A 57,265-nucleotide genomic window follows, 5' to 3' on the forward strand; every position below is an offset into this window, starting at 1 on the left:
TCAGAAAGAAATTGATCGCCGCCTTGAATTGGTTAACGATCAGATGTCGACCTATCGTGAGGACTCCGAGCTCAGCCAATTTAATCAGCATCAAAGCCGTGAACCGTTTGTTGTGTCGGCTGATACGGCGGCAGTCGTCCGGGAAGCGATTCGCTTGGCAAAATTGACGGATGGAGCGCTGGATGTGACGGTTGGCCCCCTGGTTAACTTATGGAGTTTCGGACCGGAAGCCCGTCCGGATGTGGTACCGACGGATGAAGAGCTGAGTGCTCGACGTCAGGAAATCGGCATAGAGCATCTGAAAGTCGAAGGTAACGCTTTGGTAAAAGATTTGCCCGGACTGTATGTTGATCTGTCATCCATTGCGAAGGGTTATGGCGTCGATGTTGTGGCTGACTATATTGCTTCTTTGGGTGTGAATGACTATCTGGTTGAAATCGGTGGTGAAATTCGCCTGAAAGGCAAGAATCTGGAAGGTGTTCCATGGCGGATAGCCATTGAAAAGCCAACAGAAGATGGCAGCCGTTCGATACAGGAAGTGGTTGAGCCGGGGGAAATGGCGGTGGCCACTTCGGGTGATTATCGTAACTATTTTGAAGAAAATGGTGTACGCTATTCACATCTGATAAATCCTAAAACAGGTAAGCCGATTACCAACCATGTGGTGTCAGTGACTGTGATGCATCCGAAAAGCATGACAGCAGATGCTCTGGCAACGGCATTTTCTGTAATGGGAGAAGAGAAAGCAATTGCACTGGCAAACCAAGAAAAATTGCCAGTTCTGTTAATTGTAAGTACGGAAGAAGGCTTTAAGGAATATGCCTCTGATGCCTTTACGACTTACATGCAGAAGAAATAAGTTGAGAGCATAGTATGTTGGTATATGTAACAACCTTTGGTGTTTTTCTGTTGGTCATAGTCGCTATGGCTGTCGGCTATATTTTCCAGCGTAAAACGGTAGCTGGTAGCTGCGGCGGCCTTGGCGCGGTTGGCATTGAAAAAGAATGTGACTGTCCTGAACCCTGTGATAAGCGTTTGAAACGTGAAGCTCGCGCCGCCAAGCAGGAAGAATGGAAGAAAAATCAGATCATCTGATTATGACTGGCGTTCTCGCTGAGTAAAAAGCCCGTGGTTAAAACCGCGGGCTTTTTGTTGCTCGCTATCTGCAAGGTGAGCACATATAATACTGTGTATAAATACAGCTATCTATTATCCAGTCACATGTTGAAAGCCGATGTTATGTCAGATAAAAACGTGACCAACAGCCATCAACGGAAAATTATCCATGTTGATATGGACTGCTTTTTTGCGGCGGTTGAGATGCGCGATAACCCTGAACTGCAACATGTCCCTATTGCTATCGGTGGGCGATCTGAACAGCGGGGAGTGCTCAGTACCTGTAATTATCTGGCCCGGCAATTCGGCGTGCGTTCTGCTATGCCGACAGCTCAGGCGATGCAGCTCTGTCCGGACCTGGTACTGGTGCCCGGCAGGATGGCTGTTTATAAAGAGGTCTCGCATCAAATCAGGGCGATTTTCCGGCGCTATACCTCGCAGATCGAACCCCTTTCTCTCGATGAAGCCTATCTGGATGTCACAGACAGCCACCTGCACCGAGGTTCAGCGACTTTAATTGCTCAGGACATCCGTCAGGCTATCCGTGAAGAGTTGCATCTCACAGCTTCCGCAGGGGTGGCACCGGTAAAATTCATTGCCAAAATAGCCTCCGATATGAATAAACCGGATGGTCAGTATGTGGTGACGCCAGCCGGCGTGTCTGATTTTGTGGCCGAGTTGCCATTGGAGAAAATACCTGGAGTTGGCAAAGTCACCATCCAAAAACTGCACGATATCGGCCTGTATCTCGGCAAGGATGTACAAGCTTATGACAGGCGGGAATTGTTAAAGCAGTTTGGCAAGTTTGGCCAATCACTGTGGGCGCGTGCACACGGCATTGATGAGCGTGACGTTGTGGTCTCGCGTGAGCGAAAATCTGTGGGTGTCGAGAGAACCTTTTCCCGCAACATTGTTGATTATGCTCAATGCTGGCAAGTCGTTGAGAAACTGTATCCTGAATTGGAAGCACGGCTCAGAAAAGTGCGTCCGGATCTGCGTATTGCCCGTCAGGGAGTCAAAGTGAAATTCGCCGATTTCCAGCAAACCACGGTCGAGCATAGTCAACCGGTATTGCAGAAGCAGCAGTTCGCCGCTTTACTGACCGAAGCCCTGACCAGACAAAAAGGGCGGGAAATTCGCTTAGTTGGTATCAGCGTCGGGCTGGAATCGGGCGTCAAAGCGCAGCAATTGTCGTTTGACTGGTAGGTGTGTTTTAGGAAACTCAGGTTTTCCGGAACAGACAAAGGGGAGCGGATACGCTCCCCGCTGCATTTATCAGGCTTTCACCGGGATCTGTTTCAGGATGGCGACCATTTGCTCCCAGAACAGGCCAACGGTTTTAATGTTCACCTTTTCGTCGGGGGAATGCGGAAATTTAATGGTCGGACCGAAAGAAATCATATCCATGTTTGGGTACGGCTCTTTAAACAAGCCACATTCCAGGCCAGCATGGATCACCATGATATCCGGGATATTACCGTAAATCTCTTTGTAAGTGTCGCGGAACAGATGCATCACTTCTGAATCCGGGTCTGGTTTCCAGCCCGGATAGGCGCCGGAGAACTCACACTGTGCGCCAGCCAGCTGGGCCAGGGCGCTCAGCGCGTGTTCAACACTGCTACGGCCAGAGTCAATCAGAGAGCGGATCAGACACAGCAGGGTCACGCGGTCAGTCTCTGTGGTGATCACGCCCAGGTTCAGTGAGGTTTCAACGACACCGGGAATGTCGTCGCTCATGCGCACAACACCGTTCGGACAGGCATTGATCAGTGCCAGAAGACGTTGCTGGCTGTCAGCACAGAGCACATCTACAGGCAATTCGCTGTTTTCAACCGACAGTTTGATACCGGTTTCTACGTTACCCAGCTCGGTATTCAGTATGTTTTGGAAATGACCGAAGCGATCCTGCAGCGCATCAGCCTGTCTGGCTGGCAGCGTAACGATGGCAAAGGCTTCGCGGGGAATCGCGTTGCGCAGTGTGCCGCCTTTGAGGCTGTGTACTCGCAGCCCCAGCTCTGCGGCATGGGCAAACAGGAAACGTCCCAGCAACTTATTGGCGTTGGCACGGCCGGTGTGAATATCACAGCCAGAGTGGCCGCCTTTCAGGCCTTTGATCATCAGTTTGACAGCAGTGTGCTCTGCCGGAACCGTCTCACGCTCAATCGCCAGAGATAGCTCGGCATCAACGCCACCGGCGCAACCCATGTAGATTTCGCCTTCCTGCTCTGAATCGGTATTCAGCAGAATATCGCCTTCCAGCCAGCCTTCCTGCAGACCAAATGCACCTGTCATACCGGCTTCTTCATCAATAGTTAGCAGTACTTCCAGAGGGCCGTGCTCAATATCTTTCGAGGCCAGTACAGCCAGACAAGTTGCCATACCAATACCGTTATCTGCCCCTAAGGTCGTTCCTCTGGCGGTTACCCACTCACCGTCGATATAAGGCTGAATTGGGTCAGCAGCAAAGTCGTGATCTGTGTCTTCATTCTTTTGCGGAACCATATCAATGTGTGCCTGAAGCACCACGCCTTTGCGGTTTTCCATTCCCGCAGTGGCTGGCTTTGTAATAAATACGTTGCCAGTGGGATCTCGGCGTACGGCCAGGCCTTCGGTTTCAGCAAAACGTATGATGTGTTGAGCCAATGCTTCTTCATGCTTGGACGGGTGTGGTATAGCGCAAATTTGATCAAAGAATTGCCACACGATTTGTGGCGAAAGATGGCTGATTTCAGACACAGAACTCTCCCTAATAAACTGTCATTCATGCTGCCTTACCCGGACTATCATAGGGTGAATTTCCGGGACAGGCAGATGAATATCTTACCTCAGCCACAGGGAGCTTGCTATTAATCCACTTTGCTTTTCGCTAAATCTTAAATTGAGAGATCTGTACATTAAGGTGACGACCACTAGCGAGCAGTTGCTCACTGGCCGCCGCAATCTGCTGACCCTGTGAAACATGGCTGTGACTGTGTTCACTCAGTTGCGACAGGCTGATGTTAATGGCTTCTGTCGCATCGGACTGCTGCTGGCTGGCATCGGCAATGTGTTGATTCAGATCTCGAATAGTATGAATTTGCTGACTGATCGCTTCCAGTGCATTGGCGACATCCTGGGTATGTTTTACCGTACTGGCTGACTGCTCACTGGTCTGGATCAGGGCGTTACTGACATTGCTGGAGCGATTCTGCAGCCGGGTGATAATGGATTCTATCTCATTGGTACTGGACTGAGTGCGGGTAGCCAGAGTACGTACCTCATCGGCGACTACGGCAAAACCACGGCCCTGCTCGCCAGCACGGGCTGCTTCAATGGCGGCATTCAGGGCCAGCAGGTTGGTCTGTTCAGCAATGTTGCGGATCACGTCCAGCACAGCTCCTATGGCTTCAGAGTCTTCGGCCAATGCTTGCGCACTTTTATTGGTTTCATCCAACAAGGCGAGCAGGGCACGCATTTCCTCTCCCGAGCGAGATACAACACTCAGCCCCTGTTCACTGTGAGATTGCGCTGTTGTTGCGGCGTCGGCAGCTGTTGCTGCCGAGCGTGCGACTTCCTGGTTACTGGAATGCAGCTCTGTCATGGCCGAGGCGACGGAATCCACCCCCTGATGCGCCTGACTTGCACTCTCGGCCGTGGTGTTGGCGACGGCATTGAGCTGACTGGCGGCCGAACTGATATGCTCACTGACGGGTTCGACAGCACGCAGCATGTCGGTGATTTTATCGGCAAACTGGTTGTAGGCAGTAGCGATGAGGCTCAGTTCATCATTACCCTGAACCGGCAGGCGCCGGGTTAAATCACCTTCACCGCGGGAAATATCCTGCATGGCCAGCAAGGTGGATTCACACGGGGCGGTAATGCTGCGGCCTATCACTTTGGCCAGAAGCAGCATCAGGATCAATGAAGCGGCCAAAATGAGCCCGAGGCGTTGTAACTCTGTGTAAAACAGCGCTTTGACATCATCGACATATATCCCAGATCCCAGAATCCATCCCCAGGGGGCAAATCCTTTTACATAGGAAATTTTATCAACAGGCTCAGAGTGACCTGGTTTTTCCCACTGATAATCGACAAAGCCCTGGCTTTGCTGCCTGACGACGTCTGCCATGCTGACAAACAGTTTGTTGCCGAGCGGATCTTTGAACTGGGAGAGATCTTTACCGTCCAGTTCGGGTTTGAACGGGTGCATCACCATGTTGGGATGGTTATCGTTAATCCAGAAGTAATCATTATTTTCATAGCGAAGGCTGGCGATGGCCAGTTTTGCCTGCTGTTGTGCTTCAATGCGTGTCAGCTGGCCCTGAGTTTCCTGCTGGTAGTAGTAAGCCAGCAAACTGTGGGCACTCTCGACCAGGTTTCTGGTTTTATCTCGTTTTTGGTCCAGAAGGGTTTCCTGATAGCCAGATATAAAGGTAATCAGAGGGAGCAGGGTCAGAATGGTAATGATCAAGCCCAGCAGATACAGACGGCTGCTGATAGATAGTGAACGTAAGTGAAGGAGTTTTGTCATAGCGCTTTCTTCCTTGCTTGCACTCAGGCAAATGACCTTCACTGATGTTGTCTGCTTCTTCGGAAATTAGGTATGCCACTTTAGTCTCATTTGTGTGGATTTATGGCCTGGTTAACATAGTTCGTGGTGTAATAAATTACCGTTAATGGGTGTTATTGAGAGGTTTATTCACAAAAGTGTGACGTAGTTAAAATTAAAGTTGTAATTAAATTACCATATGGTTATTATTATCCCAAGTTGAAAAACGATAGTTAGCACAGGGAAAGGTCAGTGCATTAACTCCAGGGAACCGAGATTGGTGGCCAGGTTGCTCTCAGTTAGCCTCCAGGCAATAAAAATATATTAGGAAGTCGTTGTCATGAATGTATATGAATCCACAGCAAAATTTTGGAACAATAAAGGCGTTTTCAGTGGTGCGTTTAGCTACCCGCGATCTTTTGGTTACTGATAATTGAATTGCTCAAGGCACACATCCCCCTGATGTGCCTGCAACTTTAGCGTTGCGAACAGATGTTCACCCCCTAACTTTCAAGACTAATCAGATAATTGCTCTGCTGCAGTGATTGCTGCCGACAGAGACCCGATGACTTAGTTTTGCCGCCACCCGGGAAAGGGTGGCGTTTTTTTTATCTTCCGCTTAACTCATTTTACTTTCACCCGGCATTTTTGATGATAATGTTGTGAAAAGGAATGTATTCGATTACACCCTGCCTAACAGAGTAAAGACTTCACTCTTTATATATGATTAAGCGTTTGCTTTTGCTGTGAAAAATTTAATCGCTTAAATATCAATCATGAATGGTTAATTTTAACTTGTTGATTTTTATTATATTTAATGGGGTTTCGGTGTTGGGTTGGATTAAAATCAGCCATATATCTGACATTGACTGATATTTCTGACCCGTCTGGTAATTTACTACTGATAAGCCTATAATCGCCCCCCAAAATTACTGTGACGCAATCGTTTACTATTTGCTGTTATACTTTTTGCGTTTCAGAGGTAGCAAACACTTTTCTCCAAGGACCAGAGAGCAATGCTAGAGAAGCTGTTTAAGTTAAATGAAAACGGGACCAATGTTCGTACCGAAATGCTGGCTGGTGCGACGACCTTCCTGACGATGGCCTATATCATCTTTGTGAACCCGTCGATGCTGGCGGCGACAGGAATGGATAAAGGGGCCGTTTTTGTTGCAACCTGTCTGGCGGCGATGATCGGCTGTTTCATGATGGGCTTAGTGGCAAATTATCCGGTTGCTCAGGCGCCGGGCATGGGGCTGAATGCTTTCTTCACTTATTCCGTAGTTTTGGGAATGGGTCATACCTGGCAGGTGGCGCTGGCGGCGGTCTTCTTCTCGGGCCTGTGTTTTATCGTGCTCAGTCTGTTGAAAGTCCGCGAGTGGTTAATTCATGCCATACCACTCTCGTTGAGGACGGGCATCACGGCGGGCATCGGGTTGTTCCTGGCATTTATTGCCTTGCAAAGTGCGGGGATTGTCGTCGATAACCCAGCAACGCTGGTTCAGGTTGGTGACTTCACCAGTTTCCCGGCAGCCATGGCAGCGCTGGGTTTCATTCTGACCATTGCACTGGTTCATCGCGGTTTAAAAGCTGCGGTTCTGATTGCCATTCTGATCATTACGGCACTGGGGATTTTGTTTGGTGACGTCCAGTACCACGGCATTGTTTCTTTGCCGCCAAGTCTTGCGCCAACCTTCATGCAGCTGGATTTCAGCGGTGCCATGGATGTAGGCCTGGTGTCGATCGTCTTTGCTTTCCTGTTTGTGGATCTGTTTGATACCGCCGGGACGCTGGTGGGGGCAACCACCAAAGCTGGCATGGTCGACAAAGACGGCAGGATGCCGCGCCTGGGTCGTGCGCTGCTGGCAGACAGTACCGCAACCTCCGTGGGTGCACTGCTGGGAACATCCAACACGACGTCTTACGTTGAAAGTGTTGCTGGTGTTGCGGCAGGCGGTCGGACCGGTCTGACCGCTGTGACTGTGGGTGTCTTGTTCCTGCTCGCGCTGTTCTTCTCGCCGCTGGCGGGCATGGTACCTGCTTACGCGACGGCCGGCGCATTGTTTTACGTCGCCATCCTGATGATGTCGGGGCTGAACAGCATTGACTGGCGTGACTTAACAGAAGCGGCACCTGTTGTTGTGGTCTGCCTGCTGATGCCGTTAACATATTCCATTGCAGAAGGGATCGCGCTGGGCTTTATCAGCTATGCAGCGATCAAGTTGCTCAGTGGTAAAGGACGCGAGGTGAATATCAGCGTCTGGGTTATTGCCGTGCTGTTTGCAGCTAAAATCATCTTTTTATAATTTGTTTATCGACCAGCGGTTTTTATTCGCTGATTTAGAGGTTCATCGGATATGAGTAATAAGTTCGTCATCACCTGGGACAACATGCAGAGTTACACACGCCAGCTGGCTGAGAAGCTGCTGCCGGCTGAGCAGTGGAAAGGCATTATCGCTGTGAGCCGTGGCGGTCTGGTACCGGCTGCCATTCTTGCGCGTGAACTGGGTATTCGTCATGTTGATACAGTCTGTATTTCAAGCTATGACCACGATCATCAGCGTGATATGAAAGTACTGAAAAAAGCAGAGGGTGATGGTGACGGCTTTATCGTGGTGGACGATCTGGTGGATACAGGCGGTACGGCTGAAATGATCCGTGCTATGTACCCGAAAGCAAAATTCGTTACCGTGTGCGCCAAACCTGCCGGTAAACATCTGGTTGATGATTATGTTGTCGATATTGCTCAGGATACCTGGATTGAGCAACCCTGGGATATGGCTGTGACTTATGTTGATCCAATTGCCAAGCGCTAAGTAAAACAGCTGCCCGGCATTTTTTCGAAAAGGAGCGAACAGGCTCCTTTTTTTGTGCCTGCCGTTTGGGGTAATGGCTGAGAAAACATATACAATATAGCCAGATTTAATGTTATCGCTGTGGTGGCGGTAGCAGGTTCTGAACCGACAAATGCAGGAGTCAATTGTGTCTGAGCCTTCTAAGGTAAACTTGTCTGAAAAATTGTTTGCTCCTCGTCAAACGACCAAAGAAACCTCGAGTCTGGTTAAACTGGCCCATACTTCATCCCAGGAAGTTCATAACGCGCTTGATGGGGACAGTGAAAGCGGCTGGTACCGGGTTCTGCGACGTCCGCAATGGATCTGGCAAGGCGTTGATCCTATTGAAATGGAAAGTGTCTTTGCCAAAATTGCCAGTGCCGAAGCACAACGCACCAATGATGAACTGCTGGATACAGTGATCGGCTACAAGCCTGGTAACTGGGTCTATGAATGGTCGCAGCTGGGCAGTAAATACCAGCGCTTAAGCCGCGAGAGCCTGGATAAAGGCGACAAAGAACAGGCCGCTAAGCTGCTGCTTAAAGCGAGCACCCATTATGGTATTGCGGCCTATCCGCACCTGAAGGGGGATGAGCTGGCCGCCCAGGCGGAGCTTCAGGCGACCCTGACCTACAAAGATGCCACCGAACTGATGCCGCATCAGGTGAAAACCATTGATGTCTCCTACCAGGGCAAAAAATTTCAGGCTTTTATTCACTTGCCTTGTACCGACAAGCTGTTGCCGACCGTGATTGTCAGTGGTGGTCTGGATACATTGCAGACTGAGCTGTGGCCCTTGTATCAGGATTACTTCGGACCGGCCGGTTTTGCGATGATCACACTGGATATGCCATCGGTTGGCCACAGTGCGGCCTGGCCATTAACCGAAGATACCAGCCGGCTTCATCAGGCATTGCTGCAACAGGTGCGTGATGTGCCCTGGGTTGACCATAACAGGGTCGCGATGCTGGGGATACGCTTTGGCGGCAATGCTGCTATCCGGCTGGGGTTTCTGGAGCCGACACGGCTGAAAACCAGCATCAGTATTGGCGGTATTATTCATGGATTACTGAGCCAGCCTAAGTTGCTGAACAGTATGCCCAGAATGTATCTGGACATGTTTGCTTCACGGATGGGGAAAAACTGGGTGTCTAAAGCAAGCCTGGTTTCGCATATGAGCGCCTGGTCGCTCAAGCAGCAGGGGTTGCTTGCCCGTCGTAAAGTCGACATCCCTATGCTGGGCGTCAGTTTAAAAGATGATCCTGTTTGCCCTGAGACGGATAACCAGCTGATTGCTTTATCAAGCCGGGGCGGGAAAGCGGTGACTGTACCTGCGGCACCTTTGCACGATGGCTACCACAGAGCGATGAGCACGGTAGTCGACTGGTTGAAGGACACACTGTAAAGGTCGCTTTGTCTGGTCCGAGGATGTAAATAATATGTTGCCATTTCATTGGCCTTGTGCGTTAAATGGTCATTCCAACAAGGGATATTTTCAGAAAGTTGCGCTTTTTTTGAACTCCGACTAAGGATGGACATGCTATGCCAACACAAGTCATTTTTCCTCCTCATGGCCGCCTGATGACCAAGCTGACCGCGCTTGGCCCGTATCTTCGCCAGCAGCACTCATCCGAAGGGCATTTTTTCTTCGATTGTCTTGCCAGTTGCATTAATGCCAAGAAAGCACCGGAAGAACGTGAGTTCTGGGGCTGGTGGCTGGAAATGGTTGAAACAGCGGCCGGCTATCAGTATCGCTATTATTTCGGGCGTTATGACATCAATGGCGACTGGCTGGAAGATAAAGTGCCGGCCAAACACCTTGAGCCAGTTCAGCAGACTCTGGATGATTTTTATCAGAAGCTTATCACTTTGCTTGATCAGGAATACTCGCTGACGCTGAGCCCGGCATCGGATCTGTCAGCACCGACTTTATCCGTTTCGGCCTGATTTTAGTATTAAACCCTGAAAAAACAGAAAATGCGCCGCTACCGGCGCATTTTTCTTGTGCTTTACGGTCGGGGTTGATAAAACAAATGCCATTCATCCGCATCCTTTTTGAATCTTCATGGCAGACAATCACGAAAAACACGCCAGTGAGCAAAGTGCTCACCATACAGAGAAAGCTGTAATACAGACCATAGTGGTGAAACTGGGGACCAGTGTGCTGACTGGCGGCACCCTCAAGCTGGACCGAGCCCATATGGTTGAACTGGTTCGTCAATGTGCTCATTTGCGACAGCAGGGGCATCAGGTGATTATTGTGACTTCCGGCGCCATTGCCGCAGGTCGCGAGCATCTGGGCTACCCTGAGCTGCCGAAAACCATGGCCAGTAAGCAGTTGCTGGCAGCCGTGGGCCAGAGCCGTTTGATTCAGGAATGGGAACAGCTCTTCAGTATTTATGGCCTGCATGTGGGTCAGATGCTGTTAACCCGTGCTGATCTTAATGACAGAGAGCGTTACCTCAATGCCCGGGATATGCTGCTGGCCTTGCTGGAGCACGGGATTATTCCTGTCGTGAATGAAAATGATGCCGTGGCAACGACTGAAATTAAAGTGGGTGATAACGACAACCTCTCTGCGCTGGTTGGTATTCTGGCCGGTGCAGACAAGCTGTTGCTGCTGACCGATCAGCCAGGGCTGTTTACTGCCGACCCGCGCAGCAACCCGGATGCGGAACTGATACGTGAAGTCCATACCATTGATGAAACCCTGCGTAAGCTGGCCGGTGGCAGTGTCGGCGGATTAGGCACAGGCGGTATGGCGACCAAACTGCAGGCGGCTGATGTAGCCCGCCGGGCAGGGATTGAAGTAATTATTGCTGCGGGCAGCAGACCGGAAGTGATTGCCGGAATAGTGAAGGGCGAGCAATTGGGCACGCATTTCCTGCCGCTGGAATCACCACTGGAAAGTCGTAAGCGCTGGATTCTGGCCGGTCCTCCTCCTGCCGGGGACATTATTGTTGACGCCGGGGCGGCTATGGCCGTAACACAGCGCGGCAGCAGCTTGCTGGCGAAAGGTATTACTGCGGTGAAAGGCGAGTTTGAGCGGGGCGAAGTGGCCCGCATATACAGCGCCGATGGCATTTTGCTGGCCCGCGGCATTAGCCGCTATTCAAGCCTGGATATCGCGAAAATTGCCGGTAAACACAGCCAGGATATCCACAAGGTGCTGGGTTATGAATACGGGCCGGTTGCCGTACACAGGGATGATCTGGTACTGATATAACCAGAAACAGATAATCAACCCCAAGCCTGTTCAGATGGCTTGGGTTGAATTGACTTGGTAGAGACAGACCGACAAAGGGGAACAGGGTGGAATTGCAAGCAATGGGACAGGCAGCCAGGCAGGCTGCTTTTACACTGGCAACGACAGCAACAGCGCAGAAAAATCAGGCGCTGGCGTTTATCGCCGATGAACTGGAAGCCCGTCAGGCAGAAATTCTGGCAGCCAATGAAAAAGATCTGGCTGCGGCGCGCGAAAGCGGCATGTCTGAGGCGTTGCTGGATCGGCTGATGCTGAATGCATCGCGTCTTGCGGCCATCGCCGGTGATGTGCGCAATGTGATTGGTTTGCCGGATCCCGTTGGTGCCGAGTTGGATTCTCGTGTGCTGGAAAATGGTATGCGCCTGAGTCGCCGCCGTGTTCCGTTAGGTGTAGTGGGTGTGATTTATGAAGCCCGCCCGAACGTGACGATTGATATCGCAGCGCTGTGTCTGAAAACCGGTAACGCCAGCATTTTGCGCGGGGGACGGGAAACCTTCCATTCCAATATGGCGCTGGTCAGTGTTATTCAGCAGGCGATGGAAAAAGCGGGCTTGCCTGGCGCATCGGTGCAGTATATTGCCAAACCGGATCGCGAGCTGGTCTCTGAGCTGCTGACCATGGATCAGTATGTCGATATGATTATTCCCCGTGGTGGTGCCGGCCTGCACAAAATGTGTAAAGAAAAAAGCACGATTCCTGTGATTATCGGCGGCTTTGGTATCAGCCATGCCTTTGTCGATCAGTCTGCTGATTTGGTGCGCGCGCTGGATGTGGTGGAAAACGCCAAAGTGCAGCGTCCGTCCGCCTGTAATGCTCTGGATACACTGCTGGTTCATGACGCGGTGGCAGCCGATTTTCTGCCTGCACTGGCAGAGCGCATGAACCAGAACAAAGTGACGCTGGTCGCTGAGGGTAAGGCGCTGGAGATGCTGCAAGGTCAGGCCGCTCAGCTGCGCGAGGCACAAGAGGGAGATTTTGATACCGAGTGGCTGAGTTATACCCTGGGGGTGAAACTGGTGCCTGATGTGGAAGCGGCTATCCGTCATATGCAGGATCACAATGCCAGCCATTCCGATGCCATTCTGACCAATGATCTGATGTCGGCTGAGCGTTTCATCAATGCCGCAGGTTCTGCCGCTGTGTATGTCAACGCTTCAACCCGGTTTACCGATGGCGCACAGTTCGGACTGGGCGCAGAGGTTGCGGTGTCTACCCAGAAACTGCATGCGCGAGGCCCTATGGGGCTGGAAGAGCTGACAAGCTACAAGTGGGTTGGGCAAGCGGATTATCTGTGCCGCCGCTGAGGCCAGGACAGCGCTGAATGAGTAAAATAACCGGTTCAAAGCAACCGGTTATTTTTTGTCTGTCGCATCGTTCTGATCTGCTGCATCGTCCTGGGGGTGTTTATGCTTCAGGTTCTCGACTTCCTGCTGTTTTCGTAACAGCTCCTGGGTTTTGTCATGGCGGCCAAATTTCATATTGGCCGTGTATTTAATGGCGGCAATATTGCTGACCACCACACTCACAATGATGATAGAGATAACCCAGGGATTGAGCAGCCATTCCATCTCAGACCTCACAGATGTTGTTGATGTACTTACTATAAAGCGTATCAAGGTTTGCCAGAATATGCGATTTTCCTGCAACAGGTTGATCGCCTATCACAGTGGCAAGCTGGCTTGGCGTTAGCTGTTCCCGAAGCGACTGACTGACAGGAAAATAGCTGATATGCCAGGGCTCGACAGCGACACCTCCTAAATCAACGGCATAAGGCCGGTAAAAACCAAAACGGCCCATATTGTCCGTCAGCCAGGTGTTGAACGCAGCCTGATGTCCGCCTTCTTCGTATTCCCAGGGCTCTAACTGTAACTGGGTGTCTTGCGGCAGGCAGTTGCTGGCATAGACATCCAGATCCGTTCCCCAATGATGGCGGCTGGCACCGGGCAGAGCCGACCAGCGTAAAATCGCCCGGATCTTATCAAGTTCGCTCAGACAGCTCGTATCCAGCGGCTGGCTGCAGCTGTCCAATATAGGACGCACGCCGTTGAACTTGTTATTCCAGATCAGCATCTGGCGCTCAAAGGAGCGAAAAGCGCTGGCAATCGTCAGCTCAAACCCGGCGTCAGTGGCCGCCTGCTGTATGGCGGCCAGCGCAGCATGAACGTCCTGATGAATCAGGCGGTGCTGATACTCACAGAGATGGCTTTCATCCAGCCCTGTGAGTTGCTCCAGCGTCAGTGTGCTTTTACTGAGTGTCATGCCAGGGCTTTTTCCATCACTTTCTGGTACATATCGGTGAGCTTTTCCAGATCGGCCATCTTCACACATTCGTTGACTTTGTGAATGGTGGCATTAACCGGCCCCAGTTCGACCACCTGTGCCCCGGTGCGGGCAATGAAACGGCCATCCGAGGTTCCGCCTGTGGTCAGCAGTTCAGGACGCTTGTGGTTCACGTCTTCAATGGCGCAGACCACGGCTTCGAGTAAGGTGCCTTCGTCGGTCAGGAAAGGGTGACCGCTGAAAGTCCAGATAAGATCATAATCCAGCCCGTGGGCATCCAGCACTGAATGGACTTTGCGCTTGATGTCCTCCACCGTCAGCTCGGTACTGAAACGGAAATTGAACTGGACGTGGAATTCACCGGGGATCACATTGGATGCGCCTGTACCTGCAGCGACATTGGCAATCTGAAAACTGGTCGGTGGGAAGTAGTCGTTGCCATTATCCCACACCGCGGCAGAGAGTTCGGCCAGGGCCGGCATCGCTTTGTGAACAGGATTATCGGCCAGGTGAGGGTAGGCAACATGGCCCTGGACACCTTTAACAATCAGATCGCCCGTGATGGAGCCGCGGCGGCCGTTTTTCACCACATCGCCGACTTCATGGGTGCTGGATGGCTCACCGACAATGCACATGTCGATTTTTTCATTACGCGCTTCCAGTGTATCCACCACCCGCGTTGTGCCATTGATGAAGGGGCCTTCTTCATCAGAAGTGATCAGCAGGGCGATTGAGCCTTTGTGATCCGGATTCTCAGCCACAAAACGTTCAATGGCAACTATCATGCAGGCCAGCGATCCTTTCATATCGGCGGCGCCGCGGCCGTGCAGGTAACCGTCAATGACTGTGGGTTCAAACGGCGGCGTGTGCCATTGCGCTTCCGGTCCGGCGGGCACAACATCCGTGTGACCGGCAAACACAAATAAGGGAGCCTCTGTGCCACGGCGCGCCCAAAAGTTGGTGGTATCTTCAAATACCATGGTCTCAATCTTGAAGCCCAGTTTTTCCAGTCGGGCAATCATGACATCCTGACACCCGGCATCTGCTGGGGTGACTGATTGTCGGCTGATAAGGTCTTTGGCCAGGGCGATGACTGGGCTGTCTGACATCCGTGTTTCCTTCTTAATATTGCGTAGTTAATGTGATTGTGAACGTTAAGCAAAAATGGCCTGATACTGATCCGGTTTGAATCCCAGGTGGTAACTCTGGTTGTGAACCAGTAAAGGGCGTTTGATCATGGCCGGTTGTTCCAGCATTAATGTGAGTGCGCTGTCGCGGTTGAGGGTATTTTTCTGCTCGTCACTCAGCTGGCGGAAAGTGGTGCCCCGTTTATTCAGCAAGGCTTCCCAACCCAGTTCGGCTTCAAAGGCTTCAAGGAGGCTGCGATCCAGGCCGTCAGCACGGTAATCATGAAAACGGTACTCGATGCCTTGCTCATCCAGCCACTTTTTCATTTTCTTGATGGTATCGCAGTTTTTGATCCCGTAGGCGATGGTGCTCATAATCTAACCTGTTTTTCTGTCTGGCAGGAATAATAAAACAAGCCCCTTTTATAACGGGAATGAGCAGGGTTCGCAATGGCAAACCCTGATTGAAATGCGGGATGAGGACTATCTGTCCTGCGTTTGCAGGTAGATGACAGTGGCCGCGGTACGGGAGCCGACGTCCAGCTTTTTCAGCAGGCTTTTGATATGCACTTTCACTGTCGCTTCTGATATGAACAGCTGGACAGCAATATCTTTGTTACGTTTACCCTGAGCGACCAGATGGAGAATTTCTTTCTCTCTGCCGGTTAATGTACTGAGTGGATCGCCGGTGTTGGCGCTGTCTGCCAGATACTGACTGATTTGATGGCTGAATACCTGCTGGCCGGCAACGGCCTGATGCATTAATACCAGTAGTTGCTCGGGTTCGGTATCTTTCAGAAGATAACCGTCTGCACCGGCTTTGATCAGTGCGCGAATATCACTGGGGTTATCGGAAACAGTCAGGATAACGACTATCGCCTGGCTGTTCTGCTCACGCAGCGCACGCAGGGTATCTAACCCGGAGAGCCCTTTCATATTGAGATCCAGTAAAATCAGATCGGGTTCGTGCTCGCTGGCAGCATCCAGAGCCTGATAGCCGTTACTGGCTTCACCGACCAGCTCAAAACCGGTTTCCAGTTCCAGTAACTGGCCGAGACCGCGACGCATCAAAGGGTGGTCATCAACAATTAAAACCCGGTATGCCGGCGTGTTACTCATGGTTATTATCCTGTGTTTGTAACGCAAATTTCAGTTGAACCAGGCAGCCTTTGCCCGGTGCGCTGGTAATGGTCAGCTGGCCGCCAAGGCTCTCGGCGCGTTCATTCATGATAGACAGCCCGTAATGGGCAGCCTTGCTGTGATCCGGATTGAACCCCTGGCCATCATCGGCAATTTCAACCAGTACATGGTTTCCCTGCTGAAGACAGTCAACGGTTATCGTATTTGCTCCGGCGTGTTTAATAGCATTGATAACCGCTTCTCTGGTCAGGTGGAGCAGGTGAATGTGCTGCGCTGCGGTCAACTGGATTGAGGGCAACTGATTATGAAGCAAAATACTGGCATTGGTTTGATTACGCAGCACGCTCAGCATGTCGTTCAGGGCGTCGCCCAGCTTGCCGGGTTTGACTGACAGGCGAAAGGTATTGAGCAATTCGCGAAGCTGGCGATAGGCCTGCGACAGGCCATTGTCAATATCATTGATCACACCATTGGCAGTTGCCGGTGATGTGGCCAGCTGACGCTTGAGCAGGGTGAGCTGAATTTTCAGATAAGACAGCGCCTGAGCCAGTGAGTCATGCAATTCCCGGGCAATGGTGGCCCTTTCTTCCATCAGCAGCAACTGCTCGTTCTGGACCTGGATCTGATGGGCGTAGAGGGCGCGGCTCAGCAGATGGCCGACACTGATGATCAGTGCCGGGTCCGGGCACGGCAAGGTATGCTGCCACCAAAGCGTGCCCAGATGCTGGTTCTCCTGCTTCAGCGCATGATGATGCCAGGACTGATTCTCTGCCGGCTCTCCGGCCTGAAATTCCGTTCGTATACCTTGCCCTTCTTCAGCGACCAGCCTGATAGCGGCGAAGCCTTCCAGCTGTATCAGCCGGTCTAATACCTGGCTGAAGTGCTTGGCCTGAATGCGGTTCATGGATAATAACTGTGCGCAGTCATACAGGGTTTTCAGTGCGTTGTTGGCTTCTTGCAGCCGGTGCGTTTTCTCTTCGACGGTGCGCTCCAGCGCCTGATAACTTTGCCCCAGTTCTTCAGCCATCTGATTGAACGCTTTAGCCAGGGTGCCAAGTTCATTCTGGCAGTCTTCCTGCACCCGAACGACAAAATTGCGAGACTGTACCTGCTGGCTGGCGATGAGCAGGTTGTAAAGCGGTGGCACAATAAACCGCCGGCTGTACTGAATCGCAAATAACGCCAGCAGCAGTATCAGCCCCAGGCCCAGTCCGGCAATGATGGCCATTATCTGCAGTTTCTGCTTTGAAAATGCTTGTAACTCATAGACAAAGTGATCGATTCGGTCGACAAATTCGGGTACCTGGTGGATAAAAAAATCAGGGTGCTGACCTGTCAGTTCCGGGCTGATTCGTTGCCAGTCGTCCAGTATGGCCTGATAGCTTCGGGTCAGATCTTCTGGGGTGGTCAGCCCGAACAGGGAGGTCATCGCTGGGGTCGCCAGCGTCTGGCCGAACTGGGCGATATCCTCAGCATCCGCCTGACCTTTTTCTGCCAGCTGGAATGCCAGCCGGTAGCTCTGCATGCGCAGCGAACCCGCCAGATTAACGACCTCAGCGTCATAGCGGCTGGCATTGACGGCAAACATAGTTGCGCCTGTTGTCAGCAGGGAAAGTAACACAATTGCCAGCATGACTCTGGCCACGGTTCCCGTGACACTGCCGGCCAGCAGGCCAGCCTTTGGCAGGGTGTTTGAGGGAGATGAATCCGGACGTTTGGGCACACGTTCTCCTGCTAAGCGTGGGAGGCTTTCCATTTCAATTAGACTGTTTTCGCTGATGGTGAGCATTTTGTGAAGTTAAGCGTTGTACTTTCTTGATCTCAAACAAGCTTAGGCCCGAATTACCTCCTTAGGGGTATGTTACGACCAGAATACCCACAACTAATATATGTCTATACTTTGACTGTTTATCACTGAATGTGTTGCCTTTTAAAGGCAGTGGAACGAATACGTAATTCATATGGCTGATTTAGCACGACGATTCTGGCTCCGGCGAGACAGTGCGCTACAAGCGCCTCGTTTACCCTGGATGATTGACGATCAAGCGTTCACGGACAAGTGTACCCGTTGTCAGGCGTGCCTGAATGCCTGTGAGACAGACATCATTGTGCAAGGCGATGGCGGTTTCCCTCAGGTCGATTTTCAGCGTGGTGAATGTACGTTCTGTTACCAGTGTGCACAGGCGTGTCCGGAGCCGTTATTCCGTCCGCGCCAAGACCCGCCCTGGCAGGTCAGTATCACGATGTCCTCTGCCTGTTTAGCGAAACAAGGTGTGGACTGCCGAACGTGCGGAGACGAATGCGAACCTTCGGCCATACGCTTTGCCTTGCAGCCAGGAAAGGTTGCTCAGCCGGTAATCAGTGACGCAGATTGCACCGGCTGCGGTGCCTGCCTGTCCGTCTGCCCAACTCAGGCCATTCAGATTCAGTCTGTCACTAAAGTGGAATAACACGCTTATGAAGCAACGAAGTGCACCTTGTCATTCAGGTTCAGCGGTATCTGCCGGACCCTCATTTCTGCCTGAAGAAGTTCATATTTCCAGTCTGGTGGTGCATGTCAAACCAGAAGGGCTTGTGCAGGTAAAGGCACAGATCAATGCACTGCCACAGGCCGAAGTGTACGGAGAAAGCCCTGTTGGCAAACTGGTTGTGGTACTGGAGACGCCAAGCCACAGAAAAGTGACAGACATTATTGACACTATCAATGCATTTGAACATGTGCTGACGACGTTTCTGGTATTTCACCAGGTTGAGCAGCAGGGACCTGACTTTGAGGACACACCATGAAAATGACCAGACGGGCGTTTGTTAAAGCAAATGCGGCAGCATCGGCTGCAGCCGTGGCAGGGATCACTCTGCCTGCATCGGCAACCAATCTGATTGTGAGTTCGGATGAAACCAAAATTCACTGGGATAAAGCCCCTTGCCGCTTTTGTGGTACCGGCTGCTCAGTGCTGGTGGGGACGCAGGCGGGCAGGGTGATAGCGACTCAGGCCGACCCAGAAGCTGAAGTTAACCGGGGTCTTAACTGTATCAAGGGCTATTTTCTGTCCAAAATTATGTACGGCGCTGACCGCCTGACAACGCCTTTGCTGCGGATGAAGAACGGCCAATACCACAAAGAGGGTGACTTTCAGCCAATCAGCTGGGATCAGGCGTTCGATATCATGGCTGAAAAATGGAAAGCAGCGCTGAAAGCCAAAGGGCCAACCAGTGTCGGTATGTTCGGCTCTGGTCAATGGACAGTGATGGAAGGCTATGCGGCCTCCAAAATGATGAAGGCAGGGTTCCGTTCAAATAACATTGACCCGAATGCCCGACACTGTATGGCGTCGGCTGTAGTAGGCTTTATGCGTGCGTTCAATATGGATGAACCCATGGGCTGCTACGATGATTTTGAACATGCCGATGCGTTTGTGCTCTGGGGCTCGAATATGGCCGAGATGCACCCTATATTGTGGACGCGTATTACAGACCGTCGGCTCAGCCACCCTCATGTCAAGGTCAACGTGTTATCGACCTATTATCACCGCTCATTTGAGCTGGCGGATAACGGGATGATCTTCCACCCACAGACTGACTTGGCTATCGCGAACTTCATTGCCAACTACATCATTGAAAATGATGCGGTGAACTGGGATTTCGTCAATAAACATACTCATTTCAAACGTGCTGATACCGATATCGGCTATGGTCTGCGCGACGATGATCCTTTGCAAAAAGCCGCTGCGCATCCTAACTCAGGCGTCATGCATAACATGACGTTTGAGGAATACAAGAAATCCGTGTCTGAATACACGCTGGAAAAAACCGTTGAAATGTCCGGCGTGGAGAAAGACAAGCTGATCGAACTCGCCAAGTATTATGCTGATCCGGACACCAAAGTGATGTCACTCTGGACCATGGGTATGAACCAGCATACTCGCGGTGTCTGGATGAATAATCTGGTATACAACATTCACTTGCTGACCGGGAAAATTTCCCAACCCGGCAACAGTCCGTTTTCTCTGACCGGGCAGCCGTCGGCTTGCGGCACCGCGCGTGAAGTCGGTACGTTTGCACACCGCCTGCCGGCGGATCTGGTGGTGACCAATCCTGAACACCGTGCAACGGCAGAAAAAATATGGAAGCTGCCTGAAGGCACTATTCCGCCAAAGCCTGGTTTCCATGCGGTGCAACAGGATCGCATGCTGCGTGATGGCGTTCTTAATGCCTATTGGGTGATGTGCAACAACAACATGCAAGCAGGTCCGAATATCAACAAAGAGCGTCTGCCGGGCTACCGTAGCCCGGACAACTTTATTGTGTGTTCAGACCCTTATCCGACAGCCACTGCCCAGTCTGCGGATCTGGTACTGCCAACGGCCATGTGGGTCGAAAAAGAGGGCGCTTACGGCAATGCTGAACGTCGTACTCAGGCGTGGTATCAGCAGGTGGCTGCACCGGGTGAATCGAAATCGGATCTCTGGCAGATCATGGAGTTCAGTAAACGCTTCACAATGGAAGAGGTGTGGGACGAGGCTTTGCTCAATAGCATGCCGGAGTACAAAGGCAAGACGATGTATGACGTGCTGTTCCGTAACGGCCAGGTGGATCAGTTCCCGCTGGAGCAGGCGCAGGCGCTTAATGATGATGCCAAAGCGCAGGGGTATTATGTTCAGAAAGGGCTGTTTGAAGAATATGCCAGCTTTGGCCGCGGTCATGGTCATGATCTAGCCCCTTACGATGATTACCACAAAGCCCGTGGTTTACGCTGGCCTGTGGTTGAGGGTAAGGAAACACGCTGGCGCTATGCCGAAGGATCAGATCCTTATGTGCCTGAAGGAAAAGGTTTTTACTTTTACGGTCAGCCAGACGGCAAAGCCAATATTATTTTTGCGCCTTATGAACAGCCGCCGGAAGTACCGGATGAAGAATACGATATGTGGCTGTGTACCGGCCGGGTACTGGAACACTGGCATACCGGCACCATGACCCGCCGGGTACCTGAACTGTACAAAGCTGTGCCGGATGCGGTGTGCTACATCCATCCTGATGATGCGGAAAAACGCAATTTACGCCGGGGCGATGAAGTCATTCTGACCTCCCGTCGCGGTGAGGTGCGTTGCCGGGTGGATACCCGGGGCCGTAACAGACCACCGGTCGGACTGGTTTTTGTTCCTTTCTTCGATGCCCGGGTGTTGATCAACAAACTGGTACTGGATGCCACTGATCCCCTGTCAAAACAGACAGACTATAAAAAATGTCCAATCAAGATCAGAAAGGCGTAAAGGGAGTCGACCATGAAAATTACATCTAAATTTGCCAGTGGCTTGATGGTCTTGTTACTTGCATTCGGGGCGGCTCATGCCGCTAACGAAGAGCTGGTGGGCGGTAACGGTGGTCTGCATTCGTTACGTGGTCAGACGGAAATTAAAGATACTTTTCCCGGTGAAAACTGGAAAAAGTACCCGAAAGACGGCCAGCCGATTGACAGCGATTATGTGTATCAGCCGCCGCTGATTCCACACACCATACGCAACTACGAGGTGTCGCTGAATGCCAATAAGTGCTTGTCGTGCCACAGCTGGAAATACGCCAACGAAATGGGGGCGACTAAAATCAGCGTGACTCATTACCGTTCTCCTCGCCACGGGCAGGTTTTGTCAGATGTGTCGCCCAGCCGCTATTTCTGTTTGCAGTGCCATGTGCCACAGGCCGATGCGACTCCCTTGGTGGACAACACGTTCAAACGGGTTGATGCCCTGGATGAAAAATAACGACGGAGCCAGTTATGAATATCATTAAACGCTTCTGGCGTCGTCTGAGTTCGCCGAGTAAAGCGGCAGCGGGTGTGGTGCTGTTTCTGGGCTTTATGGGTGGTTTACTGTTCTGGGGGGCATTTAATACAGGGATGGAGGCCACGAACACTGAAGCTTTCTGCTCTGGCTGCCACGCACCCATAGTGAAGGAGATACGTGAAACCATTCATTACTCAAACCGCTCGGGTGTGCGGGCGATTTGTTCAGATTGTCACGTTCCTCATGAGTGGACAGACAAGATTGTCCGTAAAGTCCAGGCATCGAAAGAGCTGTTTGCGTTTGCGATGGGGACGATAAGCACCGAAGAAAAGTTTCAGGCCAGGCGGGGGCACCTTGCTCACCGCGAATGGAGCCGAATGAAAAACAACGACTCCAAGGAATGCCGGAACTGTCACCAATTTGACTACATGGATTATTCTGAGCAAGGGTCACGCGCAGTGAAACAGCATTCAGAGGCGCTCGCTTCAGGAGATAAAACCTGTGTGGATTGTCATAAAGGGATAGCCCACCGACTGCCTGATATGAGAGACGTTGAAGGCTGGCAATAAGGAGAGAGCAATGAGTACTCTAGAATCGATTATCTGGCATGTACTTGGCTATGCCGCCATGCCCGTGATTATATTAACGGGCTTTCTGATGGTTGCGGTTGTGTCTTTATGGATACTCTCAATCGGTAAAGATAAACCTGGCCGTTAAGTACAGCCATTTCCCTGACCAGGCGGCTTGTAGCTGATAACTAAAGCCGCCAGCCAGGCAGTATAGAGCGGCAGCCAGTCAGTCAGCAATGCAACAAATGGTGTGTGGCCTGTAAGCCAAATTTCACCCAAGTGAAGTACAGCAACGCAGGCCAAACCAAGCAAACAGATAATACGAAACACATTCCGCCCCATACATATATCCTTTGAAAATCTACGGATAAGTATAGATGCAAATGCTAATTGTTATCAAGTGCATTTGTGGGCTATTTATACATCACTTAATAAAGTGCCAACCAATGAATCCTGCCCAGGATAACACCAGTAGTATCCAAGCTATCGGACTCTGTGTGACGATTTTCTGCACTTCAGTGTGCTCCGACTGAGCCTGAACCGTGGGATCGGGCGCCGTTTTTTCTTTTAACTGCTTCTTACGAAACTTATCCCTTTCGCGCGCTTTGGCCTTTTGCTGTTTTTTATAGAGTTCGATGCCCTTCTGAATCCCTTGTGCGATCAGCTTGGTCTGTTCTTTTGTCTGTCCGGGTTTTTGTGTGGCTCTGGCAATTTGCATCGCTTCAGCTTGCGTTTCTGGTGAGGGTGATTGGGTCGTTTTGTTCATTGCGTGCTCGTTAATGGTAAATGTATCGATTTAATAGCATTTTATACCGTTGTTGTACTTGTGCTAAATGGCTGCATTTTGTAGGAATATTCCTACATATTGTAGTGTTTCACATCAACCAGCGCGCGATTTTTTTGGATCACAAGCTGTAGTAAGTGAATGAAATACCATTAGTTATTATCGTGATATTGAAATTGTTGCTTCTGAAGAAATCATAGTACTTTTCATTGTTTGTTAAATATACGTAAAACCGTGATCAAGATTACAGGTTAAGTAATTAATCCGTGCGTTATAACGCAGAACGAATGTCTGTACCTTTGCCAATTGATCCATATCATTTATTGTCAGGAAAGATAAATATGATTTTCCTGTTTCTGAGCGCCACACGCATGTATTCAATAGATGCTTACGACAGCAATGGTCTGCTTAAACCTTCCGGCTTGTTATGGTTAAGTATGCTGTTCAGTGCCAGGGGGTGGGGAGTATTTGTCATGGCTGGTGTAAGCCGGGCACAAGGTGCTGAGCTGCTCCAGTTGTTTTTTCCTCATACTGAGAATTTGTACTTCTTGATGGGGATAGGTTTGCCAGCCGTGTTCCTGATGTGGCTGAGTGGACTGAGACATAAAAATAACAACATGATAAATGGAGTATGGCGGTACGGCAGATTTGTTTTGCTGCTTGGTTATGCTCTTGATTTAATATTGCAAGTGTACCAACTGACATTGTTAAGAGGCGCCTTTAGCTGGCCGGCAGCGGTTACTTTGCTGGCAACCATTTGGCTAATGGCTTATCTGGTACGAAGTTCCCGAGTCAGACATACATTTGCCAATTAGCCTATGGAGAAAGTGTCAGATGAATGATTTGGGAAGAGGAGTTGTGCTGTTTAGCGCCTTACTTAGCCCTTTGGCAATGGCAGACTGGTTATTGAATGTGAACCTAGAGCTGTCAAGTGCAGGTTATCGTCAGTCGGTAGCGACTTCAATACAGTTGCTACCGGGTGAGGAAACAGTGATCTTTGGTACAACTGAAGGTGAGCAGCGGCGAAAGTTTTTCGGTAGTGCTGAATTACTGGAAGTATCCGCAGAAGAAGTCAAAATTAAATTTAAAATCCAGGAGCAACTGGATGATGGTGCCTGGCGGATATTGGCGGCACCAGTGATTTCGACCGGGCTGGATACACCAGCATCATTTGAGTCGTCGCAAGACGATGAACTGAACTCAGTAAAGCTGCAAGTTGCCGTGATGTCAGCGTAAAGTTTCAGCATATTCTGGATAAATGTGATAAAAGCGCCTTTTTGGCGCTTTTTGCTTTTTCTCTGCAACATTTTGTCGTAAATGAGCGTTTTTCTGACTTGGCTGTCCATGATCAATATGCTTAACTCAGAGTAAATTACAATATACTTTTCTTCTTGGATGCTGCAATCAGACTGGTTGTATTATCAAAGAGCTGAGTATAGAAAAACGCAATATTGGGAGAATGAATGTGACGCCACAAAGTGCCATTTTACCTGAAGCGGGCCCGTATTCCTTGGTCTGTGTGTTTAACCTTGTAGGAAATAAAGACAAGGTTATACGTCAGTGCCAGGGGCTGCTTGAAGTAGCGGAAAAGCTAAATCAACAGCACGTGAGTGCCTGTATTCACCTAAGCTTTGGTTTCGGCAAAGCGTTCTGGCAACAATTTGAAAAAGGGTGTCCTAACGACTTTGAAGAGTTTGCGCCTTTGGGAAGCGGTGATGTTACTGCGCCATCCACGGGCGGTGACTTGCTGCTTCATGTTCACTCTAATCGGCATGACCTGAATTTTCATCTGCTGAGCAGCTTCATGCAGCCCATAGCTTCGGAAGTGGAATTGATCGATGAAACGAATGGCTTCCGGTATCTGGACGCCCGTGATCTCACCGGTTTTATTGACGGCACTGAGAATCCGAAGAAACAAGCGGCCAGACAAGAGATTGCAATCATTCCTGATGGGCCATTTGCCGGAGGAAGCTTCGTGATGCTCCAGCGGTTTGTTCATAATTTACCTGCCTGGCATGCTGTGAATGTTGCTCAGCAGGAGCAAATTATCGGGCGCACTAAACCAGATTCAGTTGAGCTGGATGAGGTTCCGGCTGACTCACACGTGGGCAGGGTGGATCTGAAAGAAGAGGGGAAAGGGTTAAAAATTGTACGTCATAGTTTGCCATACGGCACTGTGAGCGGTGAACATGGCTTATTGTTTATTGCCTATTGTGCGCAGCAACGGAACTTCCGCGAAATGCTCGACAGTATGTATGGTGAAAAAGACGGGCAGACTGATAAGCTGCTGGATTTTACCAAGGCGGTTACCGGCGCTTACTTCTTTGTACCCTCGACAGAAATGCTGACGCAGCTGCAGGGATGATTTTGATCATTCAATGATGCAAAAATGCCGCCTGAAAAGGCGGCATTTTATTAACTCATACTTTACATCAAGGTGTTTTACTTCTTGATGCGCAGTACAGGTGTTTCACCCACGGTGACGGCGCCGGACAGCTTACTCAGCTCTTTGATTTCATCCATGTTAGAAATCACTACAGGCGTAAGAGTAGACTTCGCTTTTTCTTCCAGTACAGCCAGATCGAACTCAATGATAGTGTCACCCACTTTCACTGTTTGACCTTCTTCTGCTATACGTGTGAAGCCTTCGCCTTTCAATTCAACGGTATCAATACCGAAGTGAACGAACAGCTCTACACCGTCATCAGACTCGATAGAGAATGCGTGGTTGGTTTCAAATATTTTACCGATAGTGCCGTTTACCGGGGCAACCATCTTGTTACCTGCTGGTTTGATAGCGATACCGTCACCAACAATTTTCTCAGCAAAAACAACATCAGGCACATCTTCGATATTTACGATTTCACCTGAAAGCGGGGCGATGATCTCAATAGCACCAGTTTCATTGGTGTCGTCAGAAACCAGCTTCTTTAATTTGTCAAACAGACCCATAGTGTTGCTCCTAAGCGTTGTTATTCTATCTGCAGCTATCTTAGCAGATGGTTTTTTCTGCGATAAATGTCTCTACGTGTGCTTCGATTTCCGCGGCAGTTGGCAGAGCAAGTGCTTGCTCGGCCATCAGCTTCACATCAGCAAAGTTACTGTTACGAATCACTTTTTTGATGCGTGGGATTGAAATCGCACTCATGCTGAACTCATCAAGGCCCATACCAAGCAATAGCAGGGTCGCACGATCATCACCAGCTAACTCACCGCACATGCCAGTCCATTTACCTTCCTTGTGGGAAGCATCGATGACTTGCTTGATGACAGTTAACACTGCGGGTGACATTGGATTATATAGATGAGAAATCAGCTCGTTACCACGGTCAACAGCCAGAGTATACTGGGTTAAGTCGTTTGTACCAATGCTAAAGAAGTCAACTTCTTTGGCTAAATGGTGAGCAATTGCTGCTGCAGCTGGTGTTTCAACCATGACACCAACTTCAATCTTGTCGTCGAAAGCAATGCCTTCTTCACGGAGTTCTGCTTTGTAGGTTTCCAACTCGTTTTTCAGTTCACGAATCTCTTCGACAGAGATAATCATCGGGAACATCACACGCAGCTTACCGTGTGCAGAGGCACGCAGTATAGCGCGCAGCTGAGCACGCAGGATTTCACGACGATCCAGGCTGATACGCACTGCGCGCCAACCCAGGAATGGATTCATTTCTTTTGGCAGGTCCATATACGGCAGATCTTTATCACCGCCGATATCCATGGTGCGGATGATCACTGACTGACCAAGCATGGCTTCTGCCACATCTTTATAAGCCTGATACTGTTCGTCTTCAGTCGGCAGTGAATCGCGGTCCATGAACAGGAATTCAGTACGGTACAGACCAACACCTTCGCCGCCGTTACGGTTTACGCCTTCACAGTCTTTTACTGTACCTATGTTGCCGCACACCTCTACCTGCTGGCCATCAAGGGTAATTGCCGGCAAATCTTTCAGTTTCGCGAGTTCATCTTTTTCTGCCTGATACTCATCGCGAATGGTTTTGAACTTTGCCATTTCGTCTGCTGACGGATTAATAACGATTTGGTTATTAATGGCATCCAACACCAGCATGTCACCGTTTTTCACCTGTTTGGTGATGTCGTTCGTACCCACAATGGCAGGTAATTCGAGTGAACGAGCCATGATTGAGGTGTGAGACGTGCGGCCACCGATGTCGGTAGCAAAACCCAGCACGTATTTCAGATTGATTTGCGCCGTTTCTGAAGGCGTCAGATCGTTGGCCACCAGTATCACTTCTTCATTGATGGCACTCAGATTGACTATGTTGATACCCAGTGCGTTTTTCACCACACGATTACCGATATCACGGATGTCGGTGGCACGCTCTTTCAGGTACTCATCATCCAGAGATTCCAGCGTGGTTGCCTGCTCTTCAATGATAGCGTGGATCGCACAGGCGGCTCGTGCTTTGTTATCTTTAATGAAGGCTATGATTTCCTCTTCAAGCTCTTCATCTTCAAGCAACATGATGTGGCCTTCAAAGATGGCTTCCTTCTCTTCACCGAAGGTAATACGTGCTTTCTCTTTGATAACGTTGAGTTGCTCAGAAGATTTCTGACGCGCATTGAAGAAGCACTCAATTTCTTTTTCGATTTGATCGGCAGAAATGGGTGACTTGTCGAGAGTAATCTCTTCTTCCTGCAGTAGCAGCGCTTTACCAAAAGCGATGCCAGGAGATGCCAGGATACCTGAAATCATAGCCTTACCTTAAATTTAACAAACAACTAGGGAAATAATGTACTGCGGCCGATTAGTGCAGCTGGTCCATCAGGGCAACCAGGTGATCAACAGCTTCCTGAGCTTGTGAACCTTCAGCTGAAATGGTGACCACAGTGCCTTTAACCAGGCCTAGTGTTTGCAGTTTGAACAGGCTTTTAGCACTTGCGCTTTTACCATTAGAAGTCACTGTGATATCAGCGTCAAAACCTTTGGCTTCTTTAACGAATTGCGCAGCAGGACGAGTGTGTAGGCCGTTTTCTGCAGTGATCTCAACTTGCTTCTGATACATTTTTCACCCCGATTCTTAATATCGTATTATGTAATAATCACGTAACTGAAAGTAAGCTTAATCCCAATAGCGAAAGCTTGCTAATTTAGGTTCTAATTTCACATTCACTTACATTGATTTAGTCTATGTCTGAAACCCATTCTAAGAGGTTTGTGACCCGGCAAACATCGACCAGGTCAATTTTCACTCTTTTATTTCGATGCTGAAAATAAAAGCGTGGTCGGATTTATATTAAAGCTAAGGTCAAAAAGCAATAAAAAAGCCCCTATTGAGGGGCTTGACTTTAACAAATGCTTATCAAAAATGGCAGTTTTGTGATCACTGTTGGGTTTCTTTTTCTGTAAAGATACCAGCGAACAATGCCGATGAGAGATAGCGCTCACCTGAACTTGGTAGCACTACAACAATGTTTTTACCAGCGAATTCCGGGCGCTCTGCAAGGCGGTTTGCTGCAACCACAGCGGCACCTGAAGAGATACCTGCCAGAATGCCTTCTTCTTCCATCAGACGCTGAGCCATAGCTATCGCATCTTCCGAGCTGACACGCTCTACTTCATCAATCAGAGACAGATCCAGGTTGCCAGGGATGAAGCCTGCGCCGATACCCTGAATTTTGTGCGGAGCCGGTTTGATCTCTTCACCGTTCAATGCCTGAGTAATAACGGGAGATTCGCTTGGCTCAACGGCAACCGTGGTGATGGCTTTACCTTTCTGCTGTTTGATAAAGCGGCTAACACCAGTCAGAGTACCACCGGTACCTACACCAGAAACGAACACATCAATGTCGCCTTCGGTTGCATCCCAAATTTCCGGGCCTGTGGTCTTTTCGTGAATTTGCGGGTTAGCAGGGTTATCAAACTGCTGCAGCAGCAGGTATTTTTCCGGATCAGAAGCGACAATTTCTTCTGCTTTCTCAATCGCACCTTTCATGCCTTTTGGTGCTTCGGTCAGAACCAGGTTGGCACCGAGTGCTTTGAGCAGTTTACGACGCTCCAGACTCATACTCTCTGGCATCGTCAGAGTCAGTTTGTAACCGCGGGCGGCGGCAACAAAGGCAAGGGCAATACCTGTGTTACCACTGGTAGGTTCAACCAGCTCTACACCTTGTTTCAGCACGCCACGTTTTTCAGCATCCCAAATCATGTTGGCACCGATACGGCATTTAACGCTGAAGCTTGGGTTGCGTGATTCAATTTTTGCCAGAACATTGCCTTTGCTGACACGGTTCAGGCGTACCAATGGGGTATTACCAATTGTCAGAGAATTATCTTCGTAAATCTTACTCATGCTTGTCGTTCCTTGGTGACACGTTATCAACAAATGATAGTCAAAGCATAATCGCTGACCACGCATTGGAAAGGAATTTATTGTTATATCTTAGAGTTATAAGAAAAGGTGTGAACTGTGCCGCTTTATTATTCCTTATGAGTAATATGTAGTGACACTGAGAGCATATTGACTGAGCGAAGGCCGAGAGAAGAGAGGAGCAAAAGCTCCTCTCAGGCAGGGTTTACTGACGACGGTTGAGCATGGGCTGTCGGTAATGATCAACCCACATGGCTGTTGCGCCGCAAACGGCGACAGGCATGACAAACAGGTTCAGAATCGGTGTCATGGTACACAGCATAACAAGGCTGCCGAAGCTCAGTGATTTGCCGCGGCGCTCTTTGAGGGCATCACGCATGGTATTGAAGGGGATCTTGTGGTTGTCGAAAGGGTAGTCGACATACTGAATCGTCATCATCCAGGCACTGAACAGAAACCACAAAACCGGGCCAAGTGTCTGCCCCACCATAGGAATCCATAGCAGTATCAGTAAGCCCAGGGCTTTGGGCAGGTAATACCTCAGCTTGACCCACTCACGGTGCAGGATACGGGGGAGATCTTTGATGATTGCCCCGATTCCGGCGTCAGGCGGCGCCTCCCCAGTCAGCTTGGCTTCCAGGTGTTCGGCTAACAGTCCGTTAAACGGCGCGGCTATCCAATTGGCAATCGTACTGAAAAAATAGGACAGTATGACCAGCAATGCGATGGCTAATAAAGGCCACAGCAAATAAGACAACCAATCCAGCCAACCGGGCAAGCTGGATAGCCAGCCGTTAATCCAGTCATCCAATTGAGTCAGTGTGTATCCGAATGCGGCACCAAAAAGCAGGATATTGATTAATAGTGGAATGATCACAAAACGACGCGTGCCTGGCTGCATCGCCAGAGAAACGCCGCGAAAAAAATAACCTGCCCCGCCAATGGGTGTGGTGTTGTATGTCGCTTTAGACATCGTTGGTCTCCTACTGGATTTCCTGTTGCAATGCCAATATAAGGCGTCAGGATATGGATGCAGGCATAGTAACGGTATCTATAACGACTAATCAATTGGGGCGTATAGTCTCTTAAGTCAAATTTGCCAGCAGTTTGGCGGAAAATTGTGCTCAAATGCACTATATGACATCAATCACAACATTGAACTTCTCTTTCGGATTTGAGTTTTGATACATTAAGGATAATACCTTCATGAGATAGGCTGTTTAGTTCAACAAAAAATCTCAGGTGTGACTCGCTAAGTTGGTCTGCGTCTGAACAGCAATCGTATTCAGACTGAATGGATTCACTGCTTCAGGCCGTCTTTGTCAGGTAAACAAGTTATTCAGAGTATTCATAATGCAGGAATTGCGTCTGGTTCTAATTATTGTGGGAGTGCTGGCTATTTCAGCGCTTCTGTTGCACGGATTGTGGTCAAGCCGGAAGGACAAACCCGCCAAGTTCGGCGAGAAGCCCATTGGCCGACTGGCAGAGGGTAAGGAAAAAGATAATGAAGGCTTTGATCAGGACGGAATAGGTTCTGTCAGGGTTGTTGCCGGTAGCCCGGTTCCGGAAGGAGCAGCAAAGCGGGCCGAGCGAAGAGAGCCTGAGCTGCATTTCGGTGACGAACTGGAGATCGATCCTTTGTTCAGTGCCGCCGCCGATCCTGTTGATCAAGAACGCAAGCCGGCCTCATCCAATTCGGCGACTAAAGTAGAATCTCATCCGGTAACGCCAACCGAACCGCCAAGGAAAACTGTTCAGGAAACTGTTCAGGAAACTGTTCAGGAATCTGTTCAGGGATCTGTTCAAGAGTCGACTCAGGCTTTGGTACAGGAATCGGTACCGACGAAAGACCCAGCACCGGAAACCGTCTGGCAGTCAGTGCCGGAAACCATTCACGACCATGCACAGGCTCAGGATTCAGAACCGTCATTCACTGTGTCGGGTGAGGTTTCAGACTCAGGTTCAGATTATGCACCGGAGCACACATCATCTGCTGCCGAACAGGGTGAAGCGCTTTCACAACAGTCAGAAGCTGACATAGCTGTGGCGCAAAAAGTACAAGCTGAAGAGCCGCCGCCTGAGCCTGATTTCCTGGTTCTGAATGTTCATGCCCGCGGTGGTGAAATGCTGACGGGTGTGAAGTTGTTCCAGTGCCTGGAACGGCATCATCTGATTTATGGTGAAAACTCGGTTTATCATCGCCATGTTGATCTGGCAGGTACCGAGCCTGTGCTATTTACTGTCGCGAACATGGTCAGCCCAGGGTACTTCCCGCAAGATCAATTGGATGAGTTTGCTACACCTGGCATTGCTTTTTATCTGATGCTGCCTTGCCACGGCCGTGCCGATGACAATTTCAATCTGATGCTGCAAACCGTACAACGTATTGCGGATGAGATGGGCGCTGATATTTTGGATCACGAGCGTAATCTGATTACGCCACAGCGCTTGAAAGGTTACCGGGAAAAAGCGAAAAAATACCTGTAACAGGTGTGAATATTGCCCAGAATTTATCAATAACAGGGCCCCGGTTAGGGGCCCTGTGTTTTAGTGTTCAGGAATCGGCAATATGACTAATAAAGGTGAGTGATGGCCCATTGCACTCAGGTGCTACCGCCGCAAACAATGCCGTCCTGATCCCCGCTAGTGATAGCGATAAGAATTGATGTAGGAAAAGAAAAATGACAGACATCCAAGCCAGGCTGATCTCCCTGCGTGAGCAGCTTGCTTATCATGGCTACCGGTATTACGTTCTGGATAACCCTGAGGTTCCGGACGCTGAGTATGATCGGTTAATGCAAGAATTACTGGCGTTGGAAGCTGCGCATCCTGAACTGATTACGACTGACTCACCCAGCCAGCGTGTTGGCGGTGAGCCTTTGGCGGCTTTTACCCAGATCAATCATGAATTGCCTATGCTGTCGCTGGATAATGCATTTTCTGACGAAGAATTGCAGAGCTTCGACCGCCGAATCCGAGAGCGTCTGGCAGCAACAGCTGCAGTGTCTTATTGCTGTGAACCCAAACTGGATGGCCTGGCCGTCAGCCTGATGTATGAAAACGGCGTACTGGTTCAGGCCGCTACGCGTGGCGATGGCACCACGGGCGAGAACATTACCGCCAATGTTAAAACCATTCGCGCCATTCCATTGAAATTACGCGGCAGCGACTGGCCGGTGCGACTAGAGGTGCGTGGTGAAGTCTTTATGCCGAAAAAAGGCTTTGAAGATCTGAACGCCCGGGCAGCAAAAAAAGGTGAGAAAGTGTTCGCGAATCCGCGTAATGCGGCTGCAGGCAGCCTGCGCCAGCTGGATCCGCGCATCACAGCGACCCGGCCTTTGAGCTTTTATGCCTATTCAGTTGGCGTTGTTGAAGGCACGGAGCTGGCAGGCAGCCAGTATGAGCGCTTATGTCAGTTAAAAGAGTGGGGCCTGCCAATGTGCCCTGAAACACGGTTGCTGCATAACCTGAGTGAAGTGATTGGCTTCTATCAGGGGATAGGTGAAAAGCGTCAGGCGCTGAGTTATGAGATAGACGGGGTTGTCATTAAGGTTGATGGTATCAGTCATCAGCAGCAACTGGGATTTGTTGCCAGAGCGCCAAGATGGGCCGTGGCGTATAAGTTCCCGGCACAGGAAGAGCTGACGCTGCTAAATAATGTTGAGTTCCAGGTAGGCCGGACCGGGGCAATTACGCCTGTGGCGAAATTGCAGCCTGTCATGGTTGGTGGAGTCACAGTGAGCAACGCTACGCTGCACAATGCCGATGAAATTGCCCGTCTGGGCGTCATGATTGGCGATACTGTGGTAATCCGCCGTGCTGGCGATGTCATTCCGCAAGTTGTCTCTGTGGTGCTCTCTCGCCGGCCTGATGATGCGCAGGCCATAGTGTTTCCGGAAACCTGTCCTGTTTGCCAGTCTGCACTTGAGCGGGTGGAAGGAGAGGCGGTGACACGCTGCTCTGGCGGTCTGATTTGTCAGGCTCAGCGTACAGAAGCCTTAAAGCATTTTGTATCACGCAAGGCGCTGGATGTGGATGGCTGCGGTACTAAGGTCATTGAGCAACTGGTCGACAAAGAAATGGTCGAAACGCCAGCCGATTTATTTAAGCTGTCTGCCGGGATACTGACAGGTCTTGAGCGCATGGGGCCAAAGTCAGCCCAGAAGCTGGTTGATGCATTCCAGAAGGCAAAACAGACCACCCTGCCTCGTTTTCTGTACTCACTGGGGATTCGGGAAGTGGGTGAAGCGACCGCTGCAAATCTGGCAAAACATTTCTTCACATTGGAAGCCGTAATGGCCGCCACGCCGGAGCAACTTGTTGAAGTGCCTGATGTCGGGGCAATAGTTGCTGCCCACACGCATAATTTTTTCCAGGAAGAGCATAATCGGGCTGTGATCTCTGACTTGTTAAACCAAGGGGTTTACTGGCCAGATATTGAAAAGCCGGCTGATGATGCGGAACTGCCTCTTGCCGGAAAGGTGGTGGTGCTGACCGGCACACTTTCCCAGCTCAGCCGTTCCGGTGCCAAAGAGGCATTAGAGGCGCTTGGTGCCAAGGTTACAGGCAGCGTTTCCAAGAAAACGGATTTGCTGGTTGCGGGAGAAGCGGCAGGTTCCAAGCTGACCAAAGCACAAGAGCTGGGCATTGAAATCTGGGATGAAGCGGAACTGCTGGCCAGACTCGGATCCTGATTGTTTATTTAAGCTGTGAAAATAGATGAAAGCCTGTCTGACTGAGACAGGCTTTTTATTTATTGGTTTGGTGAATAACTTTTTTCGAATCATGTTTTTTATGATCGGATGAAAAGCATTTTAATAGCGATATCAGAATAAATTAATGGAAATTTAACAAAAATGGCATAAGAAGTAAGATCTTACATTTATGTGAAACGATTGTTGCAACATGCATAAAACTACTATCAAGATCTCATTAATGAGATGGTTGTTTTTATAAGTAGTTGTTATTTATCGGTTATTGTTTGGGTTTATTGGTGTTGTTGCAGTTTCATGACTAGGATCACTGTTACTGGATAAATTTGCGCTGAATCATATTTTTTTAACGACAAATTAACTTCTGATTGATGTTTTGCGCTGCGAAAGTAGTCTTAGCTGTGAACTTATAAAGTTCTCAACCAAACAAAAATATGGAAATGCAAACTCACTATAAGTTTGACTGACATATTGGGGAGAATCACCTGACGTCAACGGCGGCCAACCATTTTGACGCAGGTATACAGCTAGTTTTTTAGGAGTTTTCCATGGAAAATGTGTTCAAGCGTTCGGTATTAGGAATTGCGGTTGCAGCAGCTGCAACTATGGCTGCATCAGCACAAGCAGCACCAGCAACAGACTCTGTTGATCTTTACGGTCAGATTGCTGTCTCTGTATGGCAATTCGGCGAAGATAAAATCGGTGGTGGTGATGCACCGCTGAAAGTTGAAAACGAATCCCGTTTCGGCCTGCGTGGCTCAAAAGATCTGGCCCGCGGTCCAAATTTGATCTGGCAGCTGGAAGGCGGTGACGTCGGTGATAACGGTGGTAACTCCGGTCTGGGTGTGCGTGATACTTTCGTGGGTGTGAGCTTTGATGACGGCGGTAAAGTTCGTTTGGGCCGTATGCTGACGCCTCTGTATGAGATGATTGACTGGCCGTATTCAGGCCAGCGTGCCGGTGCTATTTTTGACTGGGGCGGCGATGTCGTTGGCGGTGCACGTTACGATCGTCAATCTAATATGGTGCGTTATGACTCAGGCAACTACAGCGGCTTTACCTTTAACGTAGCGGCTGGTCGTGGCGATGAAGGCAATAAAGACTCTAACTTCTACGGCGTTGGTGCACATTATTCAACGGGTATGTTTACTCTGCATGCTGGCTATGAAGCTGGTTTCGACCGTAAAGTAAGTGCATCTTCCGTATTCTATGATGCGTACTTAGCTCAGCAGCCAGGTAACAAACCAACTTATTCCGATGTAGAAGGTGACACACTCTCTGACACCAATGCTTATCTGCTTGGTTTCGAACTGAACCTGGGTGATTTTGGTCTGTACGGTGCGTTCAAAAACGAAAAAGCCGATTACGCAGATACAACCCTTACTGTTGATGGAACTGACATCAGTGTGACTGATTTGGATATCGACCAAAACAGCTATTCTGTTGGTGCAGTGTACAACGGTGTGGCGAACTGGCAGTTTAAAGCCAACTATGCCGCTAACCTGGAAGCTGATGCTAAAGGTAACTCAGTTTCAGGTACGGAAGATTACATCGTTTCTGCTCAGGCGCTGTACTTCCTGGATGACTCTGCGCTGACGTATGTTCGTCCATACATGATCTCGAAAGACGACTCAGACGCTGAGTTCGGTTGGGGATGGGGAGTAGAATACTACTTCTAATTGCTCAACTGCTACTGCCTTATTTCATTTTGGCCGGCCTTGAAGGCCGGTCCTTTTGCTTAGCTGGGTTGGGCAATCATTGTTTAGATAAGCCGTTTAAAACAGCAATGTTAAGGCAAGCAATGTCAGCGTTGGACTGGGATTTCAAAAGCACCTTTAAAGGTGCTTTTTTTATTGCTAACACAAAACCGCCGCCAATGGCGGCGGTGATTTTTTTTCGTTTCAGCGGATCAGGCTTATTTATCCATGTTGCTGATTGCCCAGCTCAGAAATGCTTTTCTGCTCTCAGGGCTGGCTTGTTCAAACCAGTATTTCAGCATGTTATCGACATCAGGATGATTGGGCACTTGTGCTGTATTGGTTGTACCTGGCTGCGATTGTGGCGCATTGTGTAACGAAGCAACACTTTGGGTTTGGTTGTACTCTTTGGTCAATGTGACGTAATTTGGTGAGATATCAAACCCAACGGACAGCGTATCCGACTTAACATTAATAGGTTTGCCGTTATTAAGTATGTCGAAGCTTGGCGATTTATCGTATTGCTGGCCTTGTGCCAGGGTATCAATACGTGGAACCTTAAGTTCCAGTTTGGTATCAGTGGCTTCAAAAAGTGCAACAATAGGGACTGAGTCGTATTTTGTCTTCAGACTGCCCGATTCCATGACAATTTTTCCAATGCGAAAAACGACCTGGTTTTGTCCGTCAGGCAATTCCAAAACAGGCTGATGATTAAAACCAAGTGAGGAATAACCAGCATCCTGGCCATTGACAACCAGAAGATGGACACCTTTCGGCAGTTCTACATTTACCTGCGCCATTGACGGAGAAGCTAAAGCCAACAGCGCAGATGACAGGAGTAACTTTTTCAGTTTCATTGGGCACATTCCTCAAGCGCTAAGGGAGTTTTTGAGTAGGGTTTGTAAAAATACAGTTTACTGAGGCTGTGAGCGGGGTAAAGCAGTAAAACTGGCAAACTTGTATAATCTGAAGCTGGTCACTCTCGCTACGCTCGATTGCATCAGGTTTTCATCTCTTGCCTGAATAGCAGGTTGAGGATTGGCGTGTCAGTGGTAGAATGCCGCTAATGCTCACTTATCGTTTGAATCATTTAGATTGAAGGTCTTTTCATGACGGTTAAAACTCGTTTTGCTCCAAGTCCAACAGGCTTCCTCCATGTCGGCGGTGCCCGTACGGCACTGTATTCCTGGCTATACGCTAAACACACTGGTGGCGAATTTGTACTTCGTATTGAAGATACTGATATCGAACGTTCCACCCAGGAAGCTATTGATGCGATCATGGAAGGTATGGAGTGGCTGGGCCTGAACTGGGATGAAGGTCCATATTATCAAACCAAGCGTTTTGACCGTTATAACCAGCTGGTTGATCAACTGCTGGCTGAAGATAAAGCGTATAAGTGCTATTGCTCAAAAGAGCTGTTGGATGAAATTCGTGAAGAGCAAATGGCTGCTGGTCTGAAGCCCCGTTACGATGCCTGTCACCCTCGTATTATTGCAGCCAATGCGGCGGCAACTGCAGACTCTCCGTTTGTGATTCGTTTCCGTAATCCGAAAGAAGGAAGCGTTGTTTTTGATGATCATATCCGTGGTCGTATCGAAATCAGCAACAGTGAAATGGATGATTTGATTATCCGTCGAACTGATGGCAGCCCGACGTATAACTTCTGCGTAGTGGTTGATGATTGGGATATGCAGATCACGCACGTGGTACGTGGCGAAGATCATATCAACAATACGCCTCGTCAGATCAACATCTACAAAGCCTTAGGTGCGCCAGTACCTGAGTTCGCACATTGTGCAATGATCCTGGGTGATGACGGTGCCAAATTGTCTAAGCGTCATGGTGCGGTAAGCGTGATGCAATACCGTGATGACGGTTATCTGCCTGAAGCGTTGCTAAACTATCTGGTTCGGCTGGGATGGTCACATGGCGATCAGGAAATTTTCTCTCAGGAAGAAATGATTGAGTTTTTCAGTCTGGACGACATCAGCAAGTCTGCATCTGCATTTAACACAGACAAACTTCGCTGGCTGAATAATCATTACATCAAAACCTGCGAGCCTGAATACGTGGCTAAGCATCTGCAATGGCACCTGGACCATCAGGCTATTGCTACCAGTAATGGCCCGGCTGTTACAGACGTGATTCAACTGCTGGCTGAGCGTTGCGATACCCTGGTTGAGCTTGCTGCTCAGTCTCGCTATTTCTATCAGGATTTCTCCGCATTTGATGAAGCCGCGGCGAAAAAGCACTTACGTCCGGTGGCTAAAGAGGCACTGGAACTGGCGAAAGCCAAAGCGCAAGCCTTGGATAGCTGGAATACTGAAGCATTACATCAACTGATTCAGCAAACCTGTGAGGAGCTGGAGCTGGGGATGGGCAAAGTCGGCATGCCGCTGCGTGTAGCGGTAACGGGTCAGGGACAATCACCATCGGTGGACGCTGTAATGCATTTGATCGGTAAAGAGCGTGTTGTTTCACGTATTCAAATGGCTCTCGACTATATCGCACAGCGCGAAGCGAATGCTTAATCACCACTGTCATTGAGTGGCTGAGTACAGATAAAGTTTTGAAGATGAAAAGCGGAGGCCAGTGCCTCCGCTTTTTCTTTGGGTGGAGCGCTATTTGTTTTGTCTTTCAAATGTATCTACGCAAACCCAAAAGTTTTGTGCGCCAGCACAGTATTGCATGGCATCTTGTGGGATTTGAGTTGGTGTTCCGGACAATGTATAAGCCAACGCATTAAAGCTTAACGCCATCAGTGCGGCTGTTACGAACATTGCGAACTTTTTCATAGCTCTCTCCTTTTGTGGCGGCACAAAGTGATAGGTGAAAAGAGAATGTTATGGACATATTCTCTGGTTTTCTTTTATCACTTGGTCTTTATCACTATTAGACTAGAACAAGATCATATTTTTCAATTATTAAAAAGAGTCAGAATCTTGTCATGCAAATAGAGTGGCCGAGCGGTGAATAATTTCACTTTGAGCACGAAAAAGCCGTGTCTTATCTCATCAGTGAGACAGAAGGAAGCAAAGAAGAGAGTAGAAGCGTGTAACGTTTGGGGAATGGCGCTCCCTGCAGGAGTCGAACCTGCGGCCTTCCCCTTAGGAGGGGGACGCTCTATCCTGCTGAGCTAAGGGAGCCTTTCTGAAAATGCAGAAAGGCCATTATACCCAAAAGTGATGAATTATTAAGTAATTAGTATCTGCGATCTGGTTGCTTGGTCAGTAAATCGCCAGGTTGGATACTGGCAGCTAAATCGCTTTGTTGCACACTGCCTTCCGCGGAAGTTTCATAGACGCGGTCGACAACCAGCGTCATGCTGGTTTCAACCATCCGGTTACGGGAAATACCGTACTGGTCGATGAACCCGGCGGTATGCCAGAGCTTTAATTCATCACCCTGTTTTACGCCATGGACTCTGCCGACATTGATCTGTACCTGATTGCCATGTGCATTAATGACTTCAGGCAGACTGGCCCGGCAGGCCAGAGACGATTCCATGTCCAGCATGATATTCCGGCTTAAACGTTGCAGCGCAGCACCATAAGGTGATACCCAGAAGCGGGCGCTTTGAGTATCTACCTGGCTGATGCGGGAAAACGGCCATTCTGCTACTTCCCGGTATTTCCGCTGGGACAGAATTTCCCCCGTTTTGCCGTTGATCACCATGGTTTCTACGGAAAACTGTCTGTTAATTTTGTCATCAGATAGCAGGCTTTGATCAAGCGTGGAGGTCAGATCCGTCACCTGTCCGCTGATAATATATTGTGCATCATAATCTTCCGCCAGCATCATCATAGCGTCGGGATTACCTGGCTGGAGAGGGATCTCACTGGTGCCTGTCACAACAAAGCTCTGCGATTGCTTACCAATCTGCCGCTTAAGTAACTGGGTAAAATCTTTGCCGATTTGGTAAATGCCCCCCAGCGCCGCTTGTTGAGGAACACTGAGCGAGAAATCACTGATCAGCAGGCCTTTCTTGTACTGGATGTTGTGGCAACTTTTTGCCGACGGGTAGATATCAACCCTGGCGGTGACATAGTAATTGCCGTCCTTGGTAAACGCCTTGCTGATCTGCACGTGGCGAACTTCGGTGCCATTGAACTGATAATCCTGCCTGTCTTCCTGAAAGTAAGGCTTCATTTGCGCAAAGCTGGAAAAATCAGCCCCTGAATAGTACATGGCGCGGTAGACAGCGTCTTCAATCGCATTGGTTCGGGCCGATGTTTTACTTTCCAGCAAGATAGCCTGGCCAGTCACTTCAAACCAGGCGGCCTGTAGTGGTAAAGCAGTGAGCATTCCCAGACCCCAAAGGGCTTTCCTGAGCGTCTTTTTCATAGGTTTTCCAATCTCGGGGGCGATTTCGGTACGATAATTGCTAAGTTTTGTGTGTCGTTCAGGTTGAATCACCATGGATTCATGCTGATTAGCCTATCAGCTTTTTGCTGTGCCAACATCCTGAGTCGCTAGCTGATGCATGCAAAGAGTGTTCCCAAAATTTCGAATTGGGAGCGAGGCAATGAAAAGTCGTAAAGTTTTCGAGATAGCGGACGATAAAAAGCCATTGTCTCGTTTCTTCCGGAGCAGGGTAGAATGAAAAAATTGACCATCTTGCTGTTGTCGCTGCTGACAGCATCATGTGCATACTCACCAATTTATAATGGTAAAGAGAGCTATACGGGCAGCAATTTTCTGCTGGCGGAAACGCCTCGCCATACCATGGACTTTTTTATTGAAGGTCTGACCAAGCAGTTGGTCGATTCGAATCAGTACCTGACAGCGAAAACACCGCTGGCCGTGACTTCATTTGTTGATATGCAGCAGATGAATGAAACAAACTGGCTGGGTAATGCCGTTTCTGAAGGCTTCATGTATCACATGCAGCAATTGGGATACACTGTGGTGGATTACAAGGCAACCGGTGCGATACGTGTGACAGCGGAAGGGGATTTTTCCCTGAGCCGTAACTGGAAGGAACTGGCTGCTGAACAACCGGTGGACTATGTACTGACCGGGACAATGCTGCGCCAGGGTGGCGGGGTGTTGATCAATGCACGTGTGATTGGTATGCGCTCCCGCGTCGTGATCGCCAGCGCCCAGGGATTCCTGCCGGAAGACCGGATCGGACGCGATTTGGATACACTCAATAAAATGCGTCTGGAAAACGGTGTTCTGATTCGCTCAGAAGCAACAAAATTTGAGAACAATTCAATTATTTTAAAACCTTAGGAGTCACTATGCGGTTTTGGTGGATGGCTGTTTTGCTGATTACCCTGTCTGGTTGCCAGCCGTTAACAGAATTTCGCGATATCAACTTGCTGACAGCGGTTGGCTACGCTTCAATCAGCGAGCAACGCGGTCAAACCCTTGAAGAAAAACGCCTTCGTGCGATGCGGGCTTCGAAAGTGGATGCTTACCGTGAGCTGACCGAGCAGGTCTATGGCATGCGTATCAGTGCCAGGACGGGACTGACAGATCAGCAACTTGATTCAGAAGAGACCGATGGCGCGGTGGACGGCGTGATTCGCGGAGCAGAAGTGATCCGCAGCTACCCGGTAGGCGATAGTTATGTGACTGAAATGCAGCTCGATTTAAATAAAATGGAGCGAATGAAGCAGCAGGGTGAGGTCTATCATGTACCTGCGAATCAGGAAGTGATGTTCTAAATACGCTTTCGTCAGGCAAGGCGGCAACTTTATGCCAGTCAGGTTGCCGCCTTGTCTTTGTCTCTAACTCTTTGCTTCTTCTTTCGGCTTGTCTGCTGACTCATCTATCCGAAAAACGGGAAGTTGCCAGCTGAAACGAATCGCGGCAAGGCGCAGCAGAAACCCTGTCACCAGTGTGACCCCTATCGCAATGTTCTCCGACACACCAAAGTGAAGCTGGGCCATGTAGAGTCCGGCAGCAATAAATGCGACCGAAGCGTACAGCTCTTTGTGAAGCACTAATGGCGTGCGACGGCAGATCAGATCCCGAAGCAAACCACCAAATACACCCGTTACCACGGCGGCAACCAGACAGATGATCACAGGTTGCCCCATGTTCATAGCAACCCGGCAGCCCAAGATGCTGAATACGATCAGACCTAATGCATCTAAAATAACGAATATTTTATGAAAGCGAACCACCAGAGGCGCAATCCAGGTGGTGGCTAACCCCGCCAGGCACGTGATAAGCAGATACTGCGGGTTGGCAATCCAGTTCAGGGGATAATGACCCAAGAGTATGTCCCGAACCGTCCCGCCGCCTATGGCTGTTGCACTGGCAACCAGCATCACACCAAACCAGTCCATGTGGCGCTTGCCGGCAGCCAGAGCGCCTGTCATCGCTTCTGCGGTGATCCCGACAATATATAAAATGGTTAATAGCATGAAAATCAGACTCTTAGTGAATAGGGATAAGGTATTGGGCGCAATGGTAAATGTGATTCAAGTCAATATCCAATGAAATTTTTGAGTGGTTTCATTAGCTGACGTAATTCTGACACCCGAATGCCAAACAGATAGCCTTGCAAGCCATTCTGGCTGAGAGTGACTACGAGATGGGAATGAACAGTTTGAATGCTACCAGTTCGGCCTTGATTTATAACGTTTTTGCACAGAGACAGACATAGAGCACATCAGTGTCAAATAACTGACGGGTAATGGGCGGGGGATTCAGGCTTTCAGGTTCGTGCCTAAGGAACGCAGATTCTGTGCAACACCTTCTTTGTTGTATGTCTGGTGATGACCCAGGCTCTGCTGGAACAGATTGTTAAGTTTGTGGAAACTGAGCTGCGCACGCTGCAAAGCGGCACCGTTAATCTCGTTCTGGCTTCGGCATTCGTCAACCAGCGCCTGGATGGCTTCCACCTGACGGGTAAGCTCAGGATTTTCTTTCAACTGACTGCTTTGCGAATGTCGGGCGATTTGCTGATCCTGAAGCTGGATTTTATCGACCAGTGATTTTTTGTCACTGGCATGCCGGGTAATGTCGCCAGCCTCACGGTTCACAATTGACGCCCTTTCCTGCTCTAGCAGGCGTAACAGAGCCTCAAGCGTGGCATGTTGCTGGGCAAGTAATTGTTCTATGGTTGGCGACATGTTTCTGCACTCCGGCGCTGAATCTGCAAGCTATGGATAATATCAGAGCCCGCGTAATTCGTCCTCAAATCGCAGCATATTGCTGGCCAGCCGATCCGCATCAACCTGGTAGGAACCATTGCTGATGGCATTTTTAATCGACTCGACCTTGTTGCGATCAAAGCTCGGTTCAGCAGCCAGTTGCTGATGAATTTGCCCGACCGCACGTGCCTGCGAGCTCAGTGAGACCGCATCCCGAGGCGTGTGACCAGACTCTTCTCTGGCCTCGGTCCTGCCTTGTGTGTTGTTCGTACTGCTACTGTTGCGCAGGTTGCTTAACAGCTGACCACTACGCAGGGAATCAATACTTGCCATAATCGTGTTGCCTTTAACAGATATTCATCGTTGATGCCCTGCTATCGGCAAGGCTATGACTAACTTTAGCATTTTTTTCGTTCAGTACTTCACTGTGACTTCACCAACTGCGGTAATGGTCGCATTGATAATGCGGCGTGATTTATTGTTCTGCACCCGTATGTCTTCACCCAGAGAGCCATCGGAGAGCGCTGTCCCCTTAGTTACTATGTTCAGGCCACTCTGGCCTGCTCTGATCAGCACGGAATCGTTACGGCATACCAGGCAGATATCATTACCCAGCACAGCCTCACCCATGTTGATATTACGTTTTACTGTCGAGCCGATGATTTGCTCAGGGTATTCGAACACTATGCCTCTCTGATAACGACTCTCAACCTGACGTACCTGCAAGTCTGAGTCGGCAATGACTGCGCCGCGGGCCAGTGGTCTTGCGGCAACGACTCTGGGCAGCAAGAGGGAAACCTGCACCGGTACGTAAACCTGCCAATTTGTTGAAGGGCAGCTGACCAGAACGGTGACATTGCCGGTCAGAGACTGCTTACCCGGCACAGACGTATCAAGTGCGTCTTGGCAATCACCAATGCGTAACCGGTTATCCAGCTCGGAGGCTGTAATGTCCAATTCTCCGCGCTCTGGTTTGTCCACCAGGCTTCTGATGTGATCCGCTGCTGCCTCGCGCACATTACTGAGCATATTATCGCTAGCAGCAATTGCATTCATGCTTAAGAAACCGCACAGTATGCCGATAAAGATTAAACAGAGTGTAAATTGTGTTCTTCCTGTCACGCTTTTCGCTCTTTTTATGTCGCTTTCTGGGGCTACAATTGCCCCATGATAGGGGATTTTGACTCGGATTACCCGTTGATCCTTCAAGATTGTCTATTTTTACAACAATTCATTTCGACAACTTTGGAGTCACGTTATATGTCGGGGATATTGGATTCTGTGAACCAGCGCACTCAGCTTGTGGGACAAAACCGTCTCGAGTTGCTGACCTTCAAGCTGAACCGCCGCCAGCGCTACGGCATTAATGTCTTCAAGGTCAAAGAGGTACTGCAGTGCCCTAAGCTCACAGCCATGCCGAATCTTCATCCGCTGGTGAAAGGGATAGCCCATATTCGTGGTCAGACCATTTCTGTGATTGACATGAGCCTGGCAACTGGCGGACGTCCGATTGAGAGCACAGAAAATTGTTTTGTGATCATCTCCGAGTTTAATCGCTCTGTGCAGGGTTTTTTGGTGTCTGCTGTTGAGCGAATCATTAATATGAACTGGGAAGACATTCTTCCGCCTCCTAAAGGTGCAGGCAGTGGTAACTACCTGACCGCGGTGACAGAAATTGATGGTGAATTGGTCGAAATTCTGGATGTGGAAAAAATCCTGGATGAAATTTCTCCAAGGCACACGGAAGTGTCACAGACATTGCGGGATGAGATGATTCGTGACAATCCGGTCACTCGCCGCGTACTGGTGGCTGATGACTCCAGTGTGGCGCGTAAACAGGTGCAAAGGGCAATTGAATCAATCGGTTGCGAGTGCATTCTGGTGAAGGATGGTAAAGAAGCCCTCAACAAGCTCCGTGAAATGGCAACAGAAGATAGTATCTATAATCAGCTTGATTTAGTGATTTCTGATATCGAAATGCCTGAAATGGACGGTTATACCCTGACGGCGGCCATCAGAAATGATGCCAAACTAAAAGATTTACATGTTATCCTGCACACCTCGTTGAGTGGGGTATTTAATCAGGCCATGGTAGACAGAGTCGGTGCTAATGCGTTTATTCCCAAGTTTAATCCTGATGAACTTGGCGCAGCAGTTAAAGCGGCCATGCCTGAATAAACTAACGTTAGAGTAGTAGATGACAGCCATAACAATTAAAGACCAGGAATATCGAGATTTTTGCCGTTTCTTGGAAGGTCAATGCGGTATCATTCTTGGCGACAGCAAGCAGTATCTGGTTCGGAGTCGCCTGAGTCCTTTGGTCAACCGCTTTGGTCTGGCGTCGCTCTCTGAATTGTTGCAGATTGTGATCAGTGGCCGTAACCGTGAATTACGGGTCGCGGCAGTTGATGCCATGACAACGAATGAGACACTGTGGTTCAGGGATACCTATCCGTATACTGTACTGGCCGACAAGATCCTGCCGGAACTGGCCACGAATAAGCGGCCGATACGCATCTGGTCTTCCGCAAGCTCTTCAGGCCAGGAGCCATACTCCATTGCCATGACAGTCCTGGAAACACAGCAGCGCCGCCCTGGTATGTTGCCACTGGGTATTCAGGTGACTGCCACAGATATTTCGCAAACCATGCTGGATATGTGCCGGACGGGTGTGTATGACGCTCTGGCGTTAGGCCGTGGCCTGTCCCCGGAGCGCCGGCAAGCGTTTTTCGAACCGATTGGCGACGGGCGGATGCGAATTGGCAGCAAGGTAAAGCAGATGGTAAATTTTCGTCCGCAAAACCTGAAAGACAGCTACGCGTTGCTCGGTAAGTTTGATGTGATTTTCTGCCGCAATGTCCTGATTTATTTTGCGCCAGAGATGAAAGCGAAAGTGCTCAATCAAATGGCGGCCAGCCTGAACCCAGGCGGTTACCTGCTGCTGGGCGCATCTGAGTCTCTGACCGGACTGACTGACAGGTTTGAGATGATCCGCTGTAACCCGGGTATTATCTACAAGCTGAAGTGATGCCGTCGTAGTCGAGCCGACGCATTAGAACTGATGCATGAGAACAGAAGTATTAGAACAGAGGGGTCCGTAATGGACCCTTTTTTGCATCCCTGCATTTGTGCTTTGCCCCCGCAAGACTGCCGGCATCGCCTCCTTTCGTTCCGCTATCACACCATTTTCAATATTGGCACGCCCTTTGCAGATAAATCAGTAAGTGATTCAGGAGGCAGACGATGGCCATTTCTTTTGATAAAGCATTAGGTGTGCACCAATACACAGTTGGTGTCAGGGGTAAAAGGGCTGAAACCCTTGCCAGTAACATCGCTAACGCCAATACACCCGGTTATAAAGCAAAAGACATGGACTTTCAGCGCGCGCTGAATGCGGCAACATCAGAGGCAAAAGTTGGCCTCAGCCGTACCAATGAGCGGCATATTGCTGCCTCCACCAAAGTCATGGGTGAACAGAAGTACCGTGTGCCCGATCAGCCGGATACCGGTGATGGCAACACGGTCGATGCTCAGTTGGAGCAAAACCTGTTTATGCAAAACGCGCTGGAGTATCAGGCATCGCTGGATTTTCTGGGCTCGAAATTCAGTAATCTGAGCAAGGCATTAAAAGGGGATTAATAAATGAGTTTGTTTAACGTTTTTAATGTCACCGGTTCGGCAATGAGTGCGGAATCCGTACGTCTGAACACCACGGCCAGTAACATGGCGAATGCCAACACCGTCAGCAGCTCTGCGGCACAAACGTACAAGGCGCGTCACCCTGTGTTCGAGGCGGCGCTGCAAAGTGCCAGCTACCAGCGTGAAGAAAGTGTTCCTGTAAGGGTGAAAGCCATTGTCGAAAGCCAGAAGCCTTTGACGGCGGAATATAACCCGGCACACCCTTTGGCCAATGCCGAAGGCTATATCTATAAACCGAACGTTAACGTGATGGAAGAGATGGCGAACATGATCTCGGCTTCACGTTCCTATCAAAGCAATGTTCAGGTCGCAGATGCCAGTAAGCAGATGCTGATGCGAACACTGCAGATGGGCAAATAAGGGTAGGGAGTAACTGACATGACCGGTATTAAAGGCACAGGTCAAAGCCCTTTGTCCTATATTGACCAGCTTAAGAGCATGCAGGAGAAAAAACTGCAGTCTGAGCAGAAAGTAACTGGACAACAAGAGCTTAAGCAGGAAGATTTTCTGTCATTGCTGACCAAGCAGATGTCGCAGCAAGATCCGTTCAAACCTGTTGGTAATGATCAGATGATTGCGCAGATGGCGTCGTTTGCCACAGTTGACGGCATCAGCAAGATGAACGAACAGTTTGGTGGCCTGAATGCTGCCATGACATCCAATCAGGCCCTGCAGGCATCTTCTCTGGTCGGCCGCGATGTGCTGGTTCCGAATCCAACCGGCTCGAAATCTGCCGAAGGTGGTGTCGCGGGAATGGTTAAGTTGCCGCAATCGCTTAATAACCTGATTGTTCGGGTTGAAAATGCGACAGGCGAGCTGGTACGCAGCTTTGATTTAGGCTCTAAGCCTGCCGGTGATCATCGCGTGGCATGGGACGGTAAAGATGACCGCGGCAATATGTTGCCTGCCGGTAAGTATCAGCTGAAAGTCAGCGGACTGGCCGACGGCAAGAACTCAGAATTTGACGTTTCGACTTACGCCAACGTGAACAGCGTGCTGCTGGGCAATGGTGACGGTAATGTCATGCTGAATCTGGCTGGATTTGAGTCCCCGATTAAGCTGGCTGAAGTGCTGGAAGTCGGCAAGGCATAACGCCGGACGCATTAATAAATCACCAGCGACATCAATAAGGTGTGGCTGGTGAACAATAAGTACGCTGTACACAGAATTCAGGAGAGTCACCTATGGGCTTTAATGTCGCACTGAGTGGACTGGGCGCCGCCCAGAAAGATTTGAACACCACAAGTAACAACATTGCCAACGCCAATACCTACGGCTTTAAAGAGTCGCGGGCCGAATTTGGTGATGTGTATTCAAACTCTATTTTTTCCAACACCAAAACCACTACAGGTGGTGGTGTCCAGAATTCTGTGGTTGCTCAGCAGTTTCATGAAGGTTCCAGTATTTATACCAACAACCCGATGGATCTGCGTATTTCCGGTACCGGCTTTTTTGCCGTATCAGACCAGCGTCTGGAGCCGAACAATAACAGCCTGACCCGTAACGGTGCTTTCCATCTGGACAAAGATAATTACATTGTTAACTCAGAAGATCAGTTCTTATTGGGATACGGTGTGGATCAGGAAACGGATCAGGTGGTCTCTTATGAACCACAGGCACTGAAAGTGCCGGATCAATTTGGTCAGCCGAAAGCCACCAGTCAGGTCGAGATTGGTGTCAACCTGCCTGCTAACGGCGACCCGAAAGACATCAATCAGTTTAACTTTGAAGACCAGGATACCTATAACAAATCCACTTCTGTCACCATGTATGACTCCTTAGGTCAGCCCTACAAAATGACCAGTTATTATGTGAAGGACAATACGCAGCCAAATCGCTGGGCGACGTTTTATACCGTGACGGATGCCGACGGTGAGAAGCCGCTGGACATTGCCGACGGTGAGGCAACCAATGTCGCGGGACATACCGGCGCACTGGTTGATTTTAACTTCGACGGAACAGTCGCCCAGGTAAATGGCGGTAACCCGATGATTTCTGAAGCTTTCAGTGCGGCTGGCCTGAGCATGAACGGTGCGGATGGTTCACAGACGCTGAACTTTAACTTTGATGCCCCTACTCAGTTTGCGGCGCCGTTTGAAGTGCGTAAGTTCAGTGAAAATGGTGCCACTACAGGTTATCTGGCCAAAGTGGATGTCGATGCCAAAGGCTCTATTGTGGCAACCTACAGTAACGGGGAAAACATTACCCTTGGCCGTGTCGGTATGGTTCGTGTTCCGAATGAGCAGGGGTTGCTGTCTAAGGGCGGCACTCAATGGGCGGTAAGCCAGGAGTCTGGTGCTGCTGTTTGGGGGGAGGCGACCTTCGGTGCGTTTGGTTCGGTGAAAAGCGGTACGCTGGAGCAGTCAAACATTGATATGACTCAGGAGCTGGTGGATTTGATCACCGCGCAGCGTAATTTCCAGGCCAACTCCCGTGCCCTGGAAGTGGACAACAGTCTCCAGCAGACCATACTGCAAATTCGTTAATCTCATCTCGTCTGACATTGCCGCCTGAGCCTCTGATGGCGGCAATGTTTGTCCGACACCTGTCTTTCAGATGCCATTTCTTTGGCACCTCGCTGGTTTCCCATCTGCGTTATGGCAAGCATCTCTCACTAATTACCTGATCTTTCGCTGTTTCATGACTGTTTTTCAGCCATTTACCAATGTGGTACGTATATTGCTTCTATAGCTGCAGTACTGATTGGGAGACTCGAAATGGATCGTGCACTGTACCTGGCAATGAGCGGCGCTAAACAAGATATGTATGGCTTGCAGCTTCATGCCAACAACCTGGCTAACGTTCGTACGACTGGCTTTCGCGCTGATTTAGAGCAGGCGCGGAGTATGCAGGCGTTTGGCGAAGGCATGCCGTCCCGTGTGTTTTCCATGACAGAGAGGCCGGGGCAGGATTTTGCCCAGGGGGCAGTGATGACTACAGGCCGGGATCTGGATGTTGCCGTAGAAGGTAACGGCTGGCTGGCGGTATTGGATGCCAGCGGCCAGGAAGCCTATACCCGTGCCGGTCACCTGAAAATCGATCAGACAGGCTTGCTGCAAAACAGCAATGGCAGCCTGATGGTCGGTGAAAATGGCGGCCCGATTTTTATTCCTCTGCCAATCAGCAAAATTGAAATCGGTAAGGATGGCACTGTTTCGGTCCGTCCTCAGGGCGCACCGGCCGATGCGATGGAAGTGGTTGATCGCATTAAAATGGTGAAGCCGGACAACAGTGAAGTTTTTAAAGACGTTGATGGCCTGTTCAAATCCAAAGTGCCCGCGCAGATATTTGATGCCGATGCTGAGGTGACTCTGCTGAGCGGTGCGCTAGAGGGCAGTAACGTGAATGCCGTGGGTGAAATGACCAGCATGATAGATCTTCAGCGTCATTTTGAAATGCAAGTTAAGTTAATGAAAACCGCAGAGGAAATGGACCAGGCGTCCTCGTCTCTGCTGCGTTTGGGCTAATTAGGAAAGGAATAACACATGCATCCAGCATTATGGGTCAGTAAAACCGGTCTTGACGCTCAGCAAACAAACATCTCGACCATTTCGAATAACCTGGCTAACGCCTCGACCATAGGCTTCAAAAAGAGCCGCGCAGTGTTCGAGGATCTGTTTTATCAGAACATCAACCAGCCTGGCGGTCAGTCCACTCAGGATACGACCTTGCCATCCGGTCTGATGCTGGGGGCGGGTTCAAAGGTGGTGGCAACACAAAAAGTGTTTACTCAGGGTAATACCCAGACCACCAATAACGCCATGGACATGATGATTGAAGGCGATGGCTTCTTTCAGATCCTGCTGCCGGACGGCAACATAGGCTACACCCGGAATGGTCAGTTCACTATCAATGAAGAAGGCCAGATGGTGACCTCAGGTGGCGGTTATTTGCTGCAGCCTGAAATTGTCGTGCCGGAAGATGCGGTCAGTATTACTGTCGGTACAGACGGTGAAGTGTCTGCCCGCATCCGTAACCAGCAGGAAAGCCTGGTACTGGGCCAGCTGACCACGGTCGATTTTATCAACCCGGGCGGTATGGAGCCTATCGGTCAGAACCTGTTCCTGCCAACCGGTGCGAGCGGCGATCCGCAGGAAGGCGTGCCAGGTCTGGAAGGGTTTGGCCAGATCCGCCAGTCAATGCTGGAAACGTCCAACGTGAACGTGACTGAAGAGCTGGTCAATATGATTGAAGCTCAGCGCGTGTACGAAATGAACTCCAAAGTGATTTCAACCGTTGACCAGATGCTGAGCTATGTGAACCAGCAGCTTTAATTAAGAGTGGGGTCTAAGATGAAAAATTGGTTGTTGACTGCTTTAATACTGACGCTGACCGGTTGTGTCCAGATGCCGGAACAACAGGATGAGCTGACACAGGCGACGACCAATGTCGATGCCGTAGAAGGGAATCAGGATTCATCGGGCGGTGATTTGATTGACCTTGTACGTCGTCGTGATGACCCGCAGGCCGGCGACCCGGCCTGGAGCAGTGTTCGCCCGCAGGATAAACCGGCCCATTACGCCACGGCGACCGGTTCTTTGTTCAGCCAGGCGCTGGCGCAGGATATGTATGATGATACCCGTCCGCGCGGGATCGGTGATATTGTGACCGTGATGCTGGCTGAGAAAAACAAAGCGAATAAAAGTGCCAGTACCGATCTCGACAAGTCGACAGATCTTACCATGGACCCCCTGACACTCGGCGGCAAGCCGCTGACGATTGGCGATCGTGACATCTCTTACGATGTCAATAACTCCAATACCTTTTCAGGCAGTACCTCAGCCGACCAGAGCAACAGCATTCAGGGCTCAATTTCAGTCGAAGTGGTTGACGTATTGGCGAACGGTAATCTGCTGGTGCGCGGCGAGAAGTGGCTGACACTCAACAGCGGTGATGAGTATATCCGGCTGAGCGGCACGATTCGTCCTGATGACATCACGCAGGAAAACACCATAGAATCGACCCGGATTGCCAATGCCCGCATTCAGTATTCCGGCACCGGCGACAGGCAGGATGTACAGGAGCAGGGCTGGCTGGCCCGGTTCTTTAACGTCAGTTTGTAAGCCATGTATTTCCCTTTAACCGCCACCCGACGATGAGAGTATGACAGTGACCAGACAAATGCTATGGGCAGGACTCGCCCTGTTGATGGCTTTCCCTTTGCAGGCCGCCCGAATTAAGGATGTCTCTGAAGTTGCCGGGGTGCGGAGTAACCAGTTGTCAGGTTACGGTCTGGTTGTTGGTCTGCCGGGAACCGGGGAAACCACGCCATTTACCGACCAGAGCTTCAATGCCATGTTGCAAAACTTCGGCATCCAGTTGCCGGCAGGCACCAAACCCAAAACCAAGAATGTGGCCGCTGTAGCTGTCAGCGCGACCTTGCCGCCTTTCACCAAGCAAGGTCAGCATATTGATATCACTGTCTCTTCTATCGGCTCGGCGAAAAGCCTGCGCGGCGGCACCTTGATTCAAACTTTCCTGCGCGGCCTGGACGGTAAAGTCTATGCGGTGGCGCAGGGCAGCCTGGTGGTTGGCGGCTTCAGTGCCGAAGGTCTGGACGGTTCTAAGCTGGTGGGCAATAACCCGACGGTCGGCCGCATTGCAAACGGCGCGATTGTCGAGCAGGAAGTCCCTAACCCGTTCAGCCGCGGCGATCATCTGACTTTTAACCTGTTTGAATCTGATTTCACCACAGCGCAACGTATGTCAGATGCCATCAATCAGTTTCTCGGCCCTGATATGGCCGCGCCCATTGATGCCACTTCGGTACGTGTACGTGCGCCGCGAGATGTGAGCCAGCGGGTGGCTTTCCTGTCGACTATCGAAAATCTTGAATTCGACCCAGCCGAAGGCGCGGCGAAAATTATCGTGAACTCCCGTACCGGGACAATTGTGGTCGGGCAGCATGTAAAGCTCAAACCGGCAGCGATTACCCACGGTGGCATGACAGTGTCGATCCGGGAAAATCCTACTGTCAGCCAGCCCAATCCATTCTCCGGCGGCGAAACTGTGGTGGTACCTGACTCTCAGATTGAAGTGACGGAAGAAGACTCCCGGATGTTTAAGTTCAATCCGGGGATCACCCTGGATGAGCTGGTACGCGCGGTCAATCAGGTGGGGGCTGCGCCTTCCGATCTGATGGCGATTCTGCAGGCACTGAAACAGGCTGGTGCCATTGAAGGCCAGCTGATCATTATTTAATTATGGCTGGCACCTTGTGTGAAGGTGCTGATGGAAAGACCATTACAGGCAGATAACTGACGATGAAACCGACGGATCCAGGCTTTGTCAACGACCTTGCTAATCTTGACAGACTTCGTGCTGGCATCAAAGGCAAAGGGGATACGGAATCTTTGAGAGCAGCAGCAGAGCAGTTTGAAGCCCTGTTCACTCAAATGCTGTTTAAATCGATGCGTCAGGCCAATGAAGCCTTTGAGTCTGATCTGATGAGCAGCTCAAACACCAAGTTTTTTGAAGAAATGCGCGACGAGCAAATGTCCAGTGAACTCAGCGCCCGCGGTTCGCTTGGTTTGGCTGATCTGATCGTAGAACAGCTCAGCGCATTAGAGCAGCCACCGGCAACACCGGAAGAGCAGGCGAAAGCGGCGCAAGAAAAAGCCGCCGGTTTCGAGGCCATTCAGCAGTCGCGTCAGGTGTCTGCCGATGATGTGCTTGCTAAAGTCTTCGCTGCCAAAGATACAACAGCTATAGACACGGCGGCTAAAGATAAGATTGCGTCCGCGCCGGAACAAGCGGCGATACCAGCAGCTTCTGCCACCACGCCAGCTGATCTTGTTCGTTCGCCACTGCGCCAGCCGCAGGAAAAACCGTTTTCCTCGCCGGAAGATTTCGTGACCCGTATGCGTCCGTTTGCTGAAAAAGCGGCAGGCATGCTGGGCACCGATCCGGCAGTGCTGATTGCGCAGGCGGCGCTGGAAACCGGCTGGGGTAAAAAAGTGGTTAAAAATGCGGCAGGCGACAGTAATAATCTGTTCAACATCAAAGCGGACCCACGCTGGGCCGGCAATAAAGTGGCCACTCAGACGCTGGAATACCATGACGGCATTCCGGTTCAGGAGCGGGCGGCATTTCGCTCTTACAATAGCTATGAAGACAGCTTCAACGACTATGTCCGTTTTCTGAACGACAACCCGCGTTATTCAGAGGCACTGGCCTCGCCGCAAGATCCGCGCCGTTTTATCCGTAACCTGCATCAGGCCGGTTACGCCACCGATCCGAAATACGCTGATAAAATCATCAATGTGATGGAGTCAGTGAAAAAGCTGATGAAATAAGTGTCATTAAAGTCACTGGATCCCCGCCGAGCGGGGATGATAAATGTCACTAAAATTCATTGATTTAGTGTTATTCCCACGCAGGCGGAATTCTCAGATCACGGCATGTCAGCGATGTGCCGAGCCGATGTCGCCAGCGGTTTTCCAGCAAAACTTCCTGCTCCCCCTTTCCGGCAACGAATTGCCCATTTCAGGCTACCTGTCTTTGTAACTACATGAAAAATAAAAACATAAATATTGGAATGATTTTTGCTTATTAATCTCCAGTAAAGTAACTCCCCCCGAGGTTTTCTGGAGGCGCAATGGCGTTCGATTTGCTCAGTTTGGGCTCTCAAGGTGTGTTAACAGCGCAAAGGCAGCTGAATACCACCAGCCATAACATCAACAACGTCAATACGGATGGTTACAGCCGCCAGTCTGTGGTGCAGCAGACCAACGATCCCCTGTGGTGGGGCGGCAATAACTACGGCACGGGCGTACACGCGGCAGAAGTTCGCCGCGGTTATGATCAGTTTGCCACTAACGAGCTGAACCTCACCACGACCAATCACAGTTACGCCACTGAGCGCGACGGCCAGCTGGAGCGGCTGGATAAGCTGCTGGCAAACAGTGCCAGTCAGGTGCCGCAGGATATGAACCAGTGGTACGACGCCGTCAAAGCAATGGCTGACAGCCCCAATGATCTGGGCACCCGCAAAGTGGTGCTGGAAAAAGCCAAAATGGTTGCGGCCGGTTTGAATGACACCCACCGGGTTCTGGCCGAACAGAAAGACGTCACCAATGACGTACTGGCAAAAACCCTGCACAGAGTGAATGACATTGGCCGCGAGCTGGTGGAAATCCATCAGGCTTTGCTGAAAACCCCGGCCGGCGGCGCAGATAACGACCTGATGGACAGACATCAGCAGTTAATCAATGAGCTGTCGACTTACACCAAAGTCACGGTCACGCGCAAGAACGCGGAAACCTTCAACGTCCTGATCGGCAGTGGCCATACCCTGGTGTCCGGGACCCATTCCAGCGAGCTGCAAATGATCAATGGCGATCCGGATCCGCAACAGACCCAGCTGGCAGTGGTGGCAGGTAAATCCCTGAAAGCCATTAGCTCGGACGATGTTGGCGGCAAATTGGCGTCACTGTTTGAATACCGTGACAAAACCTTGCCACAGGTGATGGATGAGCTGGGCAAAATGACCATAGGTTTCACCGAGTCGGTGAATCAGCTTCAGTCACAGGGGCTGGATCTGAACGGTCAGGTGGGTGAGGCCATGTTTACCGATGTCAATGCCCCTGAGGTTGCCGCCTCCCGCGCGCTGATCCCCCAGGGCTCAAGTGCGCAGGTGAAGGTGTATATACAGGATCTCAGCAAGTTGCAGGCCGGTGAGTACGAGCTGGGATTCAACGGCAGTCAGCATACGCTGAAAATGCCGGATGGTTCTTCGCAGTCCGTCATTCCGAGTGGCCTGCCGCCGAGTTTCGATGTTGATGGCGTGCGGATAGAAATTGCCGCTCCGATTGCCAGCGGCGAAAAAATCCTGCTGCGGCCTACCCGCAATGCGGCCAGAGACGTGCAGGCTGAAATGACAGATCCGGCAAAAATTGCAGCGCAGAGTTATCTCAGCTCTGCAACGCAGGCGCAGGGAAAAGCCGAGTTTGCTATTACATCTCCCGGCCCGTTACGTGAATTCCAGGTTGCGGTATCACCCGACTCCTCGCAGTTTGCGGTGCTGGATATGCAGGGCAATGTGCTGCAGGCTCCGCAGCCTTATCCGCCAAGCGGGCAGGTGGTGGTCGGCGGCACCGGGTTCACCCTGAGTAATGGTGCGGCAGGCGGTGACGTCTTTGCCGTTAACCTGAATGCGGCCACCGGCGATAACGGGAACCTGATCAAAATGCAGGATCTTCAGGATATGAAGCTCATGAATAAAGGCCGATCCAGCGTGATCGACGTCTATGAGGGGCTGAACACCGAAATGGGTGTGCAGCGCGCATCGGCCGCACGTCTGAAAGAAGTGGGTCGTCAGGAAAAAGAAGCTGCAGAGAGCCGTGTGGCTGAAATATCCGGCGTCAACATGGATGAAGAAGCCGCAAACATGATGAAGTTCCAGCAGGCCTACATGGCATCGTCCCGCATTATGACGGTGGCGAACGAAACCTTTAATACTTTGCTTAATGCCGCGCGATAAGGAGTTAAAGCCGTATGATTAGCCGAATTGCCAGCTTTCATAACTATCAGTCCGTGGCGAATGATATGAACCGTCAACAAGTGAAAGTCGCGGATAACCAGGAACAACTGGCGTCCGGCAAGCAATTGCTGACCGCCGGGGACGATCCGGTTGCCTCTATCTATGTGCAGAATTTTTCACAGCAAAATACGGAAATTGATCAGTCGCTGCGCTCTATCACCCTGGCACGTAATCGCCTGAACAGTGAAGAAACCGCGATTTCCGATGCGGAAACCCTGCTCGATGACGCCAAACGCAAAACCATGTCTATGGTGAACGGTTCGTTGTCAGATGATGACCGAATTGCACACATGCAGGATTTGCGAGGGCTGTTTGATTCCGTTATCCACTTAGTCAATACCCAGGATGAATCCGGTAACTTTGTTTTTGCGGGCAATCAGTACGACAAACAGCCGTTTTTCCGTGACGGCAACGGCAATGTCAGTTATGTCGGCGACAGCTATCAGCGGATGTCTAAAGTGTCGCCGAACGTCGAAGTGCCTGTGAATGATCCGGGCGACAAGTTGTTTATGAACATCGAGAACCCGTACGGCGATTATCAGCCGGATTACGATCTGCAGTCTGGTTCGCTGTTGCTGCTGTCGCATGCCCGGAATAACAACCACTCAGACAATGCCAGCTATACCATTGATTTTACGCAGACGGGGTCAGGGGCGGTTTACGATCTTTATCAGGATGGTTTGCTGGTTGACAGTCAGCCCTTTGATCCGAAACGCGGAATCGAGTGGGGGACACTGTCGGTACAG

At 50.2% G+C, this 57,265-nt stretch carries 58 protein-coding genes and 1 tRNA gene (2 of these 59 running past the window's edge); 37 read left to right on the forward strand and 22 right to left on the reverse strand.

Features of this window, described 5'->3' with window-relative positions; translation table 11 throughout:
• The 3 genes from IFO68_RS03700 to dinB all read left to right on the forward strand — a co-directional run.
• Window positions 1–859 carry the 3' portion of an FAD:protein FMN transferase gene (locus tag IFO68_RS03700; RefSeq protein WP_192015036.1) on the forward strand. Its footprint begins 161 nt before the window's first position, so only the last 859 of its 1,020 coding nucleotides appear in the window; its start codon lies off the left edge, out of view; its stop codon occupies window positions 857–859.
• 14 nt (window positions 860–873) lie between these two features.
• The gene (nqrM, locus tag IFO68_RS03705) at window positions 874–1,095 is read left to right on the forward strand and encodes a (Na+)-NQR maturation NqrM (RefSeq protein ID WP_027253869.1); all 222 of its coding nucleotides are present in this window, start codon (window positions 874–876) and stop codon (window positions 1,093–1,095) included.
• Between the two features lie 144 nt (window positions 1,096–1,239).
• Window positions 1,240–2,322: a DNA polymerase IV gene (gene dinB, locus IFO68_RS03710; protein ID WP_192014648.1), complete on the forward strand. Its 1,083-nt coding sequence runs from the start codon at window positions 1,240–1,242 to the stop codon at window positions 2,320–2,322.
• Between the two features lie 69 nt (window positions 2,323–2,391).
• Here dinB and IFO68_RS03715 read toward each other — a convergent pair whose 3' ends face one another.
• Window positions 2,392–3,852 (reverse strand): aminoacyl-histidine dipeptidase, encoded by a 1,461-nt coding sequence (locus tag IFO68_RS03715; RefSeq protein ID WP_192014649.1) that lies wholly within the window; start codon window positions 3,850–3,852, stop codon window positions 2,392–2,394.
• A 130-nt stretch (window positions 3,853–3,982) separates the two neighbouring features.
• Window positions 3,983–5,626: a methyl-accepting chemotaxis protein gene (locus tag IFO68_RS03720; RefSeq protein WP_192014650.1), complete on the reverse strand. Its 1,644-nt coding sequence runs from the start codon at window positions 5,624–5,626 to the stop codon at window positions 3,983–3,985.
• Between the two features lie 1,034 nt (window positions 5,627–6,660).
• On the opposite strand from IFO68_RS03720, the gene IFO68_RS03725 reads away from it, so the two are divergent.
• The 6 genes from IFO68_RS03725 (at window position 6,661) to IFO68_RS03750 (ending at window position 13,047) form a co-directional block, all read left to right on the forward strand.
• The gene (locus tag IFO68_RS03725; protein WP_192014651.1) at window positions 6,661–7,950 is read left to right on the forward strand and encodes an NCS2 family permease; all 1,290 of its coding nucleotides are present in this window, start codon (window positions 6,661–6,663) and stop codon (window positions 7,948–7,950) included.
• Between the two features lie 51 nt (window positions 7,951–8,001).
• Window positions 8,002–8,460, forward strand: a complete 459-nt coding sequence (gene gpt, locus IFO68_RS03730) for a xanthine phosphoribosyltransferase (protein ID WP_192014652.1) — start codon at window positions 8,002–8,004, stop codon at window positions 8,458–8,460.
• A gap of 166 nt (window positions 8,461–8,626) precedes the next feature.
• Window positions 8,627–9,883 carry an esterase FrsA gene (gene frsA, locus IFO68_RS03735; protein WP_192014653.1) on the forward strand — a complete coding sequence of 419 codons (1,257 nt, stop codon included), beginning with the start codon at window positions 8,627–8,629 and terminating at the stop codon, window positions 9,881–9,883.
• A 137-nt stretch (window positions 9,884–10,020) separates the two neighbouring features.
• Complete coding sequence (gene crl / locus IFO68_RS03740) at window positions 10,021–10,425, forward strand: sigma factor-binding protein Crl (protein WP_192014654.1); 405 nt, start codon at window positions 10,021–10,023, stop codon at window positions 10,423–10,425.
• Between the two features lie 118 nt (window positions 10,426–10,543).
• Window positions 10,544–11,704 (forward strand): glutamate 5-kinase, encoded by a 1,161-nt coding sequence (gene proB / locus IFO68_RS03745; RefSeq protein ID WP_192014655.1) that lies wholly within the window; start codon window positions 10,544–10,546, stop codon window positions 11,702–11,704.
• Window positions 11,705–11,790: 86 nt separating this feature from the next.
• Entirely contained in the window at window positions 11,791–13,047 is a 1,257-nt protein-coding gene (locus IFO68_RS03750) for a glutamate-5-semialdehyde dehydrogenase (RefSeq protein ID WP_192014656.1), read from the forward strand.
• A gap of 48 nt (window positions 13,048–13,095) precedes the next feature.
• On the opposite strand, the gene IFO68_RS03755 is transcribed toward IFO68_RS03750, so the two are convergent.
• The 6 genes from IFO68_RS03755 to narQ all read right to left on the reverse strand — a co-directional run bounded on the left by IFO68_RS03755 (window position 13,096) and on the right by narQ (window position 18,013).
• Complete coding sequence (locus IFO68_RS03755) at window positions 13,096–13,311, reverse strand: DUF2897 family protein (RefSeq protein ID WP_192014657.1); 216 nt, start codon at window positions 13,309–13,311, stop codon at window positions 13,096–13,098.
• Between the two features lies 1 nt (window position 13,312).
• On the reverse strand, window positions 13,313–14,002 hold the full coding sequence (locus IFO68_RS03760) for a M15 family metallopeptidase (protein WP_225445034.1): 690 nt from the start codon (window positions 14,000–14,002) through the stop codon (window positions 13,313–13,315).
• On the reverse strand, window positions 13,999–15,132 hold the full coding sequence (dapE, locus tag IFO68_RS03765) for a succinyl-diaminopimelate desuccinylase (RefSeq protein ID WP_192014659.1): 1,134 nt from the start codon (window positions 15,130–15,132) through the stop codon (window positions 13,999–14,001). The genes IFO68_RS03760 and dapE overlap by 4 nt, the downstream gene beginning before the upstream one ends.
• A gap of 45 nt (window positions 15,133–15,177) precedes the next feature.
• The gene (locus IFO68_RS03770; RefSeq protein ID WP_161455596.1) at window positions 15,178–15,525 is read right to left on the reverse strand and encodes an ArsC family reductase; all 348 of its coding nucleotides are present in this window, start codon (window positions 15,523–15,525) and stop codon (window positions 15,178–15,180) included.
• A 108-nt stretch (window positions 15,526–15,633) separates the two neighbouring features.
• A complete protein-coding gene (locus IFO68_RS03775) occupies window positions 15,634–16,269 on the reverse strand; it encodes a response regulator (protein WP_192014660.1) in 636 nt (211 codons plus the stop codon).
• Complete coding sequence (gene narQ / locus IFO68_RS03780; protein ID WP_192014661.1) at window positions 16,262–18,013, reverse strand: nitrate/nitrite two-component system sensor histidine kinase NarQ; 1,752 nt, start codon at window positions 18,011–18,013, stop codon at window positions 16,262–16,264. The genes IFO68_RS03775 and narQ overlap by 8 nt, the downstream gene beginning before the upstream one ends.
• Window positions 18,014–18,251: 238 nt before the next feature.
• Here narQ and napF point away from each other — a divergent pair, with 238 nt between their 5' ends.
• Genes napF through IFO68_RS03810 form a run of 6 tightly spaced genes read left to right on the forward strand, consistent with a single transcriptional unit; the run spans window position 18,252 to window position 22,787 of the window.
• Window positions 18,252–18,740: a ferredoxin-type protein NapF gene (napF, locus tag IFO68_RS03785; RefSeq protein ID WP_192014662.1), complete on the forward strand. Its 489-nt coding sequence runs from the start codon at window positions 18,252–18,254 to the stop codon at window positions 18,738–18,740.
• 7 nt (window positions 18,741–18,747) lie between these two features.
• Window positions 18,748–19,077 (forward strand): chaperone NapD, encoded by a 330-nt coding sequence (locus tag IFO68_RS03790; protein WP_192014663.1) that lies wholly within the window; start codon window positions 18,748–18,750, stop codon window positions 19,075–19,077.
• Window positions 19,074–21,560 carry a periplasmic nitrate reductase subunit alpha gene (gene napA, locus IFO68_RS03795; protein WP_192014664.1) on the forward strand — a complete coding sequence of 829 codons (2,487 nt, stop codon included), beginning with the start codon at window positions 19,074–19,076 and terminating at the stop codon, window positions 21,558–21,560. Before IFO68_RS03790 ends, napA begins: the two co-directional genes overlap by 4 nt.
• 12 nt (window positions 21,561–21,572) lie before the next feature.
• Complete coding sequence (locus tag IFO68_RS03800) at window positions 21,573–22,049, forward strand: nitrate reductase cytochrome c-type subunit (RefSeq protein ID WP_192014665.1); 477 nt, start codon at window positions 21,573–21,575, stop codon at window positions 22,047–22,049.
• 14 nt (window positions 22,050–22,063) lie between these two features.
• The gene (locus IFO68_RS03805; protein WP_192014666.1) at window positions 22,064–22,639 is read left to right on the forward strand and encodes a NapC/NirT family cytochrome c; all 576 of its coding nucleotides are present in this window, start codon (window positions 22,064–22,066) and stop codon (window positions 22,637–22,639) included.
• Window positions 22,640–22,649: 10 nt separating this feature from the next.
• Window positions 22,650–22,787, forward strand: coding sequence for a TIGR02808 family protein (locus IFO68_RS03810; protein WP_081669337.1), 138 nt, complete (start codon window positions 22,650–22,652; stop codon window positions 22,785–22,787).
• A 276-nt stretch (window positions 22,788–23,063) separates the two neighbouring features.
• On the opposite strand, the gene IFO68_RS03815 is transcribed toward IFO68_RS03810, so the two are convergent.
• Window positions 23,064–23,405, reverse strand: coding sequence for a DUF2956 domain-containing protein (locus IFO68_RS03815; protein ID WP_192014667.1), 342 nt, complete (start codon window positions 23,403–23,405; stop codon window positions 23,064–23,066).
• Window positions 23,406–23,710: 305 nt separating this feature from the next.
• On the opposite strand from IFO68_RS03815, the gene IFO68_RS03820 reads away from it, so the two are divergent.
• The 3 genes from IFO68_RS03820 to IFO68_RS03830 all read left to right on the forward strand — a co-directional run bounded on the left by IFO68_RS03820 (window position 23,711) and on the right by IFO68_RS03830 (window position 25,788).
• Window positions 23,711–24,238: a DUF2919 domain-containing protein gene (locus tag IFO68_RS03820; RefSeq protein WP_225445036.1), complete on the forward strand. Its 528-nt coding sequence runs from the start codon at window positions 23,711–23,713 to the stop codon at window positions 24,236–24,238.
• 19 nt (window positions 24,239–24,257) lie between these two features.
• Entirely contained in the window at window positions 24,258–24,659 is a 402-nt protein-coding gene (locus IFO68_RS03825) for a hypothetical protein (protein ID WP_192014668.1), read from the forward strand.
• A 223-nt stretch (window positions 24,660–24,882) separates the two neighbouring features.
• A complete protein-coding gene (locus tag IFO68_RS03830; protein WP_192014669.1) occupies window positions 24,883–25,788 on the forward strand; it encodes a Dyp-type peroxidase in 906 nt (301 codons plus the stop codon).
• A 77-nt stretch (window positions 25,789–25,865) separates the two neighbouring features.
• Here IFO68_RS03830 and crr read toward each other — a convergent pair whose 3' ends face one another.
• The 5 genes from crr to cysZ form a co-directional block, all read right to left on the reverse strand.
• Window positions 25,866–26,375, reverse strand: a complete 510-nt coding sequence (gene crr / locus IFO68_RS03835; RefSeq protein WP_046219564.1) for a PTS glucose transporter subunit IIA — start codon at window positions 26,373–26,375, stop codon at window positions 25,866–25,868.
• Between the two features lie 40 nt (window positions 26,376–26,415).
• The gene (ptsI, locus tag IFO68_RS03840) at window positions 26,416–28,143 is read right to left on the reverse strand and encodes a phosphoenolpyruvate-protein phosphotransferase PtsI (protein WP_192014670.1); all 1,728 of its coding nucleotides are present in this window, start codon (window positions 28,141–28,143) and stop codon (window positions 26,416–26,418) included.
• Between the two features lie 52 nt (window positions 28,144–28,195).
• Window positions 28,196–28,453: an HPr family phosphocarrier protein gene (locus IFO68_RS03845; RefSeq protein WP_027253897.1), complete on the reverse strand. Its 258-nt coding sequence runs from the start codon at window positions 28,451–28,453 to the stop codon at window positions 28,196–28,198.
• A 318-nt stretch (window positions 28,454–28,771) separates the two neighbouring features.
• Complete coding sequence (gene cysK, locus IFO68_RS03850; protein ID WP_027253898.1) at window positions 28,772–29,740, reverse strand: cysteine synthase A; 969 nt, start codon at window positions 29,738–29,740, stop codon at window positions 28,772–28,774.
• A gap of 223 nt (window positions 29,741–29,963) precedes the next feature.
• Complete coding sequence (gene cysZ, locus IFO68_RS03855) at window positions 29,964–30,731, reverse strand: sulfate transporter CysZ (RefSeq protein WP_192014671.1); 768 nt, start codon at window positions 30,729–30,731, stop codon at window positions 29,964–29,966.
• A 380-nt stretch (window positions 30,732–31,111) separates the two neighbouring features.
• Here cysZ and zipA point away from each other — a divergent pair, with 380 nt between their 5' ends.
• From zipA to IFO68_RS03870, 3 genes are all read left to right on the forward strand, one after another.
• The gene (gene zipA, locus IFO68_RS03860) at window positions 31,112–32,245 is read left to right on the forward strand and encodes a cell division protein ZipA (RefSeq protein WP_192014672.1); all 1,134 of its coding nucleotides are present in this window, start codon (window positions 31,112–31,114) and stop codon (window positions 32,243–32,245) included.
• 194 nt (window positions 32,246–32,439) lie between these two features.
• Window positions 32,440–34,452, forward strand: coding sequence for an NAD-dependent DNA ligase LigA (gene ligA, locus IFO68_RS03865; protein ID WP_192014673.1), 2,013 nt, complete (start codon window positions 32,440–32,442; stop codon window positions 34,450–34,452).
• Window positions 34,453–35,018: 566 nt separating this feature from the next.
• Entirely contained in the window at window positions 35,019–36,149 is a 1,131-nt protein-coding gene (locus tag IFO68_RS03870) for a porin (protein WP_192014674.1), read from the forward strand.
• Window positions 36,150–36,385: 236 nt separating this feature from the next.
• Here IFO68_RS03870 and IFO68_RS03875 read toward each other — a convergent pair whose 3' ends face one another.
• Entirely contained in the window at window positions 36,386–37,024 is a 639-nt protein-coding gene (locus tag IFO68_RS03875; protein WP_192014675.1) for a YccT family protein, read from the reverse strand.
• A 252-nt stretch (window positions 37,025–37,276) separates the two neighbouring features.
• Between IFO68_RS03875 and gltX the strand changes: the two genes are divergently transcribed.
• Window positions 37,277–38,701, forward strand: a complete 1,425-nt coding sequence (gene gltX, locus IFO68_RS03880) for a glutamate--tRNA ligase (protein ID WP_192014676.1) — start codon at window positions 37,277–37,279, stop codon at window positions 38,699–38,701.
• A 90-nt stretch (window positions 38,702–38,791) separates the two neighbouring features.
• Here gltX and IFO68_RS03885 read toward each other — a convergent pair whose 3' ends face one another.
• The 3 genes from IFO68_RS03885 to IFO68_RS03895 all read right to left on the reverse strand — a co-directional run bounded on the left by IFO68_RS03885 (window position 38,792) and on the right by IFO68_RS03895 (window position 40,514).
• Window positions 38,792–38,965, reverse strand: a complete 174-nt coding sequence (locus tag IFO68_RS03885; RefSeq protein WP_162940893.1) for a hypothetical protein — start codon at window positions 38,963–38,965, stop codon at window positions 38,792–38,794.
• Window positions 38,966–39,239: 274 nt separating this feature from the next.
• Window positions 39,240–39,316, reverse strand: a tRNA-Arg gene (locus IFO68_RS03890).
• A gap of 55 nt (window positions 39,317–39,371) precedes the next feature.
• The gene (locus IFO68_RS03895) at window positions 39,372–40,514 is read right to left on the reverse strand and encodes a flagella assembly protein FlgT (RefSeq protein WP_192014677.1); all 1,143 of its coding nucleotides are present in this window, start codon (window positions 40,512–40,514) and stop codon (window positions 39,372–39,374) included.
• Window positions 40,515–40,769: 255 nt separating this feature from the next.
• Between IFO68_RS03895 and IFO68_RS03900 the strand changes: the two genes are divergently transcribed.
• Both IFO68_RS03900 and IFO68_RS03905 read left to right on the forward strand, forming a co-directional pair.
• The gene (locus IFO68_RS03900; protein ID WP_192014678.1) at window positions 40,770–41,405 is read left to right on the forward strand and encodes a FlgO family outer membrane protein; all 636 of its coding nucleotides are present in this window, start codon (window positions 40,770–40,772) and stop codon (window positions 41,403–41,405) included.
• Between the two features lie 8 nt (window positions 41,406–41,413).
• The gene (locus tag IFO68_RS03905) at window positions 41,414–41,842 is read left to right on the forward strand and encodes an LPP20 family lipoprotein (protein WP_192014679.1); all 429 of its coding nucleotides are present in this window, start codon (window positions 41,414–41,416) and stop codon (window positions 41,840–41,842) included.
• 63 nt (window positions 41,843–41,905) lie between these two features.
• Here the strand turns inward: IFO68_RS03905 and IFO68_RS03910 are convergent, their stop codons facing one another.
• The 4 genes from IFO68_RS03910 to flgA form a co-directional block, all read right to left on the reverse strand.
• Window positions 41,906–42,547, reverse strand: coding sequence for a trimeric intracellular cation channel family protein (locus IFO68_RS03910; protein WP_192014680.1), 642 nt, complete (start codon window positions 42,545–42,547; stop codon window positions 41,906–41,908).
• A gap of 285 nt (window positions 42,548–42,832) precedes the next feature.
• On the reverse strand, window positions 42,833–43,258 hold the full coding sequence (locus IFO68_RS03915; RefSeq protein ID WP_192014681.1) for a flagella synthesis protein FlgN: 426 nt from the start codon (window positions 43,256–43,258) through the stop codon (window positions 42,833–42,835).
• A gap of 42 nt (window positions 43,259–43,300) precedes the next feature.
• Complete coding sequence (gene flgM, locus IFO68_RS03920) at window positions 43,301–43,612, reverse strand: flagellar biosynthesis anti-sigma factor FlgM (protein WP_120510251.1); 312 nt, start codon at window positions 43,610–43,612, stop codon at window positions 43,301–43,303.
• 81 nt (window positions 43,613–43,693) lie between these two features.
• Complete coding sequence (gene flgA / locus IFO68_RS03925) at window positions 43,694–44,401, reverse strand: flagellar basal body P-ring formation chaperone FlgA (protein WP_192014682.1); 708 nt, start codon at window positions 44,399–44,401, stop codon at window positions 43,694–43,696.
• A 138-nt stretch (window positions 44,402–44,539) separates the two neighbouring features.
• Here flgA and IFO68_RS03930 point away from each other — a divergent pair, with 138 nt between their 5' ends.
• The 13 genes from IFO68_RS03930 to flgL all read left to right on the forward strand — a co-directional run.
• A complete protein-coding gene (locus tag IFO68_RS03930; protein WP_192014683.1) occupies window positions 44,540–45,457 on the forward strand; it encodes a chemotaxis protein CheV in 918 nt (305 codons plus the stop codon).
• Between the two features lie 19 nt (window positions 45,458–45,476).
• Window positions 45,477–46,307, forward strand: a complete 831-nt coding sequence (locus IFO68_RS03935) for a CheR family methyltransferase (RefSeq protein ID WP_192014684.1) — start codon at window positions 45,477–45,479, stop codon at window positions 46,305–46,307.
• Between the two features lie 215 nt (window positions 46,308–46,522).
• Window positions 46,523–46,918, forward strand: coding sequence for a flagellar basal body rod protein FlgB (gene flgB / locus IFO68_RS03940; protein WP_192014685.1), 396 nt, complete (start codon window positions 46,523–46,525; stop codon window positions 46,916–46,918).
• 3 nt (window positions 46,919–46,921) lie between these two features.
• Window positions 46,922–47,338, forward strand: coding sequence for a flagellar basal body rod protein FlgC (flgC, locus tag IFO68_RS03945; protein ID WP_027253915.1), 417 nt, complete (start codon window positions 46,922–46,924; stop codon window positions 47,336–47,338).
• Between the two features lie 18 nt (window positions 47,339–47,356).
• Window positions 47,357–48,070, forward strand: coding sequence for a flagellar hook assembly protein FlgD (locus IFO68_RS03950; RefSeq protein ID WP_192014686.1), 714 nt, complete (start codon window positions 47,357–47,359; stop codon window positions 48,068–48,070).
• A 92-nt stretch (window positions 48,071–48,162) separates the two neighbouring features.
• Window positions 48,163–49,464, forward strand: coding sequence for a flagellar hook protein FlgE (flgE, locus tag IFO68_RS03955; RefSeq protein WP_192014687.1), 1,302 nt, complete (start codon window positions 48,163–48,165; stop codon window positions 49,462–49,464).
• Between the two features lie 231 nt (window positions 49,465–49,695).
• Window positions 49,696–50,445: a flagellar basal-body rod protein FlgF gene (gene flgF / locus IFO68_RS03960; protein WP_192014688.1), complete on the forward strand. Its 750-nt coding sequence runs from the start codon at window positions 49,696–49,698 to the stop codon at window positions 50,443–50,445.
• Window positions 50,446–50,463: 18 nt separating this feature from the next.
• Window positions 50,464–51,252: a flagellar basal-body rod protein FlgG gene (flgG, locus tag IFO68_RS03965; RefSeq protein WP_027253919.1), complete on the forward strand. Its 789-nt coding sequence runs from the start codon at window positions 50,464–50,466 to the stop codon at window positions 51,250–51,252.
• Between the two features lie 18 nt (window positions 51,253–51,270).
• The gene (flgH, locus tag IFO68_RS03970) at window positions 51,271–52,041 is read left to right on the forward strand and encodes a flagellar basal body L-ring protein FlgH (protein ID WP_192014689.1); all 771 of its coding nucleotides are present in this window, start codon (window positions 51,271–51,273) and stop codon (window positions 52,039–52,041) included.
• 40 nt (window positions 52,042–52,081) lie between these two features.
• A complete protein-coding gene (locus IFO68_RS03975; RefSeq protein WP_272872717.1) occupies window positions 52,082–53,179 on the forward strand; it encodes a flagellar basal body P-ring protein FlgI in 1,098 nt (365 codons plus the stop codon).
• A gap of 62 nt (window positions 53,180–53,241) precedes the next feature.
• Window positions 53,242–54,273: a flagellar assembly peptidoglycan hydrolase FlgJ gene (gene flgJ / locus IFO68_RS03980; RefSeq protein ID WP_192014690.1), complete on the forward strand. Its 1,032-nt coding sequence runs from the start codon at window positions 53,242–53,244 to the stop codon at window positions 54,271–54,273.
• 302 nt (window positions 54,274–54,575) lie between these two features.
• The gene (flgK, locus tag IFO68_RS03985; protein WP_192014691.1) at window positions 54,576–56,459 is read left to right on the forward strand and encodes a flagellar hook-associated protein FlgK; all 1,884 of its coding nucleotides are present in this window, start codon (window positions 54,576–54,578) and stop codon (window positions 56,457–56,459) included.
• 14 nt (window positions 56,460–56,473) lie between these two features.
• Window positions 56,474–57,265 carry the 5' portion of a flagellar hook-associated protein FlgL gene (flgL, locus tag IFO68_RS03990; RefSeq protein WP_192014692.1) on the forward strand. 399 nt of this gene lie beyond the right edge of the window, so 792 of the gene's 1,191 nt are visible here — the first part of the coding sequence; the start codon lies at window positions 56,474–56,476; the stop codon falls past the right edge of the window.

The sequence above is a fragment of the Photobacterium arenosum genome (assembly GCF_014841115.1).
Classification (GTDB): Bacteria; Pseudomonadota; Gammaproteobacteria; order Enterobacterales; family Vibrionaceae; genus Photobacterium; species Photobacterium arenosum.

Coding starts and splice junctions, on each gene's coding strand:
- ligA (WP_192014673.1), top strand. CDS start 32,440: ATGACAGACATCCAAGCCAGGCTGATCTCCCTGCGTGAGCAGCTTGCT.
- IFO68_RS03875 (WP_192014675.1), bottom strand. CDS start 37,024: ATGAAACTGAAAAAGTTACTCCTGTCATCTGCGCTGTTGGCTTTAGCT.
- IFO68_RS03845 (WP_027253897.1), bottom strand. CDS start 28,453: ATGTATCAGAAGCAAGTTGAGATCACTGCAGAAAACGGCCTACACACT.
- gltX (WP_192014676.1), top strand. CDS start 37,277: ATGACGGTTAAAACTCGTTTTGCTCCAAGTCCAACAGGCTTCCTCCAT.
- IFO68_RS03930 (WP_192014683.1), top strand. CDS start 44,540: ATGTCGGGGATATTGGATTCTGTGAACCAGCGCACTCAGCTTGTGGGA.
- flgJ (WP_192014690.1), top strand. CDS start 53,242: ATGAAACCGACGGATCCAGGCTTTGTCAACGACCTTGCTAATCTTGAC.
- flgC (WP_027253915.1), top strand. CDS start 46,922: ATGAGTTTGTTTAACGTTTTTAATGTCACCGGTTCGGCAATGAGTGCG.
- IFO68_RS03905 (WP_192014679.1), top strand. CDS start 41,414: ATGCGGTTTTGGTGGATGGCTGTTTTGCTGATTACCCTGTCTGGTTGC.
- IFO68_RS03895 (WP_192014677.1), bottom strand. CDS start 40,514: ATGAAAAAGACGCTCAGGAAAGCCCTTTGGGGTCTGGGAATGCTCACT.
- IFO68_RS03975 (WP_272872717.1), top strand. CDS start 52,082: ATGACAGTGACCAGACAAATGCTATGGGCAGGACTCGCCCTGTTGATG.
- crl (WP_192014654.1), top strand. CDS start 10,021: ATGCCAACACAAGTCATTTTTCCTCCTCATGGCCGCCTGATGACCAAG.
- cysZ (WP_192014671.1), bottom strand. CDS start 30,731: ATGTCTAAAGCGACATACAACACCACACCCATTGGCGGGGCAGGTTAT.
- gpt (WP_192014652.1), top strand. CDS start 8,002: ATGAGTAATAAGTTCGTCATCACCTGGGACAACATGCAGAGTTACACA.
- proB (WP_192014655.1), top strand. CDS start 10,544: ATGGCAGACAATCACGAAAAACACGCCAGTGAGCAAAGTGCTCACCAT.
- dinB (WP_192014648.1), top strand. CDS start 1,240: ATGTCAGATAAAAACGTGACCAACAGCCATCAACGGAAAATTATCCAT.
- IFO68_RS03790 (WP_192014663.1), top strand. CDS start 18,748: ATGAAGCAACGAAGTGCACCTTGTCATTCAGGTTCAGCGGTATCTGCC.
- napA (WP_192014664.1), top strand. CDS start 19,074: ATGAAAATGACCAGACGGGCGTTTGTTAAAGCAAATGCGGCAGCATCG.
- napF (WP_192014662.1), top strand. CDS start 18,252: ATGGCTGATTTAGCACGACGATTCTGGCTCCGGCGAGACAGTGCGCTA.
- flgK (WP_192014691.1), top strand. CDS start 54,576: ATGGCGTTCGATTTGCTCAGTTTGGGCTCTCAAGGTGTGTTAACAGCG.
- IFO68_RS03900 (WP_192014678.1), top strand. CDS start 40,770: ATGAAAAAATTGACCATCTTGCTGTTGTCGCTGCTGACAGCATCATGT.
- IFO68_RS03915 (WP_192014681.1), bottom strand. CDS start 43,258: ATGTCGCCAACCATAGAACAATTACTTGCCCAGCAACATGCCACGCTT.
- ptsI (WP_192014670.1), bottom strand. CDS start 28,143: ATGATTTCAGGTATCCTGGCATCTCCTGGCATCGCTTTTGGTAAAGCG.
- IFO68_RS03870 (WP_192014674.1), top strand. CDS start 35,019: ATGGAAAATGTGTTCAAGCGTTCGGTATTAGGAATTGCGGTTGCAGCA.
- IFO68_RS03770 (WP_161455596.1), bottom strand. CDS start 15,525: ATGAGCACCATCGCCTACGGGATCAAAAACTGCGATACCATCAAGAAA.
- flgM (WP_120510251.1), bottom strand. CDS start 43,612: ATGGCAAGTATTGATTCCCTGCGTAGTGGTCAGCTGTTAAGCAACCTG.
- cysK (WP_027253898.1), bottom strand. CDS start 29,740: ATGAGTAAGATTTACGAAGATAATTCTCTGACAATTGGTAATACCCCA.
- IFO68_RS03935 (WP_192014684.1), top strand. CDS start 45,477: ATGACAGCCATAACAATTAAAGACCAGGAATATCGAGATTTTTGCCGT.
- IFO68_RS03815 (WP_192014667.1), bottom strand. CDS start 23,405: ATGAACAAAACGACCCAATCACCCTCACCAGAAACGCAAGCTGAAGCG.
- IFO68_RS03760 (WP_225445034.1), bottom strand. CDS start 14,002: ATGACACTCAGTAAAAGCACACTGACGCTGGAGCAACTCACAGGGCTG.
- IFO68_RS03950 (WP_192014686.1), top strand. CDS start 47,357: ATGACCGGTATTAAAGGCACAGGTCAAAGCCCTTTGTCCTATATTGAC.
- IFO68_RS03775 (WP_192014660.1), bottom strand. CDS start 16,269: ATGAGTAACACGCCGGCATACCGGGTTTTAATTGTTGATGACCACCCT.
- IFO68_RS03820 (WP_225445036.1), top strand. CDS start 23,711: ATGTCTGTACCTTTGCCAATTGATCCATATCATTTATTGTCAGGAAAG.
- IFO68_RS03805 (WP_192014666.1), top strand. CDS start 22,064: ATGAATATCATTAAACGCTTCTGGCGTCGTCTGAGTTCGCCGAGTAAA.
- IFO68_RS03800 (WP_192014665.1), top strand. CDS start 21,573: ATGAAAATTACATCTAAATTTGCCAGTGGCTTGATGGTCTTGTTACTT.
- IFO68_RS03725 (WP_192014651.1), top strand. CDS start 6,661: ATGCTAGAGAAGCTGTTTAAGTTAAATGAAAACGGGACCAATGTTCGT.
- flgB (WP_192014685.1), top strand. CDS start 46,523: ATGGCCATTTCTTTTGATAAAGCATTAGGTGTGCACCAATACACAGTT.
- flgG (WP_027253919.1), top strand. CDS start 50,464: ATGCATCCAGCATTATGGGTCAGTAAAACCGGTCTTGACGCTCAGCAA.
- flgF (WP_192014688.1), top strand. CDS start 49,696: ATGGATCGTGCACTGTACCTGGCAATGAGCGGCGCTAAACAAGATATG.
- crr (WP_046219564.1), bottom strand. CDS start 26,375: ATGGGTCTGTTTGACAAATTAAAGAAGCTGGTTTCTGACGACACCAAT.
- flgH (WP_192014689.1), top strand. CDS start 51,271: ATGAAAAATTGGTTGTTGACTGCTTTAATACTGACGCTGACCGGTTGT.
- IFO68_RS03885 (WP_162940893.1), bottom strand. CDS start 38,965: ATGAAAAAGTTCGCAATGTTCGTAACAGCCGCACTGATGGCGTTAAGC.
- nqrM (WP_027253869.1), top strand. CDS start 874: ATGTTGGTATATGTAACAACCTTTGGTGTTTTTCTGTTGGTCATAGTC.
- IFO68_RS03720 (WP_192014650.1), bottom strand. CDS start 5,626: ATGACAAAACTCCTTCACTTACGTTCACTATCTATCAGCAGCCGTCTG.
- dapE (WP_192014659.1), bottom strand. CDS start 15,132: ATGTCAGACAGCCCAGTCATCGCCCTGGCCAAAGACCTTATCAGCCGA.
- IFO68_RS03755 (WP_192014657.1), bottom strand. CDS start 13,311: ATGGAATGGCTGCTCAATCCCTGGGTTATCTCTATCATCATTGTGAGT.
- zipA (WP_192014672.1), top strand. CDS start 31,112: ATGCAGGAATTGCGTCTGGTTCTAATTATTGTGGGAGTGCTGGCTATT.
- IFO68_RS03910 (WP_192014680.1), bottom strand. CDS start 42,547: ATGCTATTAACCATTTTATATATTGTCGGGATCACCGCAGAAGCGATG.
- flgE (WP_192014687.1), top strand. CDS start 48,163: ATGGGCTTTAATGTCGCACTGAGTGGACTGGGCGCCGCCCAGAAAGAT.
- IFO68_RS03810 (WP_081669337.1), top strand. CDS start 22,650: ATGAGTACTCTAGAATCGATTATCTGGCATGTACTTGGCTATGCCGCC.
- IFO68_RS03830 (WP_192014669.1), top strand. CDS start 24,883: ATGAATGTGACGCCACAAAGTGCCATTTTACCTGAAGCGGGCCCGTAT.
- IFO68_RS03825 (WP_192014668.1), top strand. CDS start 24,258: ATGAATGATTTGGGAAGAGGAGTTGTGCTGTTTAGCGCCTTACTTAGC.